General features: G+C 76.4%; 53 protein-coding genes (1 of these 53 running past the window's edge). 27 read left to right on the forward strand and 26 right to left on the reverse strand.

From position 1 onward, the window contains the following. The 3 genes from ACRYMN_RS10905 to ACRYMN_RS10915 form a co-directional block, all read right to left on the reverse strand. Window positions 1-533 (reverse strand): response regulator (locus ACRYMN_RS10905; RefSeq protein ID WP_432494879.1); only part of this gene is annotated, 533 nt, incomplete at its 3' end. Continuing rightward, the gene (locus ACRYMN_RS10910; RefSeq protein WP_432494881.1) at window positions 530-2506 is read right to left on the reverse strand and encodes a histidine kinase; all 1977 of its coding nucleotides are present in this window, start codon (window positions 2504-2506) and stop codon (window positions 530-532) included. The genes ACRYMN_RS10910 and ACRYMN_RS10905, both read right to left, overlap by 4 nt. Window positions 2507-2604: 98 nt before the next feature. Continuing rightward, window positions 2605-3324, reverse strand: a complete 720-nt coding sequence (locus ACRYMN_RS10915; protein WP_432494883.1) for a hypothetical protein — start codon at window positions 3322-3324, stop codon at window positions 2605-2607. Between the two features lie 244 nt (window positions 3325-3568). Between ACRYMN_RS10915 and ACRYMN_RS10920 the strand changes: the two genes are divergently transcribed. Then, window positions 3569-4522 (forward strand): oxygenase MpaB family protein, encoded by a 954-nt coding sequence (locus tag ACRYMN_RS10920; RefSeq protein WP_432494885.1) that lies wholly within the window; start codon window positions 3569-3571, stop codon window positions 4520-4522. Window positions 4523-5134: 612 nt separating this feature from the next. Here the strand turns inward: ACRYMN_RS10920 and ACRYMN_RS10925 are convergent. Then, a complete protein-coding gene (locus tag ACRYMN_RS10925) occupies window positions 5135-6793 on the reverse strand; it encodes a dipeptide ABC transporter ATP-binding protein (protein ID WP_432494887.1) in 1659 nt (552 codons plus the stop codon). 180 nt (window positions 6794-6973) lie between these two features. Between ACRYMN_RS10925 and ACRYMN_RS10930 the strand changes: the two genes are divergently transcribed. The 10 genes from ACRYMN_RS10930 (at window position 6974) to ACRYMN_RS10975 (ending at window position 17919) form a co-directional block, all read left to right on the forward strand. Beyond that, complete coding sequence (locus tag ACRYMN_RS10930; RefSeq protein WP_432494889.1) at window positions 6974-8182, forward strand: dipeptidase; 1209 nt, start codon at window positions 6974-6976, stop codon at window positions 8180-8182. Further along, window positions 8182-9819: an ABC transporter substrate-binding protein gene (locus ACRYMN_RS10935; protein WP_432494891.1), complete on the forward strand. Its 1638-nt coding sequence runs from the start codon at window positions 8182-8184 to the stop codon at window positions 9817-9819. The genes ACRYMN_RS10930 and ACRYMN_RS10935 overlap by 1 nt, the downstream gene beginning before the upstream one ends. 7 nt (window positions 9820-9826) lie before the next feature. Continuing rightward, window positions 9827-10789: an ABC transporter permease gene (locus ACRYMN_RS10940; protein ID WP_432494893.1), complete on the forward strand. Its 963-nt coding sequence runs from the start codon at window positions 9827-9829 to the stop codon at window positions 10787-10789. Then, entirely contained in the window at window positions 10786-11667 is an 882-nt protein-coding gene (locus ACRYMN_RS10945; RefSeq protein ID WP_432494895.1) for an ABC transporter permease, read from the forward strand. Before ACRYMN_RS10940 ends, ACRYMN_RS10945 begins: the two co-directional genes overlap by 4 nt. After that, window positions 11664-12893 carry a M24 family metallopeptidase gene (locus tag ACRYMN_RS10950; RefSeq protein ID WP_432494897.1) on the forward strand — a complete coding sequence of 410 codons (1230 nt, stop codon included), beginning with the start codon at window positions 11664-11666 and terminating at the stop codon, window positions 12891-12893. Before ACRYMN_RS10945 ends, ACRYMN_RS10950 begins: the two co-directional genes overlap by 4 nt. Window positions 12894-12904: 11 nt before the next feature. Next, on the forward strand, window positions 12905-13786 hold the full coding sequence (locus ACRYMN_RS10955) for an alpha/beta fold hydrolase (RefSeq protein WP_432494899.1): 882 nt from the start codon (window positions 12905-12907) through the stop codon (window positions 13784-13786). Beyond that, complete coding sequence (locus tag ACRYMN_RS10960) at window positions 13783-14805, forward strand: Lrp/AsnC family transcriptional regulator (RefSeq protein ID WP_432494901.1); 1023 nt, start codon at window positions 13783-13785, stop codon at window positions 14803-14805. The genes ACRYMN_RS10955 and ACRYMN_RS10960 overlap by 4 nt, the downstream gene beginning before the upstream one ends. Window positions 14806-15938: 1133 nt before the next feature. Continuing rightward, a complete protein-coding gene (locus tag ACRYMN_RS10965; RefSeq protein ID WP_432494903.1) occupies window positions 15939-17255 on the forward strand; it encodes a multidrug effflux MFS transporter in 1317 nt (438 codons plus the stop codon). A 62-nt stretch (window positions 17256-17317) separates the two neighbouring features. Then, complete coding sequence (locus tag ACRYMN_RS10970; protein ID WP_432494905.1) at window positions 17318-17539, forward strand: antitoxin; 222 nt, start codon at window positions 17318-17320, stop codon at window positions 17537-17539. Beyond that, a complete protein-coding gene (locus ACRYMN_RS10975) occupies window positions 17536-17919 on the forward strand; it encodes a type II toxin-antitoxin system VapC family toxin (protein ID WP_432494907.1) in 384 nt (127 codons plus the stop codon). The genes ACRYMN_RS10970 and ACRYMN_RS10975 overlap by 4 nt, the downstream gene beginning before the upstream one ends. Before the next feature lie 85 nt (window positions 17920-18004). Here ACRYMN_RS10975 and ACRYMN_RS10980 read toward each other — a convergent pair whose 3' ends face one another. Then, entirely contained in the window at window positions 18005-18604 is a 600-nt protein-coding gene (locus ACRYMN_RS10980) for a DoxX family protein (protein ID WP_432494909.1), read from the reverse strand. A gap of 124 nt (window positions 18605-18728) precedes the next feature. Here ACRYMN_RS10980 and ACRYMN_RS10985 point away from each other — a divergent pair, with 124 nt between their 5' ends. Continuing rightward, the gene (locus ACRYMN_RS10985) at window positions 18729-19595 is read left to right on the forward strand and encodes an HAD family hydrolase (RefSeq protein ID WP_432494911.1); all 867 of its coding nucleotides are present in this window, start codon (window positions 18729-18731) and stop codon (window positions 19593-19595) included. Here ACRYMN_RS10985 and ACRYMN_RS10990 read toward each other — a convergent pair. The 6 genes from ACRYMN_RS10990 to ACRYMN_RS11015 all read right to left on the reverse strand — a co-directional run bounded on the left by ACRYMN_RS10990 (window position 19576) and on the right by ACRYMN_RS11015 (window position 23797). Next, a complete protein-coding gene (locus ACRYMN_RS10990; protein ID WP_432494913.1) occupies window positions 19576-19812 on the reverse strand; it encodes a hypothetical protein in 237 nt (78 codons plus the stop codon). The two genes, ACRYMN_RS10985 and ACRYMN_RS10990, sit on opposite strands and share 20 nt — an antisense overlap. Before the next feature lie 20 nt (window positions 19813-19832). Further along, the gene (locus tag ACRYMN_RS10995; protein WP_432494915.1) at window positions 19833-20825 is read right to left on the reverse strand and encodes a chymotrypsin family serine protease; all 993 of its coding nucleotides are present in this window, start codon (window positions 20823-20825) and stop codon (window positions 19833-19835) included. Window positions 20826-20899: 74 nt separating this feature from the next. Then, window positions 20900-21262, reverse strand: coding sequence for a hypothetical protein (locus ACRYMN_RS11000; RefSeq protein ID WP_432494917.1), 363 nt, complete (start codon window positions 21260-21262; stop codon window positions 20900-20902). A 58-nt stretch (window positions 21263-21320) separates the two neighbouring features. Next, window positions 21321-21896: a proteasome activator gene (locus tag ACRYMN_RS11005; protein ID WP_432494919.1), complete on the reverse strand. Its 576-nt coding sequence runs from the start codon at window positions 21894-21896 to the stop codon at window positions 21321-21323. Between the two features lie 15 nt (window positions 21897-21911). Further along, window positions 21912-22772, reverse strand: a complete 861-nt coding sequence (locus ACRYMN_RS11010) for a phosphatase PAP2 family protein (protein ID WP_432494920.1) — start codon at window positions 22770-22772, stop codon at window positions 21912-21914. A 92-nt stretch (window positions 22773-22864) separates the two neighbouring features. After that, window positions 22865-23797, reverse strand: a complete 933-nt coding sequence (locus ACRYMN_RS11015; protein ID WP_432494922.1) for an aldo/keto reductase — start codon at window positions 23795-23797, stop codon at window positions 22865-22867. 568 nt (window positions 23798-24365) lie between these two features. On the opposite strand from ACRYMN_RS11015, the gene ACRYMN_RS11020 reads away from it, so the two are divergent. Further along, window positions 24366-26972, forward strand: coding sequence for a carbohydrate-binding protein (locus tag ACRYMN_RS11020; RefSeq protein ID WP_432494988.1), 2607 nt, complete (start codon window positions 24366-24368; stop codon window positions 26970-26972). An 84-nt stretch (window positions 26973-27056) separates the two neighbouring features. Here the strand turns inward: ACRYMN_RS11020 and ACRYMN_RS11025 are convergent, their stop codons facing one another. Next, window positions 27057-27962 (reverse strand): LysR family transcriptional regulator, encoded by a 906-nt coding sequence (locus ACRYMN_RS11025; protein ID WP_432494924.1) that lies wholly within the window; start codon window positions 27960-27962, stop codon window positions 27057-27059. Window positions 27963-28034: 72 nt separating this feature from the next. Here ACRYMN_RS11025 and ACRYMN_RS11030 point away from each other — a divergent pair, with 72 nt between their 5' ends. Together ACRYMN_RS11030 and ACRYMN_RS11035 are read left to right on the forward strand one after the other, a co-directional pair. Next, entirely contained in the window at window positions 28035-29078 is a 1044-nt protein-coding gene (locus tag ACRYMN_RS11030; protein WP_432494926.1) for a DMT family transporter, read from the forward strand. 52 nt (window positions 29079-29130) lie between these two features. Continuing rightward, window positions 29131-29676 (forward strand): GNAT family N-acetyltransferase, encoded by a 546-nt coding sequence (locus ACRYMN_RS11035; protein ID WP_432494928.1) that lies wholly within the window; start codon window positions 29131-29133, stop codon window positions 29674-29676. A 30-nt stretch (window positions 29677-29706) separates the two neighbouring features. On the opposite strand, the gene ACRYMN_RS11040 is transcribed toward ACRYMN_RS11035, so the two are convergent. After that, on the reverse strand, window positions 29707-30192 hold the full coding sequence (locus tag ACRYMN_RS11040; RefSeq protein ID WP_432494930.1) for a nucleotidyltransferase domain-containing protein: 486 nt from the start codon (window positions 30190-30192) through the stop codon (window positions 29707-29709). A gap of 38 nt (window positions 30193-30230) precedes the next feature. Continuing rightward, on the reverse strand, window positions 30231-31571 hold the full coding sequence (locus ACRYMN_RS11045; RefSeq protein WP_432494932.1) for a multidrug effflux MFS transporter: 1341 nt from the start codon (window positions 31569-31571) through the stop codon (window positions 30231-30233). Between the two features lie 287 nt (window positions 31572-31858). On the opposite strand from ACRYMN_RS11045, the gene ACRYMN_RS11050 reads away from it, so the two are divergent. Continuing rightward, window positions 31859-32284, forward strand: coding sequence for a pyridoxamine 5'-phosphate oxidase family protein (locus ACRYMN_RS11050; RefSeq protein WP_432494934.1), 426 nt, complete (start codon window positions 31859-31861; stop codon window positions 32282-32284). A gap of 62 nt (window positions 32285-32346) precedes the next feature. Here the strand turns inward: ACRYMN_RS11050 and ACRYMN_RS11055 are convergent, their stop codons facing one another. Continuing rightward, the gene (locus ACRYMN_RS11055; protein ID WP_432494936.1) at window positions 32347-33087 is read right to left on the reverse strand and encodes an alpha/beta fold hydrolase; all 741 of its coding nucleotides are present in this window, start codon (window positions 33085-33087) and stop codon (window positions 32347-32349) included. A 270-nt stretch (window positions 33088-33357) separates the two neighbouring features. Here ACRYMN_RS11055 and ACRYMN_RS11060 point away from each other — a divergent pair, with 270 nt between their 5' ends. Then, window positions 33358-34047 carry a GntR family transcriptional regulator gene (locus ACRYMN_RS11060; RefSeq protein ID WP_432494938.1) on the forward strand — a complete coding sequence of 230 codons (690 nt, stop codon included), beginning with the start codon at window positions 33358-33360 and terminating at the stop codon, window positions 34045-34047. Between the two features lie 21 nt (window positions 34048-34068). On the opposite strand, the gene ACRYMN_RS11065 is transcribed toward ACRYMN_RS11060, so the two are convergent. Then, the gene (locus tag ACRYMN_RS11065; RefSeq protein WP_432494940.1) at window positions 34069-34866 is read right to left on the reverse strand and encodes an SDR family NAD(P)-dependent oxidoreductase; all 798 of its coding nucleotides are present in this window, start codon (window positions 34864-34866) and stop codon (window positions 34069-34071) included. A 91-nt stretch (window positions 34867-34957) separates the two neighbouring features. Here ACRYMN_RS11065 and ACRYMN_RS11070 point away from each other — a divergent pair, with 91 nt between their 5' ends. Then, complete coding sequence (locus ACRYMN_RS11070; protein WP_432494942.1) at window positions 34958-35566, forward strand: TetR/AcrR family transcriptional regulator; 609 nt, start codon at window positions 34958-34960, stop codon at window positions 35564-35566. Here ACRYMN_RS11070 and ACRYMN_RS11075 read toward each other — a convergent pair. From ACRYMN_RS11075 to ACRYMN_RS11090, 4 genes are all read right to left on the reverse strand, one after another. Then, a complete protein-coding gene (locus ACRYMN_RS11075; protein WP_432494944.1) occupies window positions 35538-36749 on the reverse strand; it encodes an FAD-binding domain-containing protein in 1212 nt (403 codons plus the stop codon). The genes ACRYMN_RS11070 and ACRYMN_RS11075 overlap by 29 nt on opposite strands. A 107-nt stretch (window positions 36750-36856) precedes the next feature. After that, window positions 36857-37210, reverse strand: a complete 354-nt coding sequence (locus tag ACRYMN_RS11080) for a hypothetical protein (protein ID WP_432494946.1) — start codon at window positions 37208-37210, stop codon at window positions 36857-36859. Window positions 37211-37344: 134 nt separating this feature from the next. After that, on the reverse strand, window positions 37345-39915 hold the full coding sequence (locus ACRYMN_RS11085) for a choice-of-anchor L domain-containing protein (protein WP_432494948.1): 2571 nt from the start codon (window positions 39913-39915) through the stop codon (window positions 37345-37347). Window positions 39916-40168: 253 nt separating this feature from the next. Beyond that, on the reverse strand, window positions 40169-42028 hold the full coding sequence (locus tag ACRYMN_RS11090) for a putative bifunctional diguanylate cyclase/phosphodiesterase (protein ID WP_432494950.1): 1860 nt from the start codon (window positions 42026-42028) through the stop codon (window positions 40169-40171). 199 nt (window positions 42029-42227) lie between these two features. Here ACRYMN_RS11090 and ACRYMN_RS11095 point away from each other — a divergent pair, with 199 nt between their 5' ends. After that, on the forward strand, window positions 42228-42941 hold the full coding sequence (locus ACRYMN_RS11095) for a hypothetical protein (protein ID WP_432494952.1): 714 nt from the start codon (window positions 42228-42230) through the stop codon (window positions 42939-42941). Between the two features lie 70 nt (window positions 42942-43011). On the opposite strand, the gene ACRYMN_RS11100 is transcribed toward ACRYMN_RS11095, so the two are convergent. Next, window positions 43012-43842, reverse strand: coding sequence for a PhzF family phenazine biosynthesis protein (locus ACRYMN_RS11100; protein WP_432494990.1), 831 nt, complete (start codon window positions 43840-43842; stop codon window positions 43012-43014). A 491-nt stretch (window positions 43843-44333) separates the two neighbouring features. Here ACRYMN_RS11100 and ACRYMN_RS11105 point away from each other — a divergent pair, with 491 nt between their 5' ends. Then, on the forward strand, window positions 44334-44903 hold the full coding sequence (locus ACRYMN_RS11105; protein ID WP_432494992.1) for a DUF4865 family protein: 570 nt from the start codon (window positions 44334-44336) through the stop codon (window positions 44901-44903). Window positions 44904-44988: 85 nt separating this feature from the next. Beyond that, on the forward strand, window positions 44989-48021 hold the full coding sequence (locus ACRYMN_RS11110; RefSeq protein ID WP_432494954.1) for an AfsR/SARP family transcriptional regulator: 3033 nt from the start codon (window positions 44989-44991) through the stop codon (window positions 48019-48021). A 60-nt stretch (window positions 48022-48081) separates the two neighbouring features. Here the strand turns inward: ACRYMN_RS11110 and ACRYMN_RS11115 are convergent, their stop codons facing one another. Beyond that, window positions 48082-48735: a LuxR C-terminal-related transcriptional regulator gene (locus ACRYMN_RS11115; protein WP_432494994.1), complete on the reverse strand. Its 654-nt coding sequence runs from the start codon at window positions 48733-48735 to the stop codon at window positions 48082-48084. Between the two features lie 32 nt (window positions 48736-48767). Beyond that, on the reverse strand, window positions 48768-50054 hold the full coding sequence (locus tag ACRYMN_RS11120; protein WP_432494956.1) for a sensor histidine kinase: 1287 nt from the start codon (window positions 50052-50054) through the stop codon (window positions 48768-48770). Between the two features lie 126 nt (window positions 50055-50180). Between ACRYMN_RS11120 and ACRYMN_RS11125 the strand changes: the two genes are divergently transcribed. From ACRYMN_RS11125 to ACRYMN_RS11140, 4 genes are all read left to right on the forward strand, one after another. Continuing rightward, a complete protein-coding gene (locus tag ACRYMN_RS11125; RefSeq protein ID WP_432494958.1) occupies window positions 50181-50627 on the forward strand; it encodes a PspC domain-containing protein in 447 nt (148 codons plus the stop codon). Continuing rightward, on the forward strand, window positions 50624-52246 hold the full coding sequence (locus tag ACRYMN_RS11130) for a PspC domain-containing protein (protein WP_432494960.1): 1623 nt from the start codon (window positions 50624-50626) through the stop codon (window positions 52244-52246). The genes ACRYMN_RS11125 and ACRYMN_RS11130 overlap by 4 nt, the downstream gene beginning before the upstream one ends. Next, window positions 52246-52506, forward strand: a complete 261-nt coding sequence (locus ACRYMN_RS11135; protein WP_432494962.1) for a hypothetical protein — start codon at window positions 52246-52248, stop codon at window positions 52504-52506. Before ACRYMN_RS11130 ends, ACRYMN_RS11135 begins: the two co-directional genes overlap by 1 nt. A 64-nt stretch (window positions 52507-52570) precedes the next feature. Then, window positions 52571-53635, forward strand: coding sequence for an aldose epimerase family protein (locus ACRYMN_RS11140; RefSeq protein WP_432494964.1), 1065 nt, complete (start codon window positions 52571-52573; stop codon window positions 53633-53635). A gap of 65 nt (window positions 53636-53700) precedes the next feature. On the opposite strand, the gene ACRYMN_RS11145 is transcribed toward ACRYMN_RS11140, so the two are convergent. The 3 genes from ACRYMN_RS11145 to ACRYMN_RS11155 all read right to left on the reverse strand — a co-directional run bounded on the left by ACRYMN_RS11145 (window position 53701) and on the right by ACRYMN_RS11155 (window position 55725). Further along, window positions 53701-54159: an SRPBCC family protein gene (locus ACRYMN_RS11145; RefSeq protein WP_432494966.1), complete on the reverse strand. Its 459-nt coding sequence runs from the start codon at window positions 54157-54159 to the stop codon at window positions 53701-53703. 130 nt (window positions 54160-54289) lie between these two features. After that, the gene (locus ACRYMN_RS11150) at window positions 54290-54643 is read right to left on the reverse strand and encodes a DUF3140 domain-containing protein (RefSeq protein ID WP_432494968.1); all 354 of its coding nucleotides are present in this window, start codon (window positions 54641-54643) and stop codon (window positions 54290-54292) included. A gap of 17 nt (window positions 54644-54660) precedes the next feature. After that, entirely contained in the window at window positions 54661-55725 is a 1065-nt protein-coding gene (locus ACRYMN_RS11155) for a spore photoproduct lyase family protein (protein WP_432494970.1), read from the reverse strand. Window positions 55726-55809: 84 nt separating this feature from the next. Between ACRYMN_RS11155 and ACRYMN_RS11160 the strand changes: the two genes are divergently transcribed. Both ACRYMN_RS11160 and ACRYMN_RS11165 read left to right on the forward strand, forming a co-directional pair. Then, the gene (locus ACRYMN_RS11160) at window positions 55810-56703 is read left to right on the forward strand and encodes an SDR family oxidoreductase (protein ID WP_432494972.1); all 894 of its coding nucleotides are present in this window, start codon (window positions 55810-55812) and stop codon (window positions 56701-56703) included. Next, window positions 56700-57323, forward strand: partial view of a RecQ family ATP-dependent DNA helicase gene (locus ACRYMN_RS11165; protein ID WP_432494974.1) — the beginning only. Its footprint extends 1029 nt past the window's final position; the window shows 624 of its 1653 coding nt (coding positions 1-624); the start codon lies at window positions 56700-56702; its stop codon lies off the right edge, out of view. The genes ACRYMN_RS11160 and ACRYMN_RS11165 overlap by 4 nt, the downstream gene beginning before the upstream one ends.

Consider the following 57323-nt stretch of genomic DNA (forward strand, 5'->3'; position numbering starts at 1 on the left):
GTCTTTGGTGTAGTGGTCTGGTTCTGCGGGAGCGGACGCGCCCGCGGCGGCCGGGCCGCCGCCCCCCCGCCCCCCCCCCCCCCCCCCCCCCCCCCCCCCCCCCCCCCCCCCCCCCCCCCCCCCGCCAGCTGCGCCACCGCCCGCGCGGCCACCTCCGGGCCCAGCAGCACCTCCCCGGCGGCCACCGCCCGCACCCCGCGCTCGAGCTGCTCGGGCGTGGCCGACTTCAGCAGGTAGCCGCGCGCGCCGGCGCGCACGGCCGCCACCACCGACTCGTCGTCCTCCAGCATCGTCACCACCAGCACCCCCAGCCCCGGCAGGCGGCGCACCAGCTCGCGGGTCAGCTCCACGCCGCAGTCCGCGCCCAGGTGCAGGTCCACCAGGGCCACGTCGACGTCGCCGGTGACCGCGGCGCGCGCGGCGGCGGCGTCGGCGGCCTGCCCGGCCACCTCCACGTCCCCCAGCGAGCCCAGCATCGCCGCCACCCCCGTGCGGAACAGCGGGTGGTCGTCCACCACCACGACCCGGATCACCGCGACGCCACCCCCTCCACGCCCGCGCCGGCGCGGGTGCCGGTGCCCGCGCGCAGCGGCATGCGCGCGCGTACCGCGGTGCCCCCGCCGTCGGCGGGCACGCGCTGCCAGGCCCCGCCCTGCTCCTCGGCGCGCTCGCGCATCGAGCGGCTGCCCACGCCCTCGACGGCGCCGGCGGGCACGCCCGCGCCGTCGTCGACGACCTCCACGACCAGCTCGGCCCCGCGCACGGCCACGTCCACGTCCACCCGGGTGGCCCCGGCGTGCCGCGCGGCGTTGGTCAGCGCCTCGGCCACCACGCCGTACGCGGCCGCGACGAGCTCGACGGGCAGGCCGCACGCGTCGGCGCAGCGCACCCGCACCTCCAGCCCGCCGGCGCGGTGCCGGGCGGCCAGCTCCTCCAGCGCCGGACCCAGGCCCAGGTCCTCCAGGGCCGGCGGCAGCAGCGCCCGGGAGAGCTGGCGCACGTCGTCCACCCGCCCGCGCACCTCCTGCGACAGCGCGTCCAGCAGGTCCACGGCCGCGGCCGGGTCGGTGCCCACGAGGTTGCGCGCGCCCTGCAGGCCCATGCTCAGCCCCGCCAGCGCCGGGCCGAGGCCGTCGTGGACCTCCCGGCGCAGCAGCCGCCGCTCGGCCAGGCGCGCGGAGGTGACCCGGTCGCGGGCGCGCTCGAGGTCCTCCGAGGCGCGCACCAGCGCCAGGCCGGCGGCGACCACCCCCGACAGCTCCTCCAGGGCCCGGCCGGCGCGCGCGTCCAGCGCCTCGCCGGGCGGGGCGGTGACGACGAGCTCGCCCAGCCGCTGCCCGCGGTGGGTCAGCGGCACGGCCGTGCCCGGGCCGGTGGCGGTGCCGCGGGCGGCGCGCAGGCGCCCGTCGTCGTCGAGCAGCACCACCGACTCCAGCCGCAGCCCGGTGCCGACGCGGTCCACCAGCCCCTGCAGCAGCTCCCCGCCGGTGGCCGCGCGCCCGAGCTGGGCGCCCAGGCGCTGGGCGGCGCGCCCGGGGTCGAGCGCGTCGCCGTGCACCAGGCGCGCCACCCGGCGCTGCACCCACAGCCGCGAGGGCTGCACGGCCACGGCCACGGCGGCCGCGGCCACCACCTGCGCCACCCCCGAGGCCGGCAGCACCGCGGTCACCGCCGCGGTCACCACCAGGTACAGCGCGAACAGCACGGCGGTGAGCACCCCGGCGGTCACGGCGCGGCTGACGGCCAGGTCGATGCCCCACAGCCGCTGGCGCAGCACCACCGCCAGCACGGCGGCGGGGAAGACGGCCTGCACGGCCAGGTGCAGGGCCGGGGTGGACCACGCCGGCAGCACGCCCATCAGCGCCGGCACGGCGAACGGGGCGAACGAGGCGGTCATCAGGGCGGTGCCCAGGGCCAGCCAGCCCAGGCCGATGCGCCCGGCGGGCGCCCCGGTGCGCCAGCGGCGCACGGCGTCGGCGGTGGCCGCGGCCCCGACCAGCACGGCCGGCACCGCCCACGGCCGCGGGTCGCCCGTGCCGGCGACCTGCGCGGCGGTCGCGCCCACGGCCACGGCGGCGCCCGCCGCCGCGCCCGCCCACGCCGCGCCGGGGCGGTCCTCGCGCACCAGCCACGGCACGACGGTGAACAGCGCCAGCGTGCCGGGCACCCACGCGACGGCGTTGAGCACCACCAGCGGCTCCAGCGCCGCCGCCGGCCCGCCCCGCCCGGCCAGCACCCCCGCGGCCCCGCCGAGGGCGGCCAGCCCGCCGCCCACGGCGGTCAGCGCCAGCAGCCACGGCACCGGGTGGCGCCGGCGGGCCAGCACCACGCCCCCGACGGTGCCGTGCACGAGCGCGACGGTGACGTCGACGAGCAGGTAGAGCGCCTCCGGCCCCAGCGGCGGGCGCGCGGCCGCGACCGCGACGACCGCCAGCAGCGCCGGCAGCCACGCGGCCGTCGCCACGGCCAGCGCCGCGCGGGGTCGCCCGGCCGCCGTCCCCTCCACGGCGGCCGGTCCCCGCACCCCCCGGTGCCCCGCCCCCCGGCGTGCCGGCACCCGCGCGCTCGTCCCCACGGGGTGGACGGTAGGGCTCCCGCGCCCGCTCAGGCGGGGATTTCCGGCCGGGGCTCCAGCCGGCCGGCGCGGCGGTCGCCGAGCCAGAAGCCGAGGCTGACCACCAGCAGCCACACCGGGCCGGTCATGCCGGCCAGGTACTGGAACGGCGAGACGCCCACCAGCAGCGTCAGCCCGCCCAGGAGGAGGCTGGCCACGCCCAGCCACGCCGGCGCCGCGCGGTGGCGCAGCGCGGCCAGCGCCACGCACAGGCCCGTCACGCCCGCACCCACCCACAGCCACGCGACGGTGCCGGTCCAGTGACCCATGAGCACCAGCGCCTCGGGCACCGCGAGCGAGGGGTCACCCAGGCCGAAGTACAGCTCCGTGGTCAGGCCGGTGCCCATCAGCCCGGCGACGGAGACCAGGCCCAGGCCGCCGGCGGCCACGGCCGGCAGCAGGCTGCCGCGCGCCAGGCGCCCGGCCAGGCGGCGGTGCAGGCCGGCGGCGGCGACGAGCAGCAGCAGCGCGGCGGGCAGGTTGGTGACGTGGTGGGCCAGCACCCAGGCGCGCTCGTCGGCCATCGCGGCCACGGTGGCCTCCGCGCCGCGCGGGGAGACCTCGTACACGGCGTTCAGGTGGCTGCTGACCACGCCGGTGCTCAGGCCGCCGAGGACGGCGGCGACCGCGCCGGCGGCGGCCCAGCCGCGGCCGGGGCGGGCCGGCGCGCCGCTGCGCGCGCTCTGCGGGGGACTGGTGAGGACGGACACGTGCTGCTCCTGTCGGTCGGTGGGCGGGGCGCCGGGCGCCCCGCGCGGCTCCGCGGTGGAGCCGGGGGAGAACCTGCCGCGCCCGCCGTCCCGGGCGGCAGGGCCGCCGCGCCCGACTTCCCGGGCGCCCCGCGCCCGGGACGCCCGGGACGCCCGGGACGCCCGGGACGCCCGGGACGCGCAGTACGCCCAGGACGCGCGGGACCGGGTGGCGGGGGAGCGGGGCGCGGGCGAGGCTCACCGCGTGCCCGCCCCCGCCGCCCCCGACGCCTCCGCCGCCCCGCCGCCCGGCCCGCTGGAGCGGGTGCGGCGCACCTTCCGCGCCCGCGTCGCCGGCGACCCCACCGGCGCGCCGCCGTGGGTGCGCGACATCGCCCTCGACGACGACCGCGACGGCTGGTTCGACCCGGACGGGGTGGTGTGGGCGGTGCACGGCGGGCTGAGCACCCTCGTCGGCGGGCTGGTCGCGCTGCTGGGCCAGGCCGCGCACCCCCTGGCGCTGGCCGGGGTGCAGGGCCACTCCGACTACCGGCAGGACCCGTGGGCGCGCCTGGCCGGCACCGCGCGCTGGCTGGCGGTGTGCACCTTCGGCTCCGGGCGCCTCGCCGAGCGCGACTGCGCGCGCGTGCGCGGGATGCACCGGCGCGTGCGCGGCACCACCGCCGACGGGCGCGCCTACTCCGCCGGCGACCCGGACCTGCTGCGCTGGGTGCACCTGGCCTTCACCGACGCGTTCCTCGCCGCCCACCGCGAGCTCGGCGAGGACCTCGCCCCGCGCTTCGGCCCCCGCTGGGCCGACGACTACGTGCGCGAGTGGGCCCGCACCGCCCGCGCGCTGGGGGCGCAGGACCTGCCGGGCAGCGAGGCGGAGCTGGCCGAGGCGCTGGCGGCGTTCGCGCCGGTGCTCGAACCCGTGCCCGGCGAGCTGCGCGGCTTCCTGCTCTCCCCACCGGGGCTCACGCGCGCGGAGGCGCCGTTCTACGCGGGCCTGGCCGGCGCCGCGGACCTGCTCCTGTCGCCCGTGGTCGCCCCGCTGGCCGGCGCCCCGGGCCGGGCCGAGCGCGGCCCGCGCGCCCGGCTGCGCCTGGCGCTCACCCGCGGGCAGCTGCGCGCGCTGGCCGCCGTGACCGGCCGCGAGCCGTGGGAGCAGGCCGGCCGCTACCGCACGGGCACCGGGCCGCGCCCCACCTGGCTCTGAGCCCCGCCCGGCGGCTCACGCGACGGGCGCCCCGCTCCACGCGCCGATCGGCGCCCGCTCGCCGCGCGAGCCGTCGCCGCGACGATCTCCGAACGCGCCGGCCGGCTCGACGATCGCCGCGCCTGCGGCGGTTCGGGCGGGCGCCCTCCGCGTGAGGGGCAGTGCTCCGTCGGCAGCGAGTCACCGACCTGCTCGATCTCCACGAAACCCCGTCACCCACCGTGGAAGACCGTCGAGGAAGCGCCGCGCTTGGCCTTCGCGGCAGGTGCGCGCAGGAGGGACCGGTGACCGCTGCAGCGGCCAGCTCACCGACGGGTGCAGGTGCACGACTCGACCAGCGAGCACGTCACCGCTCTGCCGGTCGGTGAGGCACGTCACCGAGCGGTCCCGCCAGCCGGTGGATCAGCACGGTCGCTGTCCGTCCGTACCGCTGATCCACGACGTCGTCCCCCGGTCGTCCCCCGGTCGTCCCCCGGTCGTCCTCCGGCGGTACGTCGGTCTCAGCTCGTCCGTTCTCAGCTCGCCCTTCGGTGCGCCTGGCCCGCCGGCTCGGCGCGATGGTGCTCAGCGCGCTGCACGGGCTGCTCCACGCCGTCGCGAGCAGGGGGAGGATCAGGTCGCTGCCACCAGTTTGCCGCGCTCTGCTCGCGAGGCCGGGGGGATGGAGTCGAGCAGCCGGCGGGTGTAGGCCTGCCGAGGCGCTTCGAAGACCTGTTCGGTGTCTCCGACCTCCACGGCGACTCCGTGGTGCATGACGAGGACGCGGTGTGCCAGGTTGCGCACCACTGAGAGGTCGTGGGAGATGAACAGGACCGCGACGCCGAGACGCTCCTGGATGGCGACGAGCAGGTCGGTGACCTGCGCCTGGATGGTGACGTCCAAGGCGGAGACGGGCTCGTCGCACACCAGGACCTGCGGGTCCAGGGCCAGGGAGCGGGCGATGCCGATGCGTTGACGCTGCCCGCCGGAGAACTGGTGCGGGTAGCGGTCCATGACCTCCGGCGCCATGCCCACGAGGTCGAGGAGCTCGGCGACACGATCCCGTCGACCGTCCCGTGATCCGTGCCGGGCGGTCACCATGGGTTCGGCGATGACGTCGCGCACGCGCATGCGAGGGTCCAGGGAGGAGTACGGGTCCTGGAACACCATCTGCACCCCGCGCTGTGCGCCGGGGCGGCGACCTCTGCGGCGGGTGACGTCGCGGCCCCCGTAGAGGACGGTGCCCTCGTCGGCGGCTTCGAGACCGACGATCATCCGAGCCAGCGTGGACTTGCCGGATCCGGACTCCCCGACCACGCCGAGCGTCTCGCCGTGGCGCAGGTCGATGCTCACGTCGTCGACGGCCCGGACCGTGCGCCGGTTCCAGCGCGGACCACCGCGGAAGGTCCGGACCATGCCGGTGGCCGACAGCACGACGTCGGGGGAGCGGGAGCCGGACGGAGCCAGGACGCGCGCGGGTCGGGGGACGGGGACGGCGCCCAGCAGCTCTCTGGAGTACGACGCTCGTGGTGAGGTGAGCACCTGATCCGCGTCACCGGTCTCGACGACGAGGCCGTGGCGCATGACGGTCACGCGGTCGGCCACCTCGGTGACGACACCGATGTCGTGAGTGATGAGGAGCACGCCCATGTCGAAGGTCTGACGCAGGTCGTGCAGCAGGCGCAGGATCTGGGCCTGCACCGTGACGTCGAGGGCTGTCGTGGGCTCGTCCGCGATGAGCAGTTCCGGCTCGAGCGAGACGGCCATCGCGATGAGGATGCGTTGACGCATGCCCCCGGAGAACTGGTGGGGGTAGTCCTCCAGGCGCTGACGGGGGTTGGCGATGCCGACGAGGTCGAGCAGCTCCGCGGCCCGCTCCGTCACGCGCTGTCGTGGCCAGGCGCGGTGCACCCGCAGGACCTCCCCGAGCTGGTCGCCGATGCTCAGCACGGGGTTCAGGGAGGACAGCGCGTCCTGCAGCACCATGCTCATCCGCTCACCGCGAACGGCACGGCGCTGCTCGCTGCTCATGGCGAGCAGGTCCTCCCCCGACAGGCGCAGCTCCTCCGCGGTGACGGTGGCGGCGGGATCGACCACGCCCATGACTGCGCGGGCGGTCACGGTCTTGCCCGAGCCGGACTCCCCCAGCAGGGCGTGCAGCTCGCCGGGTCTCACCTCGAGGTCGACCCTGGAGGCGGCCACGAAGACGGGGTCCGAGGCGGGGTCCGAGGTGGGGGTGGACGTGCCGCTCGGGGCGGGGAAGGTCACCGTGAGGCCGCGTGCGTGCAGCACGGGCTCATGTGCGGGCCGTGTGGTCACGGCCTCATCATGCACCCCCGCCGGCTGCCGGAATGTTTCACTCAGGTCAACTCTTCGCCGGGATTCATCAGCACTCTTGACTCCTGCACCGGATGCAACACATCGTTGCGCATCGAACGCCGCCCTCGACGGACGGCCGACCCAGGAGGGCCCGTGCTGGAACCCGCCAAGCGGTACACCGGTTACACCGCCTACGACTACCTCGAGAAGGGGGTGGACTACCGCGCCTTCGACTACGCCGAGCAGATCGGACGTGTGCCCGAGTACGCCGGTCTCGACCTCAGCGCCGAGCAGGCTGAACGCACCCGACGCCTGCTCACCGAAGAGGTGGTCATCTCCCTGCACGAACACGTGCAGGTCTTCCCCGAGGACATGGGGCAGCTGCGCGAGCACATCCGCCAGGGCCGCGAACCCACCGCCTACGAGGGGCTCTCGCGCTCGGGCCTGACGGCCGTCTTCGACAACGGCATGGACGGCACCTGCTGCATCTCCAGCGACGCCGGCTGGAAGTACCAGGACGTGCTCTTCGACCTCGGCGTCCGGATGGCGGACATCGCGCACCAGGACTTCGTCGTCAAGGGCGAGAGCATCGCGGACATCGAGCACGCCCACGAGAGCGGCCGCATCGCCCACGTCTTCGCCCTGGAAGCCTCGACCATGATCGAGAACGAGGTCGACCGGCTCGACGTCCTGTACGGCTTCGGCGTGCGTCAGATGGGCATCGCCTACTCCGAGGCCAACACCCTCGGCAGTGGGCTGAAGGAGCGCGGCGACGGGGGCCTCACCTACTTCGGCGAGCGCGCCGTCAAGCGCATGAACAAGCTCGGCATCGCCATCGACATCTCCCACTCCGGCGACCAGACGTGCCTGGACACGATCGAGGTGTCCGACAAGCCGGTGCTCATCACCCACGCCGGTGCTCGCACCGTCTGGCCGACCAACCGCATGAAGACCGATGCCACCATCAGGGCCTGCGCCGAGAAGGGTGGGGTCATCGGCGTGGAGGCCGCGCCGCACACCACGCTGTCGCCGGATCATCCCCGGCACAGCCTGGAGTCGGTCATGGACCACTTCACCTACTGCGTCGAGCTCGTCGGCATCGACCACGTGACCTTCGGTCCCGACACGCTCTTCGGCGACCACGTCGGGCTGCACGACGCCTTCGCCGCCAACCTGTCCCTGGGACAAGCCCACGCCGGCGTGCAGTACGAGAAGGTCCCTTACGTCGACGGTCTGGAGAACCCAGCCGAGTGCTTCACCAACATCATCGGCTGGCTGGTTCAGCACGGGTACTCCGACGACGAGATCCGCAAGGTCGTGGGGGGCAACACCCTGCGAGTCCTGAAGGAGGTCTGGGTCTGATGGCTCCCACCCGAAGGCTCCTCCTCCTCGGTGGCGCCTCGACCGTGGCCTCCGCCTGGGCGCTGGCGGCGTGCGCGCCCTCGGCCCCGGAGGAACCCGCCGGGGACTCCTCAGGTGCTCCCACGGCCGGGACTGACACCTTGACGCTGGCGACGACGACGGATGTCGTGAACTTCAACCCCGTCATCGGCAACAGCCGCTCCGACCAGTGGATGACCGGTCTGATGTACCCGCGGCTGCTCACCATCGCCGACGACGGCAGCAAGGAGGCCGAGGTCGCGACCGAGTGGGGTTACGTCGACGAAACCACGGGCTTCTACGACATCCGTGACGACATGGCTTGGAGCGACGGTGAGCCCTTGACCGCAGAAGACGTCGCGTGGACGCTCAACGCCGTCAAGCGGGACGCCCCGTCAGGCACGTTCTACGGTCAGCTCGCCAACTTCGTCGAAGCCCGAGCGATCTCGCCCAGCCGGGTCGAGTTCTCCATGCGGACCCCGGACTCCTCCCTCGTCGACGAGATCGGGTTCTGGGGCTGCATCGTCCCCCAGCACGTCTTCGAACCCGCGGGTTCGATCGCGGAGTTCGCCAACGACGGCGGCGCCGGGGGTTGGGTCAGCGCCGGACCGTACCTGCTGACCGAGGTGCAGGTGGGTCAGAGCTACTCCTTCGAGCGCGTCGACAGGTACCCCCTGGTCGAAGGGGGGACACCCATCCCGGCGAAGGTCGTCTACCGCGTCTTCCCCGACGTCAACACCGAGATCCTGGCGCTGCGCAGCGGGGAGGTCGACGTCATCGCGAACGCGCTCCCCCCGGCGCAGGTCGAACCGCTGCGCTCCGTCGAGGGCATCGACGTGGCCGAGGCGGCCGGACTGGGTTACGCGCACATGGTCTACAACATGCAGAACCCCGACCTGGCCAAGGTCGAGGTCCGTCGCGCCCTGGCGCAGTCCAGCGACTACGACGCCATCCGGCAGGTCGCCTTGTCGGGGCAAGCCGTCTCCACCGGCTCGAGCCCCCTCTTCCCCGCTCTGACGCAGTACCACGACGATTCCATCACCGAGTACGAGTTCGACCCCGACGCGGCACGCGACCTCATGCGCCAGGCCGGGTACACCGAGGACGGCGACGGCATGTTCAACGTGTCCTTCCGCCTCATCTACTCCCTGCAGGACTCCGTCACCTCGCAGTGGGCGCAGATGGTCAAGGACTCCTCGGCCCAGGCGGGCATCACCATCGAGTTGCAGGGCTCCGAACGCAACACCTACCTCGCCTTGACCAACGACGGGGACTACGACATCTACGCCGGCAACTTCGCCATCATGGACGACCCGGTGCTGAACTTCTCCTTGTCCTACCTGCCCGGCGGAGCCATCAACTACACCTACTGCGATGACCCGCAACTGAACGACCTCATCGCTGAAGGAGCTGCGACGACCGACCTGCAGGCCAAGGTCGAGATCTTCCGGGACGCCGCGCGCATCGTTCACGACCAGGTCTACGACAACATCATGTACACGCAGAACCTCTTCTTCGGCCACAGCGACGCCTGGTCCGGCTTCACCGCCCGTCCCAGCGAGCTGCTCTCCATCGTCAACCCCGTCTCGATCGCCTCGGCGTCGAAGTCGGCGAGCTGAGGAGACCGTGTCCACCGCCTCCTTCGTGCTGCGCCGGCTGGGCCGGGGACTCCTCACCATCTGGTTCGCAGTCACCGTGACCTTCCTGCTGCTGCGACTGCTGCCGGGCGACCCCGCCCTGGCGGTGTCGAGTCCCACGCAGACGGAGGAGGCCAGGGCGTTGCTGCTCACCCAGTACGGCCTGGACCGGCCGCTGATCGAGCAGTACGTCCTCTACCTCGGACAGCTGCTGCAGGGCGATCTGGGGGTGTCGTTCACCCAGTCGGTGCCCGTCCTCGACGTCCTGCTGGGTCGCCTGCCCTGGACGCTGCTGCTCACGGTCGTCGCGCTCACCTCCACCGTCCTGCTGGGCGTTCCGCTGGGGGTGCTGGCCGCGTCTCGGCGAGGAGCGTTCCTCGACAAGGCCGTCCAGGTCCTCGGCGTCACGGGCCAATCGCTGTTCGTGCCCAGCATCGGCGTCCTGCTGCTCTTCGTCCTCGGGCTCAAGCTGGGCTGGGCCCCGATCGGCGGCGCGTACTCCCAGGGCGTCTACGGCGGGCAGTGGTACCTCTCGGTGCTGCACCACCTGCTGCTCCCCGGCATCTCCCTGACCCTCGTGCAGCTCGGCTCCTACGTGCTCACCCTGCGCGCCACCCTCGTCGACGCCCTCGCCGACGACTACGTCGTGCTGGCCCGCGCCAACGGGCTCTCCGAGCGGCGCATCCTGTGGAAGCACGCCCTGCGGAACGCCTTGCTGCCGGCGACCACCCTCATCGGCCTGCAGCTGGGCTTCCTCGTCGGCGGCGCCGTCCTCACCGAGACCGTGTTCGCCTACCCCGGCGTCGGCCGGGGCATCTACGAGGCGGTGACCCAACTGGACTTCCCCGTCCTGCAAGGTGCGTTCCTGATGCTCGCCGTCACGGTCGTGCTCGCCAACACCCTCACCGACCTCGTCTACGGCTGGCTGGACCCGCGGGTGAGGGCATCGTGAGCGCCGTCCTGCCCGGTGCCGAGGTCCTCCCCGACGCCAAGCGCACCTCGACCTCCACCTGGCGTGCCTTCCGCCGTCAACCACTGGGGGTGCTCGGGCTCGCCGTCCTCGGCCTGCTGCTGCTCGTGGCGGTGGTGGGCCCCTGGCTCGTCACCGCCCCCGCCAGCTACGGCACCACCGTGCTGGACGCCCCGAGCGGACGGTTCTGGCTCGGTACCGACGCCCTGGGCCGCGACGTGTTCGCCGAGGTCGTCTGGGGCACCCGCTCCTCGGTCGCGGTCGCCCTCGCGGCATCCGCCATCGCCATCGCCATCGGCACCCTCGTCGCAGTCGTCGGGGCCTACGTGCCCTGGCTCGACGCCATCGTCAGCATCGTCGTCGACCTGACGCTGTCCCTGCCCGTCCTTCCGCTGATGATCCTCGTCGCGGCCCTCGCCGGCCCGAGCACGACCACGCTCATCGTGGTCGTCGCCGCCTTCTCGTGGCCGGAGGTCACCCGCCTCGTCCGCTCCCAGGCCCTCACGATCGTCGGCCTGCCCTACGTCGACGCAGCTCGACTCATGACCCGCAACCACGCGTGGATCATCGCCCGTCACGTCGTGCCGGCGGTCACCCCGGTCATCGTCGTCTCCGTCGTCGTCACCGCGTCCCGCGCAGTGCTCTCCGCGGCCGGCCTCGCCTTCCTCGGCCTGGGCGATCCCACGTCCTGGTCGTGGGGACGCATCCTCTACGAGGCGCAGTCGGCAGGAGCCATGGTCAGCGCCTGGTGGCTGACGCTGTTCCCCTCGCTGGCCATCCTGGCCCTGGTGCTCTCCGCCACCCTCGTCTCCATCGCCTACAACGACGCGCGCAACCCGCGCACCGGGGGTACGGCATGACCAGCACCCCCGACACCCCCTCGGCCTCCACTTCGGGCACGGGTCCCGTCCTCACCCCGCCCTTCGAGCCGCGGTTGAGCCACGACGTCTTCGACCGCATCCTGACCCGCGTGCGCCGGCGCATGAGCGCCGACGGGTTCGACGGGCTGCTGAGCGACGACCCCGACGACGTCGCGCACCTCACCGGCTTCTTCCACCACCCCAGCGAGCGACCCGTGGCTGCCCTCCTCACCCTCGAGGGTGACGTGACCCTCCTCGTCCCCGAGCTGGAGGTCGATCACGCCCTGGACCAGGACGTACGGGCCCGGCTGGTCTCCTACCCCGAGTACCCCGGCGTGGTCAACCCCTTCGCCGCACTGTTCGCCACCGCACCCGACGGGCGACTGGCGGTCACGACGCAGATCACGCAGCACCGGCTCGCGATGCTGCGCGCAGGCTCAGGGGGGCGGGAGTGGGTGCCCAGCGACCTGCTGGTCGGGGTCCGCGCGGTGAAGGAACCCGAAGAGGTCGTCCTGCACCGCGAGGCAGCGCGCATCACCGACGTGATGCTGCGCGCCGGCGTCGACCTGGTGGCCGACGGCGCCGCCGGCGGGACGCTCCCGTCCGAGGCCGACCTGGCCCGGCACGTGGGGGCGGTCGGGGTCCAGGAGATGTACGCCCACCACGCCGACGTGGTCGTCGTGTCCCCCCTCGCCGGCGGCCTGGTCTACGCCGGCGAGAACTCCGTGCGCCCGCACGGCCTGCCCTCGGGGCGGCGGCTGCGACCGGGAGACACCTTCGTGCTCTCCCTCGGCTGCGCGGTCGGCGGCCGCTTCGTCGAGGGGGAGCGCACCTTCGTCCTCGGTGCACCCACTGCGCAGCAGCGTCGCTACCACGACGCCGTGCGCGACGCGCAAGCCGAGGGATCACGCGCCATCGCCCCCGGCGTCCGTTGCGCGGACTCCAACGCCCGGTGCCTGGACGTGCTCCGCGACGCCGGCCTCGGGCGCCACCTGCGCCACCGACAGGGCCACGGCATCGGGCTGGGGATGCACGAGCCGCCCTGGCTGGAAGACGGCGACGACACCGTCCTGCGACCCGGCATGATCGTCTCCAACGAACCCGGCATCTACGTGCCCGGCCATGCCGGCTACCGCATCAGCGACAGCGTGCTGGTCACCGCGACGGGGTCCGAACCGCTGACCACGTTCCCCCGCAGTCTCGACGACTGCCTCGTCCCCCTCTGAGAGGCACCCCCATGACCCGGAGCCAGACGACGCAGGGCGCGACCAGCCAGAGCACGACGCAGCGCGTCCGCATCAACGGCAACGAGCTCGCCGTCGATGTCCTCGGACCTCCCGACGCGCCCGTCGTCATCGCCCACCACGGTGCACCCGGCCTGGGCTCGCGCGCCGAACCGCGAGCCAGCTTCGGTCGTCTCGCCGACGAGTACCGAGTCGTCGTGTTCGACGCGCGCGGCAGCGGGGAGAGCGAAGGATCCGGCGTCTTCAGCCACGAGCAGTGGGCCGCCGACATCGACGGTCTGCGTCAGTGGGTCGGGGCCGACCGCATCGTCATGGCTGGAGGGTCCTACGGTGGCTTCATGGCCATGGAGTACGCGATCCGCCACCCTGAACGGGTACTCGCTCTCGTGCTGCGCGACACGTCGGCGGACTCCTCCAACATGGGCCGAGCTCGTCAGAACGCCCTCACCAACGACCGCGTGAAGATCGACATGGAGAAGTTCGACCGGATCGACCAGGGCCGCGTCCGCGACGACGACGACCTGCGCGAGTGCTGGCGGGAGATCTTGCCGCTCTACGACCACGTCTACGACCCAGCCGTCGTCGAACGCAAGGTCGCGGCGACGCCCTACCGCTACCGAGCCCACAACTACGCCTTCAGCGTGAACATGCCGACCTACGACATCTCCGCCCTGCTGCCCTCCATCAGCGCGCCCACCCTCGTCACCGTCGGGCGAACCGACTGGATCACCCCTGTCGAGTGCAGCGAGAGGATCGCCTCACTGATCCCCGACGCCCGCCTCGAAGTCTTCGAGAAGTCGGGTCACTCCCCGCAGGTGGAGCAGGCCGAGGAGTGGACAGCTGTCGTGCGCTCCTTCCTGCACCAGGTGTTGTGAACAACCTCCAGGACGGGCTCAGCGAGCTCGACAAGCGCATCGTGGTCGCTCTGCAACCCAACGGCCGCGCGAGCTGGCGCACGATCGCGGAGAAGGTGGGCAGTTCCACGGCGACCGTCACCCGCCGCGGCCAGCAACTGCTCACCGACGGCGTGGTCAAGGTCGCCGTCGTGCCGGCGCTGGCGGCCGGCGGCGCCTACTCAGCCTTCTGGGCGCGCATCAACTGCGTTCCGGGGGAGTCGATGGCGGTGGCTGAGAAGCTCGCGGCCAGCCCTGACGTGCGCTTCTGCGCCGTCGTGGCCGGGGAGTACGACATCGTCGCGGAGATCATCCTGCGCGGGAACGCCTCGACCTACCCCAAGCTGCTGCAGCACCTGCAGAGCCTACCCGGCGTCAGGCGCTGGCGCAGCGACTACACGTTGCACGTGTACAAGGTGAGCTTCGACTGGGGTCGTCAGCTGTTCGGCGAGGAGCCCACGACCGGGCACCTCTCCTCGGCCTTCGACGAACCGGAGGAGTGCTCACCTCAACACCTCGACGACGTCGACCGTCAGATCGTCGCCAGCCTGCAGGCCGACGGGCGGGAAGCTTTCCAGCGCATCGCCGACAACTTGGGTCTCAACGAGTCCAGCGTCCGTCGGCGTTACGACCGGCTGCGCAGCAACGGGTGTCTCGACGTCCTCACGCTGGTGCAGTCGGCGGCCCTGGGCATGGGGGCGGAGACGCTGGTCCAGATCACGGTCGTGCCCAGCCACCTGGAAGCCGTCGCCGCGAAGCTGTCCGCGTTCCCGTTCGTGCGCTACCTGGCTCTCATGCTGGACACGAACTCGCTGTTGTGCGAGCTCATCATGCCGAACGGTCGCGACCTGCACGGATTCCTCACCGGGCCGCTGTCGCACATGGAGGGTGTGAACGGCTGGTCGGCGTCGATGGAACTCGTGTTCCTGAAACGTGGCTTCATCGAGACGCCGTGGTGGCGGGTGCAGGTGCAGAGCCGACCTCTGCTCACCGCTGGGTAGGCGATGCCGGCGGTCGTCGAGCGATCCCGTCGAAGTCCTGGCGCTGCGCCAGGTGCTGCTGCGAGTACCGGGTGGAGCCGTGCGACGAGCCGGCGGGTCCTCGTGATCCACCGGTCGACGGCCCGGCGCGCTCCGTCGACCCACGGGGACCGATCGACCTGCCGCACGTTCCCGGACCCCACCACCGGCCGCCTCCGGTGCTGCGACGGCTCTCGTGCTGGACGGTGGGTCCTGGCGACGTGGCGACGGCGCTCAGCGGGCGGAACCGGCGCAGGTGCCCTCCCCGGTGCGTCGTGCAGCAGGGGGCCAGGTGGAGAGCTGGGCCCACCCGCAGCCGGTGCCGTCCCCGTCGCGGTCGAGCTCACGGCCGTGGCCGGACCGCCCGGCGTGGACCGGTGGGGTGGTCCTGCGGGTGGCGCGGCTCGTGCTGCGCCCGTGGGCGCCACGAGCGTGGGCGCTGCGGGCGTGAGCGCCGCAGCGCCGGCCGCGGCACCGGCTGGGGTGCCGGGTGCGGCGCCGGTCGAGGTGGTGGGCAGGAGCTGCTCGGGGCACGGGGCCGGCACGCGGGCGGTGGCGTCGCGATCGGCGGTGGTGACCCGCAACCCCCGCGCCACCTCGATCGCGACCCGCCGAGCGACGCAGGTCCGGCTGTGGCCGTCGGTCGGGTGGCAGCCAGGTGGCCGCGTCCGCACCGCCGAGGAGGTGTCCTCGCCCCGGGTGGAGGCGGTGCTCCGTCCGCTGCACGGTCGACCAGCGTGCCGGTGACCACCACGCGGTCGCGGGTGCCGAGCTCGCAGGTCCTGCCGCGGTCGGTGCGCCTGGGCGCCGCCCGAGCCCGTCCCGGCGGGCGGGGACGTTTGACCGAACCGGTTCGGGGGCACCTGACGTACGTCGGGGCAACGGTCGGCGCGGCGCGCGGGCCGGCGTGGAGACGCTGCGGGCCCCGGCGCGCCACCGGCCCCCCTCGCCCCGGAGAACCCGTGCCCGGCAGCCCGCCACCCCGTCACCCCGCCACCCCCGCCCCCGGTCGCGCAGCGCGCCCCGGCCGCCCGCGGCGCGCCCCCGACCCGCCGCGGCGCGCCGCCGACCCACCGCGGCGCGCCGCCGACCCGCCGCGGCGGCCGGCGGACGAGGTGCCCGAGCCGGCCACCGCGGTCGCCGACGCCGCCACCGCGGACGTGGCCCCCTCCGCCGCGGGACCGGCGGCGCCCGAGGCGCTGACCGGCCGGCGCCCGCGCCCGCCCGGCACGGCCGGCCTGGTGCTGCTGCTGGGCTCCATGGCGGCGCTGGGCGCGATCAACACCGACCTGTACCTGCCCTCGCTGCCGCGGGTGGCCTCCGACCTGGGCTCGAGCGCCTCCGGTGCCCAGCTGACGATCACCGTGGTGCTCGTGGGCATGGCGCTGGGCCAGCTCGTCGTCGGCCCGCTCAGCGACCGCTACGGCCGCAAGACCCCCGTGCTGGTCGGCTTCGGCGTCTTCGTGCTCGCCTCGCTGCTGTGCGCGGTGGCGCCGAGCCTGCCGGTGCTGGTGGGGCTGCGCCTCCTGCAGGGCCTGGGCGTCTCGGCGGGCGCGGTCACCGGCATGGCGGTGGTGCGCGACCTGTTCACCGGCTCGGCGGCCGCGCGGCTGATGTCGCGGCTGGTGCTGGTGATCGGCGTGGCGCCGCTGTTCGCGCCGACCCTGGGCGGGGCGCTGGCCGGGGTGGCCGGCTGGCGGGCGGTGTTCGTCGTGCTGGCCGCGGCCGGCGTGGCGCTGGTCGTGGCGGTGCGCCGGCGGCTGCCGGAGACGCGCCCGGACGCCGGCGCCGACCGGCCCGGGGCGGGGGCGCGCGACACGCTCGTGCAGGCGCTGCGCACGTACGCGCGGCTGCTGCGCGACCGCCGCTTCACCGGCTTCGCGCTGCTGCCGGGCCTGGCCATGTCGGTGATCCTCTGCTACGTCTCCGTCTCGCCGTTCGTCTTCCAGGAGGTGCACGGGCTGTCCACCGGGCAGTTCGGCCTGCTGTTCGCCCTCAACGGCGTCGCGCTCGTCGGCGGCACCCAGCTCAACGCCGCCCTCGTCTCGCGCTCCTCGCCGCTGGCGCTGCTGCGCGTGGGCGTGCCGCTGAGCGCGGCGCTCGCGCTCGTCCTGCTCGCCGTGGTGCTCACCGGGGCCGGGGGGCTGGTCGGGCTGCTGGTGCCCCTGTGGTTCCTGCTGGCCAGCGGCGGCCTGATCTCGCCGAACGCGGTGACCTGCGCGCTCGCCGAGCACGGCAGCACCGCCGGCTCGGCCGCCGCCCTGGTCACGGCCACGCAGTTCGGCCTCGCCGGCGCGGTGGGCACCGTGGCCGGCGCGCTGGGCGGCGACGAGCGCGCCATGGCGTCGGTGATGACGGCCGCGGCGCTGGCGGCCTGCTGCTCGCTGCTGGTGGCCACGCGCGCGCGCCCGGGCGCGCCGGCGGCCGCCTGAGCGGAGGCGGGCCACCCGCACCCGCTCGGCGGGGTGCGACGCCGTTGCTGGCATCGTGCGACATGAAGACCCTGTACCTGCGCAACGTCCCCGACGAGGTGGTCGAGCGCCTGCAGCGCCTCGCTGCGCGCGACGCCACCTCGGTCGGAGCCGTGGCCGTGCGGGAGCTGACCGAGGCGTCCCGGCGCGTGGACAACCCCGCGCTGCTGGGTCGGCTGCCGGACCTCGCCGTCCCCGTCGCCTCCGTGCTCGCCGACCTCGACGAGGAGCGGCGCGAGCGGTGATCGTGGTCGACGCCTCGGCGGCCGTCGCAGCGCTGCTGACCGCCGGTCCCGCCCGCCGGGTGCTGTCCGGGGAGGTGCTGCACGTGCCGCACCTCGTCGACCACGAAGTGGCGAGCGTGCTGCGCCGGCAGGTCGCCGCGGGTGGGATCACCTCGGCGCAGGGGTGGACGGCCCTCGACGTGTGGCGACACCTGGGCGTCAGCCGCCACCCGGCACCGGCGCTGCTCGACCGGGTGTGGGAACTGCGGGAGGACCTCACCGCGTACGACGCCACGTGCGTCGCGCTGGCCGAGGCGCTGGACTGCGCCCTGCTGACGGCGGACGCCCGGATCAGCAGGGCTCCGGGGGTGCGCTGCCCCGTCACCGTCGTGCCGGGCTGACGTCCCCCCCACCCCTGCGCCGGCCCGCGAGCCACCCGTGCGCCGGCCCGTGCGCCGGCGGGGCCGGCGCACGGGCCGCGTGGCCTCAGGCGCCGCTGGTGGTGGGGTCCCCGGCGGTGTCGCCCTGCGCGGCCTCGACGGCCTCGCCGGCCGCCGCGTCGTCCCCGCCCGCCGCGCCGCCCTGCGCGGCGGGCGCGCCCTCGCCGCGGGCGCCGAGGGTCATGGCCAGCACGGCCGCGCCGGCGCCCACGGCGCCGGCGGCCAGCGCCCAGCCGGCGCCGCGGCGCTCGATGCCCAGCGCGCGGTCCAGGGACAGCGCCCCGGGACCGGTCTCGGCCACGCTCAGCACGGCCGCGATGAGCACCGCGTTGTACTCCCAGCCGCCGTTGGAGACCCACGGCCCGTTGGGCAGGTGCACCTTGCGGATGGCGGTGGCCATCGACGCGGTGATCATCGAGGAGGCCAGCGGCGTGGCCAGCCCGGCGGCCAGCAGCGCCCCCCCGACGGCCTCGCCGAGCCCGGCCACCAGGGCCTGCGTCTTCACCGGGCGCATCTGCAGCGCGTCCATCATCGCCTCGGTGCCGGCGCGGCCGGGGCCTCCGAACCAGCCGAAGAGCTTCTGGGTGCCGTGGCCGACGAACAGGCCACCCACCACCGAGCGCACGACCAGGGGTCCGACGTCCATGGGCTTCCTCCTGCGGGGGCGAGCGTCACCGGCGGCGATCGCCGCGGTGGGGGTCGAGCCAAGCACCTGCGGGTGGCCCCGGCCACCGGGGCGCCGGGCGCGCCGCGGCTGGCACGATGGGGCGGTGAGCACCGAGGCGCCGCCCACCCCCGTCGACGACGCGGCGGAGGCGGCCTTCGCGCGCTCCTGGCGCCTGGTCGCCACCGACCTCGACGGCACGGTGGTGCCGCGCGAGCGGCCCCTGTCGCAGCGCACCCTGGACGCCTTCGCCGCCTGCGCGGCGGTGGGCATCCCGGTGGTGCCGGTGACGGGGCGCCCGCCGCGCTGGGTGACGTCGCTGGCCGCGCAGGCGGGCCTGGGCGGGCGGGTGGTGTGCGCCAACGGCGCCGTCGTCTACGACCTGGACAGCGGCGAGGTGGTGCGCCGGCACGGCATCGACCCGGACGTGGTGCGCGAGGTGGCGCACCGGCTGCGCCCGCTGCTGCCGGGCGTCGGGTTCGCGCTGGAGGCCCTGAGCGGCTTCCAGCGCGAGCAGGCCTACGCCACGCGCTTCGACACCGGCCTGGAGCAGCGCGTGGGCGACCTCGACGAGCTGCTGGCCTCGACCCCGCCGGTGGTGAAGGTGCTGGCCAAGTGCCCGGGCGTGGGCAGCGACGAGATGCTCGCGGTGGTGCGCGGGGCCGTGGGCGACCTGGTGGGGGCCACGCACTCCAACGCCGTGGACTCCCTCGTGGAGATCATGGCGCTGGGCGTGAGCAAGGCGGGCACGCTGGCGGAGGTCGCGCGCGAGCGCGGCACCGGCCCGGAGGGCGTGGTGGCCTTCGGGGACATGCCCAACGACCTGGAGATGCTGCGCTGGGCGGGGCGCTCCTACGCGGTGGCCGACGGGCACCCGGACGCGGTGGCCGCCGCCGACGGCGTGGCGCCCGCCTGCGACGAGGACGGCGTGGCGCAGGTGCTGGAGCGGCTGCTCAGCCGCCGTGCGGGGTGATCGCGCCGATGCCGCGCACCAGCACCGGCACGCCGTCGACCGTCTCGGGCAGCTCGGGCGGGTCGGCGTCGTCGAGGACGTTGACCTTCACCGCCCACGAGTGCTGCCACTTCGTCAGGCCGATGCCGTTCACGCGCGAGTCGCCGCCGACGAGCTGACGCACGTGCGCCTTCGCGGCGCGCGCGGCACCGACGCCGCCCCGGGAAGAGGGGGCCACACCTGAGGTGTCACCTGGGCTCACACGACCAGTGTCGCACCGAGGGCGTCGAGCACAAGGCCGATGGGGTTGCAGAACGTCAGGCCGGTGCCGTCCGCGCCGCCGCGCTCGCTGCCGGCGAAGAGCAGCCCGACGGCCTCGCGGGTGTCGGGGCGGTACACCAGCGAGCCGGAGTCGCCGCCGGCGGAGAAGGCGCCGCCGGCGCCGGTGACCTCGAACTGCCCGTCGAAGCGCACCACGCCCACGGGGTACTCCACGGCCACGTCGTCCAGCTCGATGGCGCTGACGCGCCCGCGGGTCAGCCCCGTGGTGCGCCCGACCTTCTCCACCTCCACCTCGTCGTCGGCCTCGGCCCACCCGGCCAGGCGGCCCACCGGGTACAGCGGGCGGTAGCCGGGCCCGTCGGGGCCGGCGACGTCCTCCAGCAGCGCCAGCGCGGCGTCGACGGCGTTGCCGCCGCCGGCGTCCAGCGGCACCGCGCGCGCCAGGCGCCCCACCCGGTCGCCGGCGCGGCCGCCGTCGGCGGGGCCGGGCTGCAGGACCGGGTCGTCCAGGGCGGCCTGGTCGGAGTCGGCCAGCACGTGGTTGTTGGACAGCGCGTAGACACCGTCCGAGCCGGTGACGGTCACGAAGGCGCCCAGGGTGCCGGCGGTGACGTCGCGGTGCGCGATCGACAGCCCCGGGTGCAGCGGGCGCACCCGCCGGCGCAGCTCGGCCGCGCTCCAGGTGCGGTCGGCGGCCGGAGCGCTGAGGGCCCTGATGCGCCCCACGTCGCGCACGTCGATCTCGGCGGCGGCGGCCGTGCCGGCCAGCTCGCGGGCCTGCCCGAGCAGGGCGTCGCCGCGCTCGCCGGAGTGGCGCACGGCCAGCCCGTAGCGCGAGCCGCGCTCGCCGCCGCCCAGGACGCTGATGCCGACGCTGGCGACCCCGGCGGGGGCGGCGGCCAGCGGGGACACCGCGACGGCGCGGGCCAGCAGCTGCGCCTTGAGCTCTCGTGCGTTGTCGATCTGCACCGGTGGTCCCCCCGGATCGTGCGTTGCGTGGTCTGACGAGCACAACCTGCCACCGGCCACCGACACCGGCCCGTTCAGCGCAGCCCGGCCAGCTCCTCGGCGCGCACCACGGCCCGCTCCACCGCCGCCAGCGAGCCGGCGCCCACGCGCACCATCGCGGCGGCCTCGGCGACCTGCGCGCACGCGGTGGCGGTGCGCGTCACGCGCCGGTGCACCTCGGGGTGCAGGCCCTGCGGCCCGCCGGGCACGGTGAAGCCGTCCGAGGGGGCCTCGGCCTGCGCGCGCAGGCACGCCGCGCGCGCGGCGCGCGCCACGAGGTCCACCCGCGGCAGGTACGCCTCCAGCGCGCTGCGCTCGGGCCCGGGCGGGCAGCCGTCGACGACCTGCTCGACGCGGCGCACCGCCCGGTCCACGCCGTGCTCGGCGCGCGCCCACACCCCGGTGCCCAGCGGGTCCGGGGTGCGGCGCCAGAAGGCGAGCCTCAGCGCGCTCGCCTCACAGGTACTGCCCGGTGCCGCCCGGCGGCGGCACGAGCGGGGCCCCGCCGCGCGGGCCGCCGGGGCCCGCCGCGCCGGGCAGGGCGCGGCGGATCTCCTGCAGCTGCGCCTGCGCGGCCATCTGCTGGGCCACCAGGGCGGTCTGGATGCCGTGGAAGAGGCCCTCCAGCCAGCCGACGAGCTGGGCCTGGGCGATGCGCAGCTCGCTCTCGGAGGGCGCCGCCCCCTCGGCGAAGGGCAGCGCGATGCGGCGCAGCTCCTCCACCAGGTCCGGGGCCAGGCCGCCCTCCAGCTCCGCCAGGGAGCGCTCGTGGATCTCGGCGAGGCGGTGCCGGCCGGCCTCGTCCAGCGGCGCCGAGCGCACCTCCTCCAGCAGCTGCTTGACCATGCTGCCGATGCGCATGACCTTCGCGGGCTGGCTGACCATGTCCGCCGGGCCGGGCTCGCCCTCCTCCGGCGGGTGGGCGATGCCCATGCCCTGCGGGGTCACCACGACCACGCGCGGGTCGGCGCCGTCGGCGGGCTCGGGGCGGGCGTCGGGCGGCGTGGGGTCCTCGGGGGGGTGCTGCGACATGCCCCCATCCTGCCGTCAGGCCCGCGCGCGCACCTCCCGCGGCAGCGCGGCCGCCGCCAGCAGGACGCTGAGCGCGACGGCCGCGCCGGGCGCCGCCACGGCCGTGCCCAGGTCCGCGCCGGGCCACGCGTGGGCGGCGAGCAGGGCCAGCGCGCCCGCGGCCGGCACGCCCAGGGCCAGCGCGGCCAGCGCACCGCGCGCGGGCGCCCCGCGCACCCACCGCCCGCGCCGGCCCCACGGCAGCGCGTGCGCGCCGGCCAGGACCGCGGTGCCCACCAGCGCCGAGGCCAGCGGGTCGCCCACGCGGTGCCAGCCGTCCGCGACGACCATCGCGCCCATCGCGCCGGAGGCCAGCGCGCCCAGCGGCGCCAGCACCCACCGCCAGCGCGGCGGGGCGGCCACCAGCAGGCCCAGGCACACGCCCACCACCCCGGCGGTGTGCCCGCTGGGCAGGCTGTTGGCGCCGCCGGCGCCGAGCAGGTCCGGGCGCGGCAGCAGCGCGAGCTTGAGCAGCTCCGTCAGCGCCAGCGTGCCCGTCGCCACCGCCAGGCCCAGCGCGGCGCGCCCGGGCGCGCCGCGCAGCAGCCCCACCGCGCCCACGGCCGCCGCCCCGGCGAGCAGGTGCACCGGCCGCAGGTGCCCGGCCAGGGCCAGCAGCTGCTCGGCCGGCGCCGGCAGCCCCGCGTCGGGCGAGGACAGCGCCAGGCGGTGCACGGCGTCCTCGGCGGCCTGCCCGCGCGCGGTCAGCACGGTCAGCGCGTACAGGACGGCGAGGGCGCCGGCGTGCGCGGCGGCGACCGCGGCGTAGCGGCCGAGGCCGCGCCGGCCGGCGGCGCGCCGCGGCGGCGCCGCGGCGGGGGCGGTGCTGGACGTCACCGTCCCACTGTGCGGCACGCGCGCGCGGGGCGCGCCGCGGGTGCGTGCAGGCTCCGCGCAGGGCCCGCGCAGGCCCCGCGCAGGCCCCGTGCTCAGCGGGAGGCGCGCTCCAACTCGGCCACCTCGTCCTCGGTCAGCTCCAGCTCCAGGGAGGCCAGCAGCGGGCCGACCTGCTCGACGGTGCGGGCGCTGGCGATGGGCGCGACCACCGTCGGCTGCGCCGCCAGCCACGCCAGCGCCACCGAGGCCACCTCGGCGCCGTGGGCGGCGGCCACCTCGTCCAGGGCGGTGAGCACCCGCTGCCCGCGGGGGGTGTCCAGGTGCGCGGCGGCCTTGCCGCTGCGCTCGCTGTCGGTGCGCTGGCCGGGGCGGTACTTGCCGGAGAGGAAGCCGGAGGCCAGGGCGAAGTACGGCACCATCGCCAGGCCGTTGGCGGCCACGACGTCGGCGGTGCCGGACTCGTACTCCTCGCGCGCGACGAGGTTGTACTCGTTCTGCAGCGCGCTGTACGCGGTGAAGCCCTCGCGGCGGGCCGTCTCCAGCGCCTCCTGCAGGCGCGGGCCGGTGAAGTTCGAGGCGCCCAGCGCGCGCACCTTGCCGGCGGTGACCAGCTCGTCGAAGGCGCCGAGGGTCTCCTCCAGCGGCGTGCCCTCGTCGTCGGCGTGCGCCCAGTACAGGTCGATGCGGTCGGTGCCCAGCCGCTGCAGCGAGGCGTCGACCGCCTTGCGGATCGTGCCGGCGGCCAGGCCCTCCAGGCCCGGGGCCTTGCCCACCTTGGTGGCCAGCACGATCGAGTCGCGCTTGCCGCTCTTCGCGAACCAGCGGCCCAGGATGGTCTCGGAGATGCCCGCACCGCCCGCGCTCCACGCCGAGTACACGTCGGCGGTGTCGACGAAGTCGCCGCCGCCGTCGACGAAGGCGTCGAGCACGCGGTGCGACTGCGCCTCGTCGGAGGTCCAGCCGAAGGTGTTGCCGCCCAGGCTCAGGGGGCGCACGTCCAGGTCCGAGGTTCCGATGCGGGTCATGCGCCCAGCACAGCACCCGCAGCGGGGGTGCGCACGCGGGTGGGCGTGCGCGGTGCCGGACGTCCCGCCCCCCGACCGCGACCACCACGACCGCAGGGGTCGTCCGCGTCGTGACGACCCGGGCGGCGCGCGGGCACGCGTCCCCCGGCGGACGGTCCGCCTCCTGACCACTTCCCGATGCACTCCGTGACGGGTGTTGACGCACCCTGTGACGGGTGTTTGTATGCATACACCGCCGGCGCCACCGAGGAGGGTGCGCACCTCGCTCGGCGCACCCCCCTACCGCACCACGGGCGGTTCGACTCCGACGACGGGGTCGGTGCACCACAAGCGCGGGCGGGACGCGTCGTCCGGGCTGTTCCGTCCGCGGCCGCCGCTGCACCCGTCGGGGTGCTCGTCCCGGCCGCGGTGCGGGCGACCACCGCGGGTCGCCCGCCGCCGACGGATCCCCGCCAGGCGCCGCTGGACGCGGCAACCACCACCAGAGGATCGAAGGAGCCGGCTCGTGCGACGACGAACGAGGACAGCCCCCACCACACGCGCGGCCGCGGCCGCGGTCGCCGTGACGATGACCGTGATCGGCGCGGGACTGGCCGCGGCGCCGGCGTCGGCGGCCACGGAACTCATCACCAACGGCGGGTTCGAGGACGACCTGACCGGCTGGTTCGCCAACGACGGCAACGCCGGGGACACGGCGGAGCTGGCCGTCACCGACGACGCCTTCTCCGGCGACAGCGCCGTGCTCGTCACCGAGCGCGGCACCACGGGTTCCGGGCCCATGCAGGACCTGTCCGGGAAGCTGCGGGCGGGGGAGACCTACCAGCTCAGCGCCCGCATCAAGTACGACGACGCCGACAGCCCGGACACCAAGCAGTTCTTCATGACCGTCCACTTCGGCGGGGCGTCGTACGCGAACATGGGCACCGTCACCGTCCGGCGCGGCGAGTGGGGCCTGATCGACGCCACGTTCACCGTCCCGGCCGGGCAGGACGTCAGCACCGCCCGGGTGTTCCTGGAGACGCCGTGGGTGGCGGACCCGCAGGCCGACCCGGACGTGCACCTCATGGACTTCGTCGTCGACGACGTCTCCCTCGAGGGCGTCGAGCCCCCGCCGCCCCCGCCGCCGGCGTCGCGCACCGTCGAGGTCGTGGGCAAGCTGCCCGGCGACAGCAACCCGCTGATCTCGCACAAGTTCGGCGCCGACGCGTTCGGCATGGTCGACGGCGACCGGGTGTACCTCTACATGACGAACGACACCCAGGGGTACGCGCCCGACCCCGCCACCGGCGTCTCGCCGCAGATCGACTACGGGGACATCGACCAGATCACGGTCATCTCCTCGGAGGACCTCGTCAACTGGACCGACCACGGTGAGATCCAGGTCGCGGGCCCCGCCGGTGTCGCGCCCTACACGAACAACTCGTGGGCGCCCGGCGCGGTGCAGAGGGTCGTCGACGGGGAGGAGAAGACCTTCCTCTACTACGCCAACGGCGGCGGGTCCAGCAACGTCATCGTCGGCGACTCCCCGCTCGGTCCGTGGAACGACGAGCGCGACAGCACGCTCATCGATGGGCGCACACCGGGCGCGCAGGACGTGGCGTGGAAGTTCGACCCGTCGCCGTTCGTCGACGACGACGGCGACGCCCACCTGTTCTTCGGCGGCGGCCCGGCCTCCACGTCGCTGCCGGCCGTCGAGCGGTTCAACAACCCCAAGAACATCCGCGTCATCGACCTGGCCGACGACATGGTGAACACCGAGGGGACGGCCCGGGTCGTGGACACCCCCGTGTCGTTCGAGGCCGGTCACGTCTTCGAGCGCGAGGGCCGGTACTACCTCTCCTACTCCTCGCACTTCGGGGGCCCGGACTTCGGCGGCGACCAGCCCCGCACGCCGGGGTACCCCGGCGGCGGGGAGATCGGCTACATGATCTCCGACCAGGCCGACGTGTGGCCGAAGGAGAAGTACGCCGGGGTCCTCTTCCCCAACCAGTCGCAGTTCTTCGGGCCCGGGACCGGCGGCAACAACCACCAGTCCGTGTTCGAGCTGGGCGGTGAGCACTACTTCACCCACCACGCGCCCACGCTGAACAAGCGGATCAACGGCGACCGGACGCAGGGCTACCGCAGCCCGCACATCGAGAAGCTGGAGTTCGACGAGGACGGGACGATCCAGCAGGTCGTCGGCACCTACGAGGGCGTCGAGCAGGTCAAGGACCTGGACCCGTACCAGGTGCTCGAGGCCGAGACCATCGCCTGGCGCCAGGGCCTGACCACGGTGGCGGTCGACGCGCCCTCGCGGCAGTTCGGGCCGGACGCGCCCAACCTGGCGCTGACCGACATCGACGACGGCGACTGGACGTCCCTGTCCTCCGTCGACTTCGGTGCCCACGGGGCCGCGTCCTTCACCGCCGGCGTGCGTGCGCCGAGCGCGGGCGCGAGCATCGAGCTGCGCCTGGACGACCGCGAGGCGCCCGTGGTGGCCACGATCGACGTGCCCGCCGGCGACGGCGGGTGGAGCGAGGTCTCCACGCGGCTCGAGGGCGTCACCGGCGTCCACGACGTCTACATGACCTTCACCGGCCCCGAGGGCGAGGACCTGCTCGAGGTCGACACCTGGGAGTTCACCGCGGCCGAGGCGTGGGCCACCGACGTGTCGCTGGCCGACGTGCTCGGGCAGGACACCTCCGGCCCGGAGGCCCCGCCCCGCGCGGACGGGTCGGACTTCGACCTGCTGTCCGTCGCCGTCGAGCGGGTGCTGACCGCCCGGCCGGACAGCCCGGTCGCCGCGCTCGCCGACCCGCAGCGGGCGCTGACGGCCCTCCTGCCCGACGACGACGCCTTCGTCGCCGCGCTCGAGGCCACCGCGCGGGGACGCGTCCCCCACGAGAGGGCCGCGGCCGCCCGGCTGCGGACCTCCCCGGTCGGGGAGCTCGAGCGGCTGCTCCTCGGCCACGTCGTGCTGGACGCGACGCTCACCAGCGAGGACGTGCTCGCCGCGAACGGCGCCGAGCTGACCACCGCCGGCGGGTCCACGCTCACCGTGCGGGTCGACGGGGACCGCGTGAGCCTGCTCGACGACGGCGGCCGCGTGGCCGCCACCGTCACCGCGGTCGACGTCAACCGCGGCCAGGTGCAGGTCGCCCACGTGATCGACCGGGTCCTGCTGCTCGGCTGACCCGCCGCACCCGCGCCAGCACGAGGAGGGCCACCCCGCGCACGGGGTGGCCCTCCTCCGCGCGCGGGGCGCTGCGCCGCCGGCTCAGCCGTGCGCCGCCGGCGCGCCCGCGACGGCGCGCAGCAGCTGCAGCACCTCGCGCACCCCGCGCCGGCCCAGGGCCTCTGGGCGGCACAGGACGTCGACGCAGCGGCGCACGTCCAGGTCGGCCAGGGGGCGCAGCACCACGCGCGGGTCGGGCCGGGTGGTGCGCGCCGGCAGCAGCGCGACCGCGTCGCCGGTGGCGACGACCGCGGCGGCGACGGAGAGCTCGTTGATGCGGTGCACCACGTCCAGCGGGCGGCGGGCGGCGACGGCCACGGCGTCGAGGACCCCGGTCAGGGGGAACCCCTCGTGCACGGAGATCCAGCGCTGGTCGGCCACGTCGGCCACGCGCAGCTCCTGCCGCCCGGCCAGGGGGTGGTCGGCGGCGTGGGCGACGAGCAGCGGCTCGACCAGCAGCGGTTCCACCCGCACCACCCGGCGCGGCCACGGCGCCGCGGCCTCGGGGCGGTGGGCCACGACGAGGTCGTGGTCGGCGACGAGGCGGGGGAAGTCCTGCTGGGCGACGTCGTGGTCGGTGCAGCGCACCGGCGGGCCGCCGCGCCCGGCGGCCGCGCGCAGCAGCGGCGGGAACCACGCCAGCGCCGCGCTGTGGAAGGCGCACACCCGCACCGGCTCGGTGGGGGAGTCCAGGTGCGCATCGACGGCGCGGCGGGCGCGGTCCAGCGCGGCGGCGACGTCCACGGCGGCCTCCGCCAGCGCCTGCCCGGCCGGGGTCAGCGCCAGGCGCCGGCCGCGCTTCTCCGTCAGCGGGGTGGGCGTCGTGCGCTGCAACGCGGCCAGCTGCTGGGAGACCGCCGAGGGGCTCAGGTGCAGCGCGGCGGCGACGGCGGTGAGCGAGCCGCGCTCGGCGAGCTCGCGCAGCAGCTGCAGCTGCCGGACGTCCATGAAGCGATGCTAAAACGTGCCTTCACCGACTGGCCCTTCTTCTGCAGGGTCGTCCGGCTCCACGATCGGTGGGTGGAGACCTCCCGGCGCGCCGACGCCGTCCTGCTGGCCGTGGCCGTCGTGTGGGGCAGCAGCTACCTCGCCGCGCAGCACGGCGTCGAGGCCGTGGGGGTGGCCGCGACGCTGGCGCTGCGCTCGGCCGGCGCCGCGCTCGTGCTCGCCCTGGTGGTGCTGGCGCGCCGGCGGGCGGTGCGGGTGCACGACGTCCGGCTCGGGCTCGTCTTCGGCCTGACGCAGACGGCGGTGCTGTGGCTGGAGACGTGGGGCGTGGCCGGCACCACCGCCACCTCGGCGGGGCTGCTCATCAGCACCACCGTGCTGCTGACGCCGCTGGTGGAGGGCGCGCTGACCCGCCGGCCGCTGCCGCGCGCCTTCTTCGCCGCCGGGGCCGTCGTCCTGGCCGGGGTCGCGCTGCTCGTGGGCCGGCGCGGGTTCGCCGCGCCGGCGGTCGGCGACCTGCTCGTCCTGGGCGCCGCCGCGGTGCGGGCGGTGCACGTCAGCGCGCTGGGCCTGGCCACCCGCGGCCGGCGCGTCGACGTGGTCGTCGTCTCCGCCGTCCAGGCGGGCGTGGGGGCGCTGCTGCCCACCCTGCTCGCCCCCGGGGACGTGCTCACCGGGGCGCGCGCCGCCTCCCCGGGGCAGTGGCTGGTGCTGGCCCACCTGGCGCTGGCCTGCACCGCGTTCGCGTTCCTCGCCCAGGGGTGGGCGCTGCGCCGGGCCTCGGCGGCGCGCACCGGCCTGCTGCTGGGCACCGAGCCGCTGTGGGCGGTGCTCTTCGGCGTCGCCGTCGCCGGCGAGCACCTCGGTGCGGCCGGGGCCGCCGGCGCGGTGCTCGTGCTGCTCGGCGCCGCGGCGGGCCGGCGCGTCGAGCGCGAGCACCAGCGCGCGCCGGCCGGGACGGGTGGGCGAGCGCGATCAGGTGGGCAGCGCCCCGGTGCACGGGACGTCCCCACCAGGGACGTCGGCGACGAGCGCCGGTCCCGGCCCGTGCTCCAGGACCGCCCGGTCGGGCGCGTCGAGCGGCGGGTGCATCACGGCGTGCACGGCGGGCGCTGACGCCCGCGGCGCCGCCGTCCGAGAGGCGGCACCGGTGGTGCACGCTCGGGGCGTGGACGACGAGCGGCAGTCGCACCGTTCCCCGGCGACCCCCCGCGCCGACGCCGCGGACGTGCGGCGGGCCGAGCCCGGTGAGCTGCGGCTGCTGCCGGCGGTGGAACTGGCGGCGGATGCGCTCTTCGCGCGGGCGGGCGTCGCGCTGCCCGAGCAGCTCACCGACGTCGCCGAGCTCGAGGCCGCCGCGTGCGTCCTGGTGACCGGCCGGCCGCCGGTGGGTTTCGCGCGCCTGGACGTGCTCGACGGCAACGCCCACCTGGAGCAGGTGTCGGTGCACCCCGGGCACGTCCGCCGCGGCCTGGGCACGGCGCTGCTGGGGGCCGCGGTCGCGTGGGCGCGGGCACGGGGCTTCCCCGCGCTGACGCTGACGACCTTCGAGGACGTCGCGTGGAACGCGCCCTGGTACCGCCGCCACGGGTTCACGGACCTGCAGCACCCCGGGCCCGAGCTGCTGGAGCAGCGCCGCGCGGAGGTGCGGGCCGGGCTGGACGGGGCGGGGCGGCGCGTGGTGCTGCACCTGCCGCTGCACCCGGGGGCGTGAGGTGGGCGTGGGGCCCGGCGGGTGCGCCCCTCAGGTGCGCGGTGGTCCCGCCTCGCGCAGGGCCGCCGCCGCGCGGGCGAGCGCGCCGTGGGGGTCGTGCAGCACCCGGTGCCCGTCGGCCAGGACGCGGCGGGTGCCGGCGTCGAGGGGGACGTCGGCCCACGCCACGGGCGCCACGCCGACCTCGGCGACCAGGCCGCAGGGCAGGCGGTGGCGCTGCTCGCGCACGGGCCCGAAGGCGGCGGTGCGCACCAGGCGGCTGCCCGGGCGCAGCCGCTCGAACCAGCCGCCGGTGGGGGAGAGCGGAGCGGGGCCGTCGGTGAGGAGCACGAGGTCCACGTCGCTGGCCACCCGTTCGCGGCCGTGCGCGTAGGAGCCGACGAGGACGAGGGCGTGGACGCCGGGCTCGTCCACGGCCCAGCGGGTCAGGTCCGCGACCAGGCGGTGGGCCTGGCGGCGGCGCTCCTGCAGGTGCGCGGTCGCAGGGCCGGCGCCGTCGTCCGGCCCCGCGACCACGGCCCGGTCCTCACCGAGGAGTCTTCAGCGCGCGGTCCTCAGTGGGCGACGGCGACGGCCTCGCCGACGCCCTCACCCGCCAGCCGCCAGGGGCGCACGACGAGCAGCAGCACGGCGGTGCCCAGCGTCAGCGCGACCAGGACGACGATCCCCAGGGCGCGCGCGTCGTTGCCGAGCACGCCCACCAGCGGCGAGACCAGCGCGCCGACGCCGAACTGCACGGCGCCCAGCAGCGCGGCGGCCGCGCCGGCGGCCTCGCCGTGCCGGGACAGGGCCAGCGCCGGGGCGTTGGGCAGGGCCAGGCCGGTGGAGAACAGCACCACCCACAGCGGCACGACCACCCCGACGAGACCGCCGGCGCCGGTGGTGGCCGTGACCAGCAGCACGACGGCGGCGAGCAGCCCGGCGAGGGTGCCGGCGAGGACCACCTGGGAGGGGGCGAAGCGGCGCAGGACCAGCGGGTTGAGCTGGGTGGCGGCGATGAGCCAGACGGCGCCGGCGCCGAAGAGGAACCCGAACTGCTGCTGGTCCAGGCCGTACTGGTCCTGGTAGACGAACGAGGCGCCGGCCACGTAGCTGAAGAGGGCGGCCATCGTCAGCCCGGCCACGAGGACCAGGCCGAGGTAGGTGCGGTCGCGCAGCAGGGAGCCGTAGGTGCGCACGGTGGCGCCCAGGCGCAGCGGGCGGCGCCGCTCGGGCGCCAGCGTCTCGGGCAGCGCCCGAGCGCCGGCCAGCACCAGCACCACCCCGTAGAGGGCGAGCAGGACGAAGACCCCGCGCCAGGAGGTGAAGCTCAGCACCCCGCCGCCGACGGTCGGGGCGAGCACCGGTGCGGCGCCCATGACGAGGAACAGCCGCGAGAGCAGCGTGGCCGCCGCGCGCCCGTCGTACAGGTCGCGCACGATCGCCAGCGCGACGACCGCGCCGGCGGCCGTGCCCACGCCCTGCAGCACGCGCAGCACGCCCAGCACGGCGATGTTCGGCGCCAGCAGCACCAGCAGCGAGGCCAGCACGTGCAGGGCGGTGCCGGCCAGCAGCGGGCGCCGGCGGCCCAGGGCGTCGGAGAGCGGGCCGATGACGAGCTGGCCCAGGGCCAGGCCGACCAGGGTGCCGGTCAGCGTCAGCTGCACCGCGGCCTCGGTCGTCTCCAGCTCCGTGACGATCGTCGGCAGCGCCGGCAGGTACATGTCGATGGTCAGCGGCCCGACGGCCACGAAGGCGCCCAGCACGAGCGCGGTGCGCCCCATGCCCGGTGCGCCCACCCGGCCGGCGGAGGGCGGCTGCGGGGAGCGGTCCGCCGAGGCGGCCCGGTCGGAGCGGGACGGCTGGGCGGGGACGGTCGCGCCGGTGGCGGTCGGTGGTTCCGTGCGGGAGGTCATGGCGGTTCTTCCGTCGCGGGGCTGGGACGGCCGCGGCGACGGGGAACCGGTGGCTCCCCGTCCACGCGGCGACGGCGACAACCCCCGCACGTCGTCGATCCATTCCCGCCCTGTCGGGGCGGCACCCCTCCCGCCGGTCGTGCTGAGCGCTGCGTCCCCAGGCGGGCACGCAGCGCAGCAGGATGCGCCCCGCGCCCTGAGCGGACCACCCCCCCGTGGACCACTGGGGACCACTGCACCTCCGGAACCCGTGGACCCGGGCGCGCGCAGCGTGTTGCATCGCCTCCGTGAGCGCCGACGCCTCCCTGACCCCCGAGGACCTCGAGTTCCTCGCCCGCCCCCTGCACGGGTTCTTCTCCACGGCCGAGGGGCCGCTGCCGCCGCAGCCGCGGCCGGTGTGGTTTGAGGCCACCGCCGAGGGGGTGGTGCAGCTGTTCACCGGTCCCGGCACGCTGAAGGTGCGGCGCCTGCGCCGCGACCCGCGCGCCTCCCTCGTCGTGGCCGCCCCGGTGGGCGAGCGCGAGCGCTGGGTCTCGGTGGCGGGCCGCGTCGCGGTGGAGACCGGCGGGGCGCACGAGCTGGCCCGCCGCCTCGCGGCGCGCTACTGGGACCTGGACGACCCGGCCCGCGCCGCGGACCTGGACGGGCTCCTGGCCGAGGAGCAGGTGCGCCTCGTCCTGCACCCGGAGGACGTGCGCCGCTACGCGTACTGACGCCCGGGCGGCTCCCCTCCCACCGCGTGCCGCCCGGGGTCCGGCTGCCCTGCTCCGCCCGTTCAGCCGGCGGTGCTGCGGGCGGCTTCCACGATGAGCTCGGCGACGACGTCCGGGCGCGAGACGGTGACGGCGTGGGAGGCGTCGACCTCGACGGCGTGCGAACCGGCGCGCTCGGCCATGAACCGCATGGAGTCGGCGGGGATGGCGAGGTCCTGCAGGGTGACCAGCGTCCACGACGGGGTGTCCCGCCAGGCCGCCTTCGTGGCCTCGGCCTCCAGCGCCTCGGAGGTGACGGGGCGCTGAGTGACGGCCATGAGCTCGGCGACGTCCTCGGGGACGTCGGCGGCGAAGACCTCGCGGAACCGCTCCTGCCGGACGTACAGGTCGGTGGCGCTGCCGCCGTCGGTGGTCACCGGCACGGGCTCCAGGGCGCCCCCGAGCTGCGCCCCGGGGAACTTCGCGGCGAGCTCGCCGGTGCTCTCGCCGACCTCGAGCAGGAAGCTGGCGACGTAGATCAGCGCCTTGACGCGGGGCTCGCCGGCGGCGGCCTCGCTCATCACGGTGCCGCCGTAGGAGTGGCCGGCGAGGACGACCGGCCCGTCGACGCTCGCGAGGACGCTGCGCAGGTGCTGGGCGTCGTGGTGCAGGCCGCGCAGCGGGTTGGCCGCGGCGACGACGGGGTAGCCGTCGCGCCGCAGGCGCTCGACGACGCCATTCCAGCTGGAGGAGTCGGCGAAGGCCCCGTGGACGAGCACCACCGTGGGCTGGGCGGGGGTGGGGGTCGTGGTGCTGTCGGACATGGTCCGTCCCTCTCGGGTCGTGGCGGTGCGGGCGCCCGGTCGGGCGCCGCGGCGGGGTCGGTGCGGGGGCGCGGGGGGAGCGGATCGACTCGTCGGCCCCGGCTCATGCATGCAACATGCGATATATTGAAAGGGTGCCGTGGACATGTCAAGGGCTCGCCCCGACACGTCGGTCCGCACGTCCCGGCCCCGGTGCGGCGGCACCGGCGGTGGTGCGCGCCCGGGGTGGCGGCGGTCGGCCGGACAGGGCCGGCCGTTACGGTATATCGCATGCCGATTCCCCCGGGTGATCCCGGCCTCGACCGGGGCCTGCTGCGCGACGACGTCTACCGCCGGCTGCGCGACGCCATCGTGGACGGCACGTTCACGCCCGGTGAGCAGCTGAAGGACCTCGAGCTCGCCGCCTGGCTGGGCGTCAGCCGCACGCCGGTGCGCGAGGCGCTGCTGCGGCTGGCGCACAGCGGGCTCGTCCTGGCCCAGCCGGGCCGCTCGACGGTGGTGAGCACGCTGGACGCGCGGGAGGTCCGCGACGCCCGGGACGTCGTCGCGGCGATGCACGAGCTGGCGGTGCGCGAGGCGGTCGCCCGGCTCACCGACGCCGACGTGGCGGCCATGCGCGAGGCCAACCGCCGGTTCGCCGACGCCCTGGCGGCCGGCGACGCGGAAGCGGCCCTGCGCGCCGACGACGAGCTGCACGGCGTGCTCGTGACCCTCTCCGGCAACCGCGCGCTGGCCACGGTCCTGGAGCAGTTCACCCCCACCGTGCGGCGCGCCGAGCGCCTGCGCTTCGGGTCGCTGCGGGGCGCGGCCTCCGTCGAGCGGCACGAGGAGCTCGTGCGGCTGTGCGCCGCCGGCGACGCGCGGGGCGCCGCGGCCGTCGCCTACGACACCTGGCACAGCCTGCCCGCCGTCGGCGGGACCGGGGACGAGGAGGACGTGCCCGCCGCGCCGGAGGGCTGAGCACCGCCCGGGGTGGCGCGCTCAGCGGGCGGGGGCCCCGGTGACCCTGTCGGCGAAGCGCGGGCCGATCGCGCGCAGCAGCGGCCCGCGCGGGGCCAGGTGCGCCAGCGCGGCGATGACCTCGTTGGCCCGGCCGTCGACCACCACGGGCCGGTCGGCGTCCAGGGTGTCCCAGAACGTGGCGACCACCTGCTCGACGCTGCGGCGGCGCACGCCCCCGCTCGCGCTCTGCCCGGCGACGTCGAAGAAACCGGTGTCGGTGGCCGTCGGGCACAGCGCCGCCACCCGCACGCCGGTGCCGCGCGTCTCGGCCCACAGCGCCTGCGAGAGCGAGAGCACGTAGGCCTTCGTGGCGGCGTAGGCGGCGAAACCCGGGGCGGGTGCGTGCGCGGCCACGCTGGCGACGTTGACCACCGCCCCGCTGCCCCGCTGGACCATGCCGGGCAGGAAGCGGGCGGTCAGGTCGGTCAGCGCCGTGCAGTTCACCGCGACCATCGCGCTGACCGCCGAGGGGTCGGTGGTCTCCGCCAGCCGGCCGGTCAGGCCGAAGCCGGCGTTGTTGACCAGCACGTCGACGGTCCGGCCGTCGAGCGCCTCCTGCACCCGGGCGCCGGCGTCCGGGGTGGACAGGTCCGCCGGGACGACGAGCACCCCCCGTCCGTGCCGCGCGCGCAGCTCGGCCGCCAGCGCCTCGAGCTTCCCGGCGCTGCGCGCGACGAGGACGACGTCGGCGCCGCGGGCGGCCAGCGAGCCGGCGATGCCGGCGCCGATGCCGCCGGAGGCGCCGGTGACCAGGGCGGTGGAACCGGTGACGTCCACGGGGGGCTCCTCACAGTGTCTCGGAGTGTCTTGCTGTCACGGTGTGACACAGCGACTCGACCTGTCAACACCCTCGTGGTGGGATGGGGGCGTGGAGCGACCCACCCCGCGCGAGCGCCGGCAGGCGGCGACCCGGCGCTCGCTGGCCGAGCACGCCCTGCGCCTGTTCGCCGAACGCGGCTACGAGGCCACGACGGTCGCCGACATCGCCGACGCCGCGGACATGTCCACCCGCACGTTCTTCCGCCACGTGCGCGACAAGGACGAGGCCATGTTCGCCGCCGACGAGGACGTCTTCACCCTGGTCGTCGAGGCGGCCGACGAACTGCCCGACGCCCCCCCGGTGGAGCGGCTGCTGCACGGCGTGCGCGCGCTGGTCGGCTCGGTCCAGCAGGACCCGCAGGTCAAGTGCGCCCGGGAGCGGGTGCTGGAGGAGAACCCGGTGCTGCGCGCGCGCGACCTGGCCCAGCAGCTGCGCTGGCAGCAGCAGGCCGAGGGGTTCCTGCGCGCGCGCGGCGTCGACGCCGACGCGGCCAGCCTGGCCGCCGGGCTCGTGCTGACCCTGTGGCGCGAGGCCTACCGGCGCTGGATCGCCCGCTCGGCCGCCGCGGGCGCGCTCGCGGGGTTCCTCGACGAGGTCGTGGCGGAACTGCCCGGGCAGTTCCCGGCGCTCAGCGGGCCCAGCGCGACCAGGCGCTGAAGGAGCGCAGCGAGCCCGAGCCCGGACGGCGCAGCCACGGCCACGGGTGGCGCGCGACGACGTCCAGCCGCGCCGCGCGGCGCGCGAACCCCGGCACGGGCGCGTGCGTGACGGCCAGCCGGCGCCCGGCCAGCTCCTCCACGGGGTCGCCCAGGCGCACCTCGCAGCCCAGCTCGGCCAGCGCCTCGGCCAGGAACACCAGCCGCTTGCCGGACAGGCGCAGCCGCGCCAGCAGCGGGGCGTCGAAGACGAACACGGCCGGCACTCCCGGGTGCGCGGCCAGCGCGGGGTCGGTGTCCGCCAGCGACTCGGCGGTCAGCCACACCGCGTCCGGCTCGCCGGTGACCTCCGGGCGGCGCGGGCCGGCGGCGTCGGTGGGACCGCCGGCCAGGCCCTCGGGCGGTTCCACGCGCGGGCCCGCCTCGGCCTCGGGCCACTCCTGCACCGGGCACGCCCGGCGCAGCGCGCACGAGGCGCACAGGCCCGGCGCGCGCTTCTCGACCTGCCAGCGGCTGAACCCGTAGACCTTCCCCGTGCCGGTGCCCACCGCCCACTGCCACCCCAGCCGGTTGGCGGCCGGGGAGCCGTCGAGCAGGTGGCGGTACATCTCGGCGGCGCCCTCGCGCCAGTCGGCGCCGGCGCGCACCGAGTACTGCGAGGCCAGCCACATGCGGGTCTGGTTGACCAGCCAGCCCTCCTCGTGCAGCTCCTGCGTGGTCGCCGCCACGCACGCCATCTCCTGCGGCCACGGCTCGCGCGGCCACGGCTGCGCGGGCACCGGCGGGGCGAAGCGCAGCGGTTGCGCGGTCGCCCGGCCCAGGCGCGCGTACAGGTGGCGCGCGTACTCCTGCCACAGCAGCTCGTCGCGGAACTTCGCGCGGTCGCGCGCCGGGGCGCCGGCCGCGGCGGCCCACACCCTCGGCAGCGGCAGCAGCCCGTGCCGGATGTACGGCGAGAGCCGGGTCGCCCCGCGGCGTTCCAGCGGCAGGACCTCGCTGCGCCGGGTCGCGTAGCCGGTCAGGTCCAGGGCGGCCAGGGCGGCGTCGGCCGCGGACTGCCCGCCGCGCACCGGCGAGGCGTGCGCCGGGCCCGGGCCCCCTTCCAGCGTGAGGGAGCCGAGGTGGGTGCCGACCCAGGCGGCGACCCCCTCGCGGTCGGGCGGTGGCGGCGGCAGGGCGGGCACCCGGCGATCCTCACCCGCCCGGGCTCGGACGGCACCCGGGCGGGCGGTGCCGGTCGCCCCGGTGCGGGCCCACGCCGAGCCACCCGCCGCCGCTCCCTCCCCCCACCTCAGACGGCGAGCCCGAGGAGCAGCAGCGCCGAACCGCAGGCGGCTGCAGCGGCCACCAGCACGTGGGTCCTGCCCACCCGGCCGAGCAGAGCCCGAGCCAGGACGAGCGGAGCGCCCGCGCCGGCCACCACGAGGAGCAGGCGCGGGGCGACCTGGGCGACACCGACGTGGGGGGCCCCTCCGCCACCGCCGAACGAGATGGTCTGCAGCCACAGGTCGACGACGGCGCCGACCGCGAGCAGCGCCCCGGCGACCGCGGCGAGCGCGCACAGCACGGTCTTGCCGGCGCCGGCGCCGGCGCCGGCGGTCCCGGCCTCGGCGCTCACCGTGTCGGGCTCCTCCGGCGTGTCCACTGGTCCTCCTGCGCGTCGGGTGCCGCTGGCTGTTCCTGCGTAGCAGCAGCGCCCGTCCGGCGGTAGGGCCGGACGGGCGCTGCTCGGTGGTGCTGCCTCGTGCGCACCGCTCAGCCGGTGGTGGGTTCACCCACCTACGTGGCGCGGACGGGTTCGCAGGTGCTGAACGTCCGGCCGCTGCTGATCGGCCCGGTCAGGCAGACCTGCGTGTCCCCGGCCTTGATGCCGGTCCTCGCCTGGGGGAAGTGCAGCACCAGGTCCGCCCGGCCATCGCCGTTGACGTCCTCGACCGCGCCGGCCCGCGCAGGAGCCGCAGCGCCCAGGCGGAGAGCAGCGCTGTCGAGCTCGGTCGCGTCGAACTGCGAGCTGGACAGGACGGCCGTCGGGACGACCCCCTTCTGGGTCGTCTTCACCGGGTTGGTGTCGCTGCCGGGCATCACGTCGACCAGGAGGTTCGTGACGTCGGCGAACCCGGCGCCCCCGCGGTCGTCGGTGACGACCAGGGTGATGCTCCGCTCCGCGCCGGGCTCCAGGGGGACGGTGACGGTCGGGCCGGTCAGGACCTGGTCGCCGGCGGAGTCGCTGACGTACCAGGCGTGCTCGACGATCGAACCGTCGGGGTCGGTGCTGCCGGTGCCGTCCAAGACGAGCACGCCGTCGGCCACGCGGGTGCTGATGCGCGCGACCGGCTTCGTGTTGGCCGCGTCGGCCTGGTAGGTGTCCAGGGTGAGCGGCTCGCCGGAGGCTTCGACGTCCAGCCCGTACATCTCGACCGTCCAGGTGCCGGCCTCGGGGTCGGGCACGATGACGTTCTCGAACGTCGGGCCGGTGGTGCGCTTCGCGGCTCCGTCTGAGCCGCGCGCGTAGCGGACCCCGGACGGGCTCACCAGCGTCAGCGTGACGTCGCTGCCCGGCCACCCCGTGCTGGCCGACACGAACTGCTTGCCGGTCCCGACGGTGAAGGAGTACGTGATCGTCTGCTGCGGCTTGATGACGTACTTGCGGAACCCGGAGCTGTCGAGCGCGTCGAGGACCGCCTCGGCCATCTCGGCCTGGCCGTCGGCGGTCGGGTGGATGCGGCCCGCCGAAAGGAGCGGGTAGATCCACTCGGTGCCGCCGCTGCACAGCTCGTGCCCGGAGAAGCCCGGGTTGGGGTTGGCGAAGAGCATGCCGGAGAGACGGGCGTACTCCTCCGCCATGGCGTTCAGCTCGTCGATCCTCTCGACGATCCACCGCTGGTCGGCCTTCTTGACACCTTCGCAACGGCCACCGGGCAGGAACGTGCGGTCGCTGCCGGAGCCGGTGTAGAAGTGGGGGTACCCGACGGCGACCCGGGTGGCCCGGTAGGCGCGGCTGCGGACCTGGGCGTAGAGGTCGGGGAACGGCACGACGTCGGCCGGCGCGTCGGCCCGGCCGGCCAGGCGGGCGAACGCGTCCGAGACCTTCTTCTCGACGTTGTCGTCACCGGAGCAGGTGTTGAACGGCAGGAGCTCGGCGCCGTCGATGCAATCGCGCAGGACGGAGGCGAACTGGCTGTCGTTCCCGCCGATGCTGAACGTGACCAGCCCCGTGTCGCCGTCGAGGTGGTCGAGCTGCGGGACCTCGCCCCAGGTGCTGTTGCGCGGCTCCACGAAGTCCTCGGTGACGCCGCCCTGGCAGGCGTGGAAGTCCAGCGTCAGCCCCTTGCGGGCGGCGACGACGGTGCTGTACGCCCGGGTCGACCGCTGGCAGTTGTTGGTCTTCTCGTCCTCGTCGTAGGTGCCGGCGAAGTAGGGGGAGACGCCGAACCCGGACGAGTAGGAGTCTCCGAGCGCGACGTACCGGCTGTTGTCGACCACGGTGGCGCCGGGCTCGCACTCGGACGGGTCGCCGACGCTGCCCAGGCGCAGGTTGTCCACGAGCACAGCGCTGTCGTAGGCGGTGTCGCCCTGGTCGAAGATCGACAGGTACAGGCTGTGGGGGCCGGGGGTGAGCGGGGTCGCGGCGGTCAGCAGCGGCGTCGCGCCGTCGAAGGTCGTCCCGGCGGCGTTCTCGGGCGCCATGCTGGTGGCACCAGCGGCGTTGATGGTGATGGGACTGCCCTTGGGGTCGAAGGCGAAGTTGTCCGGCGCCGAGATCACGCTGCCGTCGGTGGTCCAGGTGCTCTCGTCGAGCTCGGCCACGAACGCGTCGTTGAAGCGGGTGCCGACGTACTCGGGGTACTCGTCGGACAGGAAGCGGAAGTCCAGGCCGGCCAGGCAGTTGGCGGTGGCGGGCACGTCCAGGTCGATGCGCAGCACGGTGACGTCGAAGTCGCTGTCGCCGCGGCGGGACCCGCTGCCGTAGCCGGTCGTGGTGCTGCCGCTGGTGTTCGGAGCGGTGATGGAGGTGGAATCGCCGGTGGACAGCACCAGGGCCTGCGGGCCGCTGCGAGGCAACCCGGCCACGCCTCCACCATCGGCCGAGACCAGCGCTGCGCTCGCCGGGCCGGCACGGTGGACGAACTCCGCTCCCGTGATCCACGACGTGTCGGAGGCGATGGCGCGGCCGGCGGCGAGCGCGTCGGTCGTGGCGGTGAGCGTTCCGGTGGCCACGGCAGGCGGAACGGCGAGGGCGGTGGCTGTGAGCGTGGTGGCGACGGCGGCCGCGGTCAGCGCCGCGGTGGCGGTGCGACTCCGCCGGGTCGTGGACGGCGCGCGCGTGCCGCCCGGTTCGTTGGCAGGCATGGTTCTCCCTGGGATCACCGCCGGCCGGTGCCCGCGGTCGCCGCCAGTGTGGGATCCGCGGACGCGCCGTCACGGTGGAACGGCCGAAGGCGTCCCCGAAAGGGTGAGTCGGGCGCGGCGTCGCGACCGAGCGTCGCTCCTGCGTGTCGGGCCGAGCGGTGGTCGGTCTGCCGGGGCCCGCGGTGCTGCGGTGCCGCGGGGAGCGGTGACGTCCCGGTGCGCGCCCGCCACCGCACGACCTGGCGGATACGGCCTAGAGCTGCACGACCCCCCGCGCGTCGCCGTCGGTGAGCGGCCCGGGTATCCCGGGCACCTCGCCGGCCGCGGCCGGTTCCCCGTACAGGAACCCCTGCACCAGTTCCGCGCCCATCGCGCGCAGCACCTCCGCCTGCGCGGGGCGCTCCACGCCCTCGACCACCACGGCCATGCCCAGGTCGCGCCCCAGCGCCAGCAGCGCGCGCAGGAACTGCTGCGAGCGCGGGCACACGTCCACGTCGGCGGTGAAACCCCGGTCGATCTTCACCGAGTGCAGCGGGATCGAGCGCAGGTGCAGCAGCGAGGAGTAGCCCGTCCCGAAGTCGTCCAGGGACAGGCGCACCCCCTGCGCGTGCAGGTGCTGGGCCACGTCCCGCGCGGCGGGCAGGTCCTGCACCAGCGCGTCCTCGGTGATCTCCAGCACGAGCTGGTCCGGGTCCAGCTCGTGCCGCTCCAGCAGGCCGCCGACCCTCGCGGGGAAGCCCGGGTCGGTCAGCAGCTCGGGCGGCACGTTGACCCCCACCCGCACGCGGTGCCCCGCGCGCGCCCAGCGGGCCAGCTGCGCGCAGGCCTGCTCCAGCACCGAGCCGGTCAGCGGCGCCAGCAGGTTGCTGCGCGCGGCCATCGGCACGAAGACCTCCGGGGGGACCGCCTCGCCGGCGTGCTCCCAGCGCGCCAGGCACTCCAGGCCGTGCAGCCGCCCGGTGCCCAGCTCCACGATGGGCTGGAACGCCGTGCGCACCTGCCCGCGCGCCAGCGCCCGGCGCAGCGGCTCGCGCAGCTGCAGGTCGCGCGCCTCCACCAGCCGCATGCTCGGCCGGTACAGCGCCGTGCGCCCCTTGCCGGCGCGCTTGGCCGCGTCCAGCGCCACGTCCGCGTGCGAGAGGACCTCCGCCGGCGTGGGGGAGGGTTCCTCGCCGCGGACCTCCACCACGCCCACGCTGGCCGTGACGCCCACCCGCCGCCCGCCCAGCGTGACGTGCTCGGAGAGCACCGAGACCACCCGGTCGGCCAGCGCCAGCACCGGCGGGCGCCCCGCGCGCCGCGCGCCGTGCTCGACGAGCACCGCGAACTGGTCCCCGCCCAGGCGCGCCAGGGTGTCCCCGGCACCGACGACGCCGCGCAGCCGGTCCGCCACCCGCGTCAGCAGCTCGTCGCCGCCGGCGTGGCCGAACACGTCGTTGACGGCGCGGAAGCCGTCGACGTCGACGCTGAGCACCGCCAGCGGGCACCCGTCGCGCCGGTGCAGCTCCAGCGCGTGGGTGAGGCGGTCCAGGAACATCGCCCGGTTCGCCAGCCCCGTCATCTCGTCGTGCAGCGCCCGCCAGCGCAGCGCCTCCTCGCGCGCGTGCGCCTCCGCGCGCAGCCGCTCGGCGGCCAGCACCTGCCCCAGCAGGGTCGCCACCAGCTCCAGCAGCGGCGCGTGGCGCTCCAGCTCCACCGGCTGCGCGCGCGGGTCCAGCCCGCACAGCGTGCCGAACAGGCGTCCGTCGCCGCCGCGGATGGGCACCCCCACGTACGCGCCGATGGTCAGCTCGCGCGCCACCCCGGCGGCCGCGTAGCACGGCACCGCCATCGCGTCCGGCGCGATGCGCGGGCCCCGCCCGGTGACGACGTGCCGGCAGAACGACTCCGACCACGCGTGCCAGTCCCCGGGCGCCCTGCCGTACGCCTCGTCGCGCAGGTGCAGGTACAGCTGGCGGTCGTCCACGCGCGAGGTGACCGCCCAGAACCCCAGCGGCACGTGCTCCTGCAGGACGTCCAGGACGCGCTCGCACGCCTCGTCGAACGTCAGCAGCTCCGCGGGCAGGCCGAGGCCCAGCGCCACCTCGTCGACGTCCACCCCGGTGAGGCCCACCCTCGCCCCGTCCCTCCCCCTCGGTGCAGGACGTCCGTGTCCCCCCGGTCGACAGGGTGCCACGGCGTGCGCGGATCGGCGCGGCGGGCCCGCGACGCCGGGCGGCGCCCGCTGACAGCGCCGCGACAGGGCGCTGCCGCACCGTGGGCCCGCGCCCGGCGTCGCCGGGCGCGGACCGCACCACCTGGAGGGGGACACCGTGAGCGAGGACGAGGACACCGGGAGCGGCACCGCGGTGCGGCGCCTGCTGAGCGCGGGCGCGTGGGCGCTGCCCGTGCACGGGGTGCTGCTGACCGTCGGCACCCTGACGCACCAGCCGGACCCCGGGTCCGACTTCACCGCGTACGCGGCCTGCGTCACCACCACCTCGTTCCTGCTCAGCCACCTGCTGGCCAGCGTCCTCGGTGCCGCGGTGGGCGTGGTCGGCGTCGCGTCGGTCGCGCTGCTGGCCGCCGGCCCGTCCCGCGCCCCGGGGCGCAGCCTGCTCGCGGCGGCGCTGAGCGCCGCCGCCAACGTCGTCAACGCCGCCCTCTTCGGCGTCGCCGCCTTCGCCCAGCCGGCCGTCGGGCGCGCCCACCTCGCCGGATCGGCCGAGGCGGTGCGGTTCGACGACGACGTCTACGGTCCCGAGCTGATGGCTACGGCCGCGGTGGGGATGCTGCTCTGGTGCGCGGGCGCCGTCCTGCTCGGGCTCGTCCTGCTGCGCTGCGGCCCGGGCCTGCGGCTCGCGGGCGCCGTCCACGCCGCGGCGCTGCCGGTCTTCTTCCTCGCCGGGCTGCCCGGCAGCGTGCTGCAGCCCGTCGCCGGGGCGCTCGCCGCCGTCGCGGGCGTCGTCGTCGCGCGCCGGCTGCCCCGGGCGCTGGCCCGGCCCGCCGCCGCGGCCCCGCGGACGGGGCAGCGGCAGCGCTCCTGACCCGCGACGGCACCCGCCCCCGCCCGGTCCCGGGACCGGGCGGGGACGGGTGGCGTCGTCGCGGCCCTCGTCAGGGCATCGCCACGGCCGCACCCGTGACGGCGACGCCGGCGGCGGGGTCGGCGGGGACCGCGACGTGCAGGGTGCTGGGGCGGCCGAGGTCCTCACCCTGCAGGACCGTCAGGCGCGCCGGCAGCGGCACGTGCCCACCGGCGCGCAGGTACCCGCCCAGCGCCGCCGCGGCCGCACCGGTGGCCGGGTCCTCCACGACACCGCCGGCGGGGAAGGGGTTGCGCGCGTGGAAGGTCGTGGCGTCCTGCCGCCACACCAGGTCCACGGTCGTCCACCCCCGCGCGGCCGCGAGCCGCTCCAGCGCCGCCACGTCGTGCTCCAGGTCGGCCAGGCGCTGCCGGGACCGCACCGCCACGACGGGGTGCCACGCCCCGGCGTAGGCGGTGCGGGCGGGCAGGGCCGGGTCCAGGTCCTGCGCCGACCACCGCAGGGCGGCGAGCAGCGCGTCGAGGTCCTGCGGCGCCAGGTCGCGCACCACGGGCGGGACGCTGGTCAGCGTCGCGCGCCACGAGCCGTCCTCGTCCCGGGCGGTGACGACGTCGACGTCTCCGGCGGCGGTGCGGTAGCGCAGGCCACCGGCGCCGTGGCGCTCCGCGTGGGCCACGGCCGAGGCGATGGTGGCGTGGCCGCAGAAGCTCACCTCGGCGCGGGGGCTGAAGAACCGCACGTCGAAACCGCCGTCGGCGGGCACGAGGAACGCCGTCTCGGAGAAACCCACCTCCGCGGCGACGGCCAGCATCTCCCGCTCGTCGAGCCCCCGGGCGTCCAGCACGACGCCCGCCGGGTTGCCGCCCGCGGGGTCCCGGCTGAAGGCGCTGTAGCGCAGCACCTCCGGGCGCGACCGGCGGCGCGTGCCGTCCCCGTCCCCCGCGCTCGCGACACGCGGGCGCCCCGGCTCGATCCGGTGCTCCACGACGCGGCCGTCGCGGAGCAGGTGGGTGCCCGGGTCGTGCTGCACGGCGGACGGGCGCCCGGGGCCGTGGACGGCGCCGGGCGGGGAGGCGGAGAGGTGCGGGAGGTGGGGCACGGGGGCTCCTCGGGTCGGGTGCGGTCGGGTGGGCGTGGTCGCTCACCGGGGGAGCGGCGCGGTGCCGGCCCCGGCTGCGCCGACCGTGCACCCGGCCGCTGTCAGCGGCCTGTCACCGCACCGGGGGGCACGTCCCGGCGCCCGAGGGCCCGCGGCGGCCCGGCCCGCGACCGCGCCGGGCGCGCGACGGGCGCCTCCGTACCCTGGCGCCCACCGGCACCGCCGCACCGGCACCCCGCCGGGACGGGGTGCGGGACGCACCGCGACGACGTGGAGGGACCAGCGTGCACGTGATGCAGTACGAGATCGTCCTGCCCGCCGACTACGACATGGCGATCGTGGAGCGGCGGATCGCCGAGCGGGGCACCGCGACCGACGACTGGCCCGGCCTGGGGCTCAAGGCGTACGCGGTGCGCCGGGCCGGCCGGCACGGTTCGGCGGTCAACGCCTACGCGCCGTTCTACTTCTGGCGCGACCCGGCGGGGCTGAACTCCTTCCTGTACGGGCCGTTCCGGTCCATCGCCACCGACTTCGGCCGCCCGCCCGTGCGGCACTGGATCGGTGCGGCGCTCCACCGGTCCGGCGACGTGACCGCCACCCCGGTCTTCGCCACGCGCGAGGTGCGGGCGCTGCCGCCCCACACCCCTCCCGGCCCCGCGGTGGAGGAGGTCCTGGGCGCGCTGCACGTCGGGGCGGGTGCGCACTGCGAGGCCGTCGCCGTCGACCCGCACCGGTGGGAGGTGGTGCGCCACACCCTGTGGACCGAGCCGCCGAGCCGGCTGGACCCGTCGTGGACCTGCTTCGACGTGCTGCACGTCTCCGCTCCCCACCTGGCCGAGCTGCCCACGGGGCGCCTGTGGTGAGGACCCCGGACACGGCCCGCGCCGGCGCGCGTCGGCAGTAGCCTCTGCGCGTCCTGTTCGCGTTCCTGCCGGGGAGGTCGGGCCGGTGGCCACGCGAGTGCTGGTGCTGGGTCCGCTGGAGGTCCACCGGGACGGGCGGGTGCTCGCCGTGCGGCGCGGGCGGCCGCGCCGGCTGCTGCTGGCGCTGCTGCTGCGCCGCGGCGGCGCCGTCGCGCCGGACGCGCTCATCGACCAGCTGTGGGGCGACGACCCGCCGCTCAACGCGGACAACGCGCTGCAGGTCCTGGTCTCCTACCTGCGCAAGGCCGTGGGCGGCGAGGACCTGCGCCTCGAGCGGGTGCCGGCCGGCTACCGGCTCGCGCTGCCCGTCGACGCCGTGGACGCGACCCGGTTCGAGGCGCTGGTGCGGACCGCCTCGGCGCCGGCCACCGGCCCCGCGGCACGGCTGCGGGCGGGCGAGCAGGCGCTGGCCCTGTGGCGCGGCCCGGCCCTCCTCGAGGCCGCCGACGACGACTTCGCCCGCGGTGACGCCGCCCGCCTGCACGAGCTGCGGCTGCAGGCGCACGAGGCCCGGGCGGAGGCGCTGCTGGAGCTGGGGCGCCACCACGAGGCGCTGCCCGACCTCAGCGGCCTCGTGCGCGAGCACCCCTTCCAGGAGCGCCTGCACACCCTGCTGGCCCTGGCCCTGTACCGAGCGGGCCGGCAGGCCGAGGCGCTGGCCGCCCTCGACGCCGCGGGCGCGCTCCTGGCCGAGGAGCTGGGGCTCGACCCCACCGCGCAGCTCCAGGAGCTGCGCGGGCGCATCCTGCGCCAGGACCCGCTCCTCGACGCACCCCCGTCGCGCGGCGGCACGGCCGCCGGTCCGGACGTCCCCGCCGCCCCGCCGGCCGCCCCCGCGCCGGCCCCGCGCCCCGAGGAGGGCGCGACGCCGGTGCCCACCGCGCTGACCAGCCTCGTCGGGCGCGAGGAGCAGGTGCTCGCGGTGCGCGCGCTGGTGGCGGAGCACCGCGTGGTCACGCTCACCGGGCCCGGGGGCACCGGCAAGTCGCGCCTGGCCGCGGAGTGCGCTCGCACCGGCACCCACCCCGCGCGCTGGGTGGAGCTGTCCGCCGTCACCGACCGCGACGCGCTCGTGACGACCGTCGCGGCGGCGCTGGGGGTGCGCCCGGCCCCGGGTGCGGACCCCGCCGCGCAGCTGCTCCGGGGCGCGGCCCGCCTGGAGGGGCTGGTGGTGCTCGACACGTGCGAGCACCTCGTCACCGACGTGCGCGACCTCGTGGAGGGCCTCGTGGGCGCTTCGCCCGGCCTGCGGGTGCTCGCCACCAGCCGCAGCCCGCTCGGCGCGGCCGGGGAGCTGACGTGGCCCGTCCCGCCGCTGCCCCTGCCCCCTGCCGGCGAGCGCGACCCGCAGGTGGTCCGGCGCTCCCGGGCGGTGCAGCTGTTCTGCGAGCGCGCGGCGATGGTGCGCCCCGGGTTCACCCTCGACGGGGGCAACGCCGGTGACGTCGCGGCGGTGTGCACCCTCCTGGACGGGTTGCCGCTGGCCCTGGAGCTGGCGGCCGGCCACGTCGCCGCCCTGAGCCCCGCCAAGATCGCCGCCCTGCTGCGCGAGCGCACCCGGCTGGTCAGCGGTGAGCCGCCGGGCGGGGGCGGGCGGCCCGGGCACGCCCGGCACGCGGGGCTGCGCGCCACCATCGACTGGAGCTACGGCCTGCTGTCGCCGCAGGAAGCCCTCTTCCTGGACAGGCTGTCCGTCTTCGCCGGTCCCTTCCCGCTCGAGGCGGGCGTCGAGGTGGCCGGGGAGGGCCTCGACGACGGGCTGCAGCTGCTGCTGAGCCTGGTGCGCCAGTCCCTCGTCACCACCACCGGCACCGACCGCTTCCGGTTGCTGGACACCGTGGGCGCCCACGTCGCCGAGCGGCTGGCCGCCCGCCCCGGCGAGGAGGGCGCGGCGCGCGAGCGGCACGCGCGGTGGTTCGCGCAGTTCGCGCGCGAGGCCGACCGCGGCATCCGCGGGCCCGACCAGGAGGGCTGGCTGGCCGACCTGCGCGCGGCCGGGCAGGACCTGCGCGCGGCGCTGGAGCACTGCTCCCGCGCGGCGGGGGGCCTCGCCGGGCTCGGGGCTGAGCTCGTGTGCTCCCTCTCCTGGTTCTGGTCCTTCGAGGGCGCCTTCACGCAGGCGCGGACCTGGATCGCCGCCGCGCAGGCCGCCGGGCCGCACACCCCGTCGACGGCCGCGCGCCTGCACCGCGCCGCGGGCATGCACGCGAAGTCCGTCGGCGACCTGCGCGCCGCGGAGCGGCACTGCACCGCCGCCGCCGCCGCCTTCGCCGCCCTCGGCGACGTCCGCGGCGAGGGCGAGGTCCTGCTGAGCCTCGGCACGGTGCAGTGGGCGCTCGGGCGCCTCGACGAGGCCGCGGCCGCCCACGACCGCTGCGCCGCCCTGTGCTCCTCGGTCGGTGACGACGCCGGCGCCGGCGCCGCCCTCGTGCTGCGGGCGCGCACCGCCCTCGACGAGGGCGACGCCGCCCTCGCCCGGGAGCTCCTCGCCCGGGGGCACCAGCTGTCGATGCGCTCCGGCGACCGCCACCTCGTCGCCCTGGCCCTCGAGCAGCTCGCCCGCACCCACCTGCACCAGGGCGACACCGCCGCCGCCGAGGACTTCGCCGCCCGCAGCGCCGAGCTGTTCGAGCGCCTCGGCTACGCCGAGGGGGTCCTCGCCGCCCGGCAGACCCTCGGGCAGGTCCACGCCGCCCGCGGCCACGCCGCCGCCGCGCAGGAGGCCTACCGCCGCGCCACCGGCAGGGCGCTGGAGCTGGCGCACGCGGCGGCGGCCGTCGAGGGTTTCGAGCTGCTCGCCGCGCTGCGCGCGGCCCGCGGCGACCACGAGCGCGCCGCCCGCCTGCTCGGGCACGCCGAGGCGCTGCGCGAGCAGGGCTCCCTGCCCCGCACGCCGTCCCAGGCCCGCCGCCTCGCGTCGTGGGCCCTGCGCTCGCGCTCGGTGCTCGCCGGCGGCTGGGAGCGGCTGCGCGACGCCGGCGGGCGCACGCCGTCCGGGGAGCTCCTCGCCGACCTGCCCGACGAGGCGCCCGCGGACGCGCGGCGTGCCGCCGGGTGAGGCCGGCCGGTGCGCGGATCGGCACGGCGGCGCGCGAGCCGCCGGTCGCGGGCCCGCCCCTCACAGCAGCCGGCGCGCCGCCGCCCAGCGCGTCAGCTCGTGCCGGTTGGACAGCTGCAGCTTGCGCAGCACCGCCGACACGTGCGTCTCGACCGTCTTCACGGAGATGAACAGCTCCCGGGCCACCTCCTTGTAGGCGTAGCCGCGGGCGATCAGGCGCATCACCTCCCGCTCGCGCGCGGACAGGCGGTCCAGCTCGTCGTCGGCGGCGGCGACCTCGCCGGCCACCGCGCCGAACGCGTCGAGGACGAAACCCGCCAGGCGCGGGGAGAACACCGCGTCGCCCTCGGCCACCCGGCGCACCGCCGCGGCCAGCTCCTCGCCGCCGATGGACTTGGTGACGTAGCCGCGCGCGCCGCGGCGGATGACGGCGATGACGTCGTCGGCGGCGTCGGACACGCTCAGCGCCAGGAACCGCACCGGCCGCTCACCGGCGAGCAGGTCCGCGCAGTCGGCGAGCACCCGCACCCCGCCGGAGCCGGCGCCGGGGGCGGGCGCCTCCCCGGCGGCGGCCGGCAGGTGCACGTCCAGCAGCACCACGTCCGGCAGCTCCCGGCGCACCGCCGCCACCGCGGAAGCGGCGTCGCCCGCCTCGCCGACCACCTCCAGGTCCGCCGCCGCGGCCAGCTCCGCGCGCACGCCGGTGCGCACCATGCGGTGGTCGTCGACCACCAGCACCCGCACGCTCACGACGCCGCCCGCTCCGCCGCCGCCGGCAGGCGCAGCGCCACCTCGGTGCCGCCGTCGGCGGGCCGGCGCACCGTCGCCGAACCCCCGGCGCGCGCCATGCGGCCCACGATGGACTCGCGCACGCCCAGGCGGTCCTGCGGGACGGCGTCGAGGTCGAAGCCGGGGCCGCGGTCGCGCACGAACACCTCCACCGAGCGCCGCGCCCCGCTGCCCAAGCACTCCGCGTACAGCGACACCGTGCCGCCGGCGTGTTGGCCGGCGTTGAGCAGCGCCTCGCGCGCGGCCTGCGCCAGCGCGACCGTGGCCCTCTCCAGCGCCAGGGCGTCGACCTCGCCCACGAGCACCACCTCCACCGTCGCGCCGGAGGCGTCCTCCACCTCCGCGGCCGCCGCCCGCAGCGCCGCGCCCAGCGTGCCGTCGGTGGTGCCGTGGTCGCCGTAGAGCCAGCGGCGCAGGTCGCGCTCCTGCGCGCGCGCCAGGCGCGCCACCTCCGTGGCGTCGGCGCTGCGGCGCTGGATGAGCGCCAGCGTCTGCAGCACCGAGTCGTGCACGTGCGCGGCCAGCTCCGCGCGCTCCTGCTCGCGGGCCAGGGCGGCGCGCTCGGCGCCGAGGTCCTGCCACAGCCGCACCGCCCACGGCGCCAGCACCACCGCCACCCCGGCCAGCACCGCCAGCGCCCCCAGCACCGAGGCGCCCAGCGCGGCGCCGTCCCCGCCCAGGGCCAGGGAGAGCACCACGCCAAGCAGCACCAGCGACGTCCCCGCCGCGACCCGCAGCGCCGCGCGGCGCCCGCCGCCGGGGCCGGCCACCCAGCGGGCCCGGCGGGTGGCGTCCAGCTGGCTCCACGCCAGCACCAGGCCGGCGCCGACCACCAGCACCGGCAGCACCACGCGCGAGGTGGCGTCCACCCCGCCCAGGCGCAGCGCCGACAGCGCCCCGGCCAGCACCAGCGCCCCGCCCAGCAGGGCGTCGCGGTGGGCCAGCACCCACGCCGAGGGGTCCGCGCGCCACCCGCCCGCCCCGTCGCGCCCCTCGCGCTCGTCGGGCACCAGGAACCAGTAGGCGGCGTACAGGGCCAGCCCCGCGCCCGCCAGCAGCGACAGGGCCGTGAACGCCACCCGCACCCGCCCGGCGGGCAGGCCCAGGTGGGTGGCCAGGCCGGCGGCGACGCCCGCCGCGCGCCGGCCGGCGACCGGCCGCACCAGCGGCGGGCGCGCACCGGGCCGGCCCGCGGCGCCGGCGGCGCGCCCCGCCGGCGCCGCCTGCGGTGCGCTCGTGCTCACGGCCCGATCGTGGCACGCCCGGGCCGCCACCGGGGGTGCTCCCCGAGCGGGTTCAGGGTCCGCTCAGGGTTCGACCGGGGTCGTCCCCCGTGGTCCCGGGCACCCCCCGTCCGCCACGCTCGAGCCATGACGAACTACGAGACCACCACCGGCACCTCCACCGGCCCCACCGGCGCCACCACCGGCCCCGACGGCACCGCCTGGGCTCCCGCGGGCGAGGTGCCCGCCGGGCGCCGGGCGGCGCCCGAGCGGTTCTTCGACGCGCTGCGCCGCAGCGGCGTCGTGCGCGGCCGCGACCGCTGGGTCGCCGGCGTGTGCGGCGGCGTCGGGCACCGGCTGGGCGTGAACCCCGCCTGGGTGCGCGGCGCCGTCGTCGTCCTCGCCCTGCTCGGCGGGCTGGGCCTGCTGCTGTACGGCCTGGCGTGGGCGCTCTTGCCCGACCTCACCGGGCGCATCGAGGCGGAGGCCGCGCACCGCGGCGACGTCTCCGCCTCCCTGGTCGCCGCGGTCGCCCTCGTCGTGGTCGACCTCGCCGGCGGCGCCGGCTTCGGCCTGCCGTGGAACTGGCTGTGAGCGGGTCCGCGCCCGGTCCCGCCGGGACCACCGGTCCCGGCGGGGCGCCGGGCCCCACCGGGCCCCTCGGGTCCACCGGCACCGGCGGGTCCGCCGGCCCCACCGGCACCGGCGGGTCCACCGCGGCCGACGGGTCCGGTGCGGCCGGCGGGTCCGCCGCGGCCGGGCCGCTGACCGCGTTCGCCGGGCAGGTGCGCTCGTGGGGCGTGGTGCGCGGGCAGGACCGCTGGTTCGCCGGCGTGTGCGGCGGCGTCGCCGCCCGCGCGGGCGTGGACCCGGTGCTCGTGCGCGGCCTGCTCGTCGCGCTCACCCTCGTCGGCGGCCTCGGCCCGGCCCTGTACGCGGTGGCCTGGGTGGTGCTGCCCGACGCCACCGGGCGCGTCGAGGTGGAGGCCGCCGCCCGCGGCGACGTCTCCGGCTCGTTGGCGCTGGCCGTCGGCCTGCTCGTGCTCGACCTGGCCCTGGGCCGCGGCGTGCTGGGCCTGGCGCCCGGGCCGCTGGGCAGCGGACCCGGCTGGGGGTTCCTCGTCACCGGCCTGGTCGCCGCGCTGCTGTGGTGGCTCTTCCGCGACCGCCTGCCCTCCGGCGGCTGCGCCCCGCGCGCCGCGGCGGCCGGCCGGTCCGCCGAGCCCGCCCAGCCCGCTGAGCCCGCCCAGCCCGCCCCCGCCACCGGACCGACCGCCGCGACGGTGCCGCTGTCGCTGCGCAAGCAGGACCGCGCGCCGGAACCCGCCGCCGGCCCCGCCGTCGCGGCACCGCCCGCGCCGGTGCCCGGGCCCGCCGCGGGTTTCGGCTCCGCGGTCGAGCGCCGGGCCGCGGCGCGCGAGCAGGCGCGGGCCGCCGCGCAGCGCCGCGCCGCCTCGCGCCGGCCCGGCTCACCGCTGCTGACCACGGTGGCGCTCGGCGCCGCCCTGCTCGCCGCGGGCGCCGTCGTGCTCGCCGACCTGCTGGTGGTGCTGCCCGCGCCCGCGCCGGTGCTGGCGGTCGCCGCGGCGCTGGCCGTGCTGGGCGCCGGGGCGGTCGCCGCCGGGCTGGCCGGGCGCAGCAGCGCCCTGCCCGGGCTGGGCACCCCGCTGGCGCTGCTAGCCGTGCTGCTGGGCACCGCGCCCGAGGCCGGCGGCTGGCGCTGGGACGTGGACCGCACCTGGGCGCCCACCGCGGCCTCCGTGCGCGAGGACGGTGACGCCGTCAGCTCCCTGGTGGGGCGCCTGCGCGTCGACCCCTCGCAGCTCGCCGGCCGGCCCGGCGACGGCGCGCCGGTCGTCGTCACCGCCACGGTGGCCGCCGGGCGCCTGGAGGTGCTCGTGCCCACCGGGCGCACCGCGCTGGTCGACGCGCGCGCCCTGGCCGGTGGCGTGCGCTGGGAGGGTGCGGTCGTGGTGCCCGTGGAGGACGGCGACGGCTCCGCCGACGGCGACGGCGTGCGCGCCGGCCTGGACTCGCGCCGGGTGCTGGCCGTGGGCCCGGACGCCGCCCGGGTGGCCGCGGCCACCGCCGTCGAGGGCGAGGACCCCGCCGGCTGGGACGTGCCGGCCGGCGTGCCCGTGGTGCGGGCCGTGGCGTGGGCGGGCGACGTGCGGGTCGGCGCGGCCGGCTCCGAGGTGCTGGAGGGGCAGTGATGGAAGAGCACGAGCAGCAGCACGAGCAGCACGAGCAGCGGGAGCGGCCCGCCGGGCCGCCGGCGACGGTGGACGTCGGGGCGGTCGTGTGGGGCTTCGCGTTCCTGGCGGTGGCCGCGGTGGTGGGGGTGCGGGCGGTGACCGGGGTGTCGTGGCCGTGGGGGTGGAACGTGGCCGGGGTGCTGCTGCTGGGCGGGCTGGCCACGGTGCTGGCCGGGGCCGTCGCCGCAGCGCGCGCCGCCGGGCGCCGGGGTCGGTAGCGTCGCACCCGTGGCACACGACGCGCCCGCGGGGCGGCACGGCGGTGGGGACGAGGGTCGCGGGGTGTGGGTCGAGCCCGCGTGGGGCACCGCGCAGGACGGGCGGCCCGTGGCGCGCTGGGTGCTGGACGACGGCACCGTGCAGGTCGGGCTCGTCGAGCACGGCGCGCGCGTGCAGTCGGTGCTGGCGCCCGACCGCGACGGCACCCGCGCCGACGTCGCCCTCGGCTTCGCGCAGCTGGCCCCCTACGAGGGCAAGGGGCGCTCCTTCGGCGCCACGGTGGGCCGCTTCGCCAACCGCATCGCGCGGGGGGAGTTCACCCTCGACGGGCGCACCTACGCTGTGCCACCCACCGACCGCGGCAACGCCATCCACGGCGGGCCGCGGCCGTTCTCGCAGGCGCTGTGGACCTCCCAGGAGGTGGCCGGCGCGCGCGGGGTGCGCTTCTCCCTGCTGAGCCCGGACGGGGACAACGGCTTCCCCGGGGCGCTGAGCGTGCACGTGGAGTACGTGCTCGACGGCGGCGTGCTCAGCGTGCAGACCTCCGCGACGACCGACGCGCCCACGGTGCTCAACCTCACCAACCACGCCTACTGGAACCTCGCCGGCGACGGCAGCGGCACCGTGGACGGGCACCTGCTGCAGGTGGACTCCGCGGCGTTCCTCGTCGTGGACGAGGTGGGCGTGCCCACCGGTGAGGTCCGGCCGGTGGACGGCACGCCGTTCGACCTGCGCGAGGCGGTGCCGGTGGGGCGCCGGCTGGCCGAGGGGGAGCGGGCCGGCGACGAGCAGCTCGCCCGCGGCTCGGGGTTCGACCACTGCTTCGTGCTCGCCGACGTGCCCGGCGGCGAGCGCGAGCCCTCGCGCGCGGCGCGCGTGGAGGAGCCGTCCTCCGGGCGCGTGCTGGAGGTGTGGACGGACCAGCCGGGGGTGCAGGTGTTCACCGCCGGCACCCTGGGCGGCACCCTCGTCGGCAAGGCGGGCGCCGCCTACGGCCCGCGCGCCGGTCTGGCGCTGGAGGCGCAGGCCTTCCCCGACGCCCCGCACCACCCCGCCTTCCCCACCACGGTGCTGCGCGAGGGCGAGCGGTTCCGCTCGCTGACGCGGTTCCGCTTCGGCACCGCCTGAGCGGGGCGGACGCGACGGCGCCCGGGTCCCCTCGCGGGGACCCGGGCGCCGGGTGCGTCAGGGCGTCACTTGGGCGGGGTGACGTCCCCGCGCCAGGCGCCGGTCTCGGCGCCGCGCGACTCGATGAACTCCTTGAAGCGCTTCAGGTCCGCCTTGACCTGGCGGTCGTCGGCGCCGATCGCCGCGCCGACCTTCTCCACCAGGCCCTCGGTCTCCCAGTCCATCTGGACCGTCACCTTGGTCGAGGTGTCCGAGAGGCGGTGGAACGTGACGACGCCGGCGTGCTCCTTGCCGTCGACGCTCTTCCACGCCACGCGCTCGTCGGGGTGCTGCTCGGTGATCTCGGTGTCGAACTCGCGCTCGACGCCGGCGATCTTGGTCTTCCAGTGGTTGCGGGTGTCGGTGATCTGGGTGATCTGCTCGACGCCGTTCATGAAGTGGGGGAACGTCTCGAACTGCGTCCACTGGTTGTACGCGGTGTGGACGGGGACGTCGACTTCGATGCTCTCGGTCACGCTGCTCATGGTTGAACTCCTCCTGCGGCCCGGTGCTCGGAGGGCCGCTCGTCGCCCTGATTACGTGCTGATCCCACTCTGCCCGCAGGGGCAGGGGCGTGCATCTCGAGGGGCCCGGGCCCCTCGAGCGCGGCGCTGCTCAGCCCTTGAGGGGGTCGTTGCCCCAGTTCATGAGGGAGTAGCGCCACTTGGTGCCGGTGACGTCGCCGTCCGGGCGCTGGGCGGAGTGGCGGTGGACGTAGCCGACGACCTTCTTCATGTGCGCGTAGTCGTCGTCGTCCAGGTCGCTCTTCTTCGCCCGCAGGATCTCCACGATCCGCCGGCCCGAGGCGTGCCCGACGGACTCGTCGCCCTTCCCGCTGCTCTGCCCGACGGACCGCGACTCCTCGCTGCCCAGCCAGTCCTCCAGCTCCTTCGGCGTCATGTTGACCGCCTCGGCGAAGTCCCGCCCGATGGAGCGGCGCTCGTCGTCGCTCAGCTGCTCACCCGACATGCCGCCAGGGTGGCCGCTCAGAACGCGTAGCGCACGTCGAGGTAGGGGGCGCGCTCGGCGACGAGGTCCAGCAGTTGGCGCACGTAGCGGGCCTTGTCCGCGCTGCGGTAGCGCACGTTGACCCCGCCGCCCTCGGAGCGCTTGACCTCCTGCATCGCCGGGCGCCACAGCAGCTCCTCGGCCTTCGGGTGCCAGCCGAGGTTCACCTCGTGCAGCCGCTCGTTGTGGGTGAGGAAGATCACCTCGGCGGCGAGCTGGTCCTTGGTCGCCGCGCTCGTGGCCTCGCCGAGCTGGTCGAGCAGGCGCGCCCACTGCTGCAGCCAGCCCTCGGTGACGACGACGGGGGAGAGGTTGACGTGCACCTCGTAGCCGGCGGCGACGAAGTCGTCCAGGGCCGCCAGGCGCTCGGCGACGGGGGTGGTGCGCACGTCCAGCACCCTGGCGACCTCCTCGGGCATGAGGGAGAAGCGCACGCGGGTGCGCCCGCGCGGGTCCAGCTCCAGCAGGCGCCGGTTGACGTTCTTGGTGGCGAAGGAGGCCTTGGCGGTGGGCAGCTCGCGGAAGAGCGCCACGAGGTCGTCGACGTTGCCGGAGACCTCCGCGTCCACCGAGCAGTCGCTGTTCTCGCCCACGTCGTACACCCAGGCGTGCGGGTCGACCTGGTTCGGGGTGGCCTTGACCCCCTGGCGCGCGACGTGGCGGCGCAGGTACCCGGTAATCTGCTCGATGTTCGCGAACACCGTGATGGGGTTGCTGTACCCCTTGCGGCGCGGGACGTAGCAGTAGGCGCACGCCATGGCGCAGCCGTTGGCGGTGGAGGGGGCGATGAAGTCCGCGGAGCGGCCGTTGGGGCGCGCGCTCAGCGACTTCTTCACCCCCAGCACCAGCGCCTCGCGCTTGATGCGCACCCACCGCGCAACGTTCGCCTCGTCGCCGTGCAGCTCGGGCACGTTCCAGTGGCTGGCGACCTCCACGCGGGTGGCGCCCGGCCAGCGCTCCAGCACCTCGCGCCCGCGGGGCAGCTCCGCGGCGGCCGCCTCGTAGTAGATCCTCGTCACGTCCACCAGCCGCTGCTCCCGCACGCGCCCAGTGTGCCGCCCGGCTCCGACACCGGGGCCGGGCCGGTTCGCCGCGCGGGTGGCGCGGGGCCTGCCTACCGTGGAGCCGTGAGCGACCAGTACACGTTCCAGGACCCCGTCACGCAGTACCACACCGGGGGGTTCGAGGCGCAGCCGCAGGACGGCCCCGGCCTGGCCGCGGACCTCGGCCCGCACCCGGACCACGGGGAGTCCACCTACCGCGGCACCGGCCGCCTCACGGGCCGCAAGGCGCTGGTGACCGGCGCCGACTCCGGCATCGGCCGCGCCGCGGCCATCGCGTTCGCCCGCGAGGGCGCCGACGTGGTGCTGAACCACCTGCCCGAGGAGCAGGAGGACGCCGAGCAGGTCGCCCGGCTCGTGCGCGACGCCGGCCGCACCGCGGTGCTCGCCCCCGGCGACCTCACCGACGAGGCGTTCGCCCGCTCGCTGGTGCGCACCGCCCTCGACGGCATCGGCGGGCTGGACCTGATCGCCAACGTCGCCGGCAAGCAGCAGCACGCCGAGGACGTGGCCGACATCACCACCGCGCAGTTCGACGAGACCATCCGCACGAACCTCAACGCGCTGTTCTGGATCGTGCAGGAGGCCGTGCCCCACCTGCCGCCGGGTTCGACGATCGTGAACACCTCCTCCGTGCAGGGCTACCAGCCCTCCCCGAACCTCGTGGACTACGCCACGACGAAGTCCGGCATCATCGCCATGTCGAAGGCCCTGGCGCAGCAGCTCGCGCCCAAGGGCATCCGCGTCAACGTCGTGGCCCCCGGGCCGGTGTGGACGCCGCTGCAGGTGGCCGGCGGGCAGCCGGACGAGGCGATGGCGGAGTTCGGCCAGCAGACCCCCCTCGGGCGCGCCGCGCAGCCCGCGGAGCTCGCGCCCGCGTACGTGTTCCTCGCCTCCCCGGAGTCCAGCTACGTGGTCGGCGAGGTCCTCAACGTCAACGGCGGGATGCCCACCCCGTGAGCCGCCCCCGGGCCGGCGGCGCCCGCGACGACCTGCTGCGCACCGCGCGCGAGGCGTTCGGGTACGACGAGCTGCGCCCCGGGCAGGCGGAGGCGATGGAGGCGGTGCTGGCCGGGCGCGACGTCCTGGCCGTCATGCCCACCGGCGCGGGCAAGTCCGCGATCTACCAGGTCCCCGCGCTGCTGCTCGACGGGCCCGTCGTGGTGGTCTCCCCGCTCATCGCCCTGCAGCGCGACCAGGTCGACGGGCTGCGCGAGGACGTGCGCCGCGGCGGCGCGGTGATGCTGAACTCGCAGCTGTCCGCCGCGGCCTGGCGCGGGGCGCAGGAGGCGCTGCGCGGCGGGGACGTGAGGTTCGTGTTCCTGGCCCCCGAGCAGCTCGCGCGCGACGAGGTGCTGGAGGAGCTGGCGCGCCTGCGCCCGGCGCTGCTGGTGGTGGACGAGGCGCACTGCGTCTCCTCCTGGGGCCACGACTTCCGCCCGCAGTACCTGCGCCTGGGGGCGGCCGTGGAGCGGCTGGGGCGCCCGCAGGTCGTGGCGCTGACGGCCACCGCGAGCCCGCAGGTGCGCGAGGAGGTGCTCGAGAACCTGCGGCTGCGCGACCCGCTGGTGCTCGTGGAG

Origin of the sequence: Kineococcus gypseus (assembly GCF_050871305.1) — a bacterium.
GTDB classification, from domain to species: Bacteria; Actinomycetota; Actinomycetes; order Actinomycetales; family Kineococcaceae; genus Kineococcus; species Kineococcus gypseus.

Coding starts and splice junctions, on each gene's coding strand:
- ACRYMN_RS10935 (WP_432494891.1), top strand. CDS start 8,182: ATGGCTCCCACCCGAAGGCTCCTCCTCCTCGGTGGCGCCTCGACCGTG.
- ACRYMN_RS10950 (WP_432494897.1), top strand. CDS start 11,664: ATGACCAGCACCCCCGACACCCCCTCGGCCTCCACTTCGGGCACGGGT.
- ACRYMN_RS10955 (WP_432494899.1), top strand. CDS start 12,905: ATGACCCGGAGCCAGACGACGCAGGGCGCGACCAGCCAGAGCACGACG.
- ACRYMN_RS10970 (WP_432494905.1), top strand. CDS start 17,318: ATGAAGACCCTGTACCTGCGCAACGTCCCCGACGAGGTGGTCGAGCGC.
- ACRYMN_RS10980 (WP_432494909.1), bottom strand. CDS start 18,604: ATGGACGTCGGACCCCTGGTCGTGCGCTCGGTGGTGGGTGGCCTGTTC.
- ACRYMN_RS11005 (WP_432494919.1), bottom strand. CDS start 21,896: ATGTCGCAGCACCCCCCCGAGGACCCCACGCCGCCCGACGCCCGCCCC.
- ACRYMN_RS11015 (WP_432494922.1), bottom strand. CDS start 23,797: ATGACCCGCATCGGAACCTCGGACCTGGACGTGCGCCCCCTGAGCCTG.
- ACRYMN_RS11020 (WP_432494988.1), top strand. CDS start 24,366: ATGACCGTGATCGGCGCGGGACTGGCCGCGGCGCCGGCGTCGGCGGCC.
- ACRYMN_RS11025 (WP_432494924.1), bottom strand. CDS start 27,962: ATGGACGTCCGGCAGCTGCAGCTGCTGCGCGAGCTCGCCGAGCGCGGC.
- ACRYMN_RS11045 (WP_432494932.1), bottom strand. CDS start 31,571: ATGACCTCCCGCACGGAACCACCGACCGCCACCGGCGCGACCGTCCCC.
- ACRYMN_RS11055 (WP_432494936.1), bottom strand. CDS start 33,087: ATGTCCGACAGCACCACGACCCCCACCCCCGCCCAGCCCACGGTGGTG.
- ACRYMN_RS11060 (WP_432494938.1), top strand. CDS start 33,358: ATGCCGATTCCCCCGGGTGATCCCGGCCTCGACCGGGGCCTGCTGCGC.
- ACRYMN_RS11085 (WP_432494948.1), bottom strand. CDS start 39,915: ATGCCTGCCAACGAACCGGGCGGCACGCGCGCGCCGTCCACGACCCGG.
- ACRYMN_RS11105 (WP_432494992.1), top strand. CDS start 44,334: ATGCAGTACGAGATCGTCCTGCCCGCCGACTACGACATGGCGATCGTG.
- ACRYMN_RS11115 (WP_432494994.1), bottom strand. CDS start 48,735: ATGGTGCGCACCGGCGTGCGCGCGGAGCTGGCCGCGGCGGCGGACCTG.
- ACRYMN_RS11125 (WP_432494958.1), top strand. CDS start 50,181: ATGACGAACTACGAGACCACCACCGGCACCTCCACCGGCCCCACCGGC.
- ACRYMN_RS11135 (WP_432494962.1), top strand. CDS start 52,246: ATGGAAGAGCACGAGCAGCAGCACGAGCAGCACGAGCAGCGGGAGCGG.
- ACRYMN_RS11145 (WP_432494966.1), bottom strand. CDS start 54,159: ATGAGCAGCGTGACCGAGAGCATCGAAGTCGACGTCCCCGTCCACACC.
- ACRYMN_RS11150 (WP_432494968.1), bottom strand. CDS start 54,643: ATGTCGGGTGAGCAGCTGAGCGACGACGAGCGCCGCTCCATCGGGCGG.